Source organism: Caulobacter sp. GW821-FHT09A05 (assembly GCF_059418465.1).
This window is the reverse complement of sequence record NZ_JBWKPX010000003.1, coordinates 230,687-288,135: the sequence shown is the minus strand read 5'-3', so window position 1 is coordinate 288,135 and position 57,449 is coordinate 230,687. Positions and strand designations below refer to the sequence as shown.

Here is a 57,449-nt window from a genome sequence, read left to right as displayed (position 1 = left end):
AGACATCGAACACGGCCTCGGCCTGGGCGGCGGTCAGGATGCGGTGCTCGCCCGGCGCCAGGTCGTCGGGCAGGGCGAGACCGCCGATCCGCTCGCGATGCAAGGCGACCACATGGTTGCCCACGGCGGCGAACATCCGGCGCACCTGGTGATAGCGGCCCTCGGTGATCGTCAGCCGCGCCTCGCGCTCGCCCAGCACTTCCAGCGTCGCCGGCAGCAGGGGCTTTTCCTCGCCCTCCAGCATCAGGGTCCCGCTGGCGAAGGCCACGCCTTCCGTTCCGGCCAGCGGTCGATCCAGCGTGGCGCGATAGACCTTGGGCACGTGGCGCTTGGGCGAGATCACCCGGTGCAGGAAGTCGCCGTCGTCGGTGATCAGCAGCAGGCCCGAGGTGTCCTTGTCCAGCCGCCCGACGCTCGACAGGGCCGGGTCGCGGATCTGCCAGCGCCTGGGCAGCAGGTCATAGATCCGCTCGCCGTCCTCGCGGTGCGAACAGACCACGCCCAGCGGCTTGTGCAGGATCAGCACCAGGGGCGCCGGCGGATCGACCGGGACGCCGCGGATCTTCAGGTGCAGCGGCAGGTCGGCGGTGACGGCGATCTTCAGGCCGGCGTCCTTGATCGCCACGCCGTCCAGCGTGACCTTGCCCGCCGAGACCAGGGCCTGGACGTCGCGCCGGCTGCCGTAGCCCAGATTGGCCAGCAGCCGATCCAGCCGCGCAAGCAAGGCCTTGGGTCCCCCTGGGGTCACTTGCGGCCCTCGTAGACCTTGAAGCCGCCGGCGTCGGCCATGGGCCGCACGGTCTTGAAGTGCGCGTTCAGCACCGCCTCGTAGGGCAGGTGACGGTTGGCGACGATCCACAGCACGCCGCCCTTGCGCAGCATGCCGGCCGCCGCGGTGATGAAGGCCTGGCCCAGGCCCTTGTCCTCGTTGCCGGTGTCATGGAACGGCGGGTTGGTGACCACGAAGTCCAGGCCGGTCGCCAGTTCCGCGCCGCGCCGGGCGTCGGCCTGCACGACCTCGACCCGGGGATCGTCGACATTGCGCCTAGCCGCCTCGACCGCCCGGCGGTCCAGGTCGACCAGGGTCAGCTTGGCGACCTTGGGCGAGGTCAGGACCGCGTGGGCCAGGATGCCGATGCCGCAGCCCAGGTCGACGCCGGCCCCGCTCAGCGGCGGCAGCGACTTCAGCAGCAGGGCCGAGCCGGGATCCAGGCGGTCCCAGCTGAACACGCCCGGCTGGGTCCACAGGCCGTCGCCGTCCAGGCGACGCGGCGCGCCCTCGGCGATCGCGGCGTCCAGGCCGGCGGCGTTGGCGGGCTTGAGGGCCACGCAGATCCGCTGGTGGCGCTTGGCGCTCTCGCCGACGGCGCAGCCGAACGCGACCAGCTCCTTGTTCATCCGCAGCCCGCCGCGATCCTTGGGGGCGAGGGCGGTCAGGCGGCCCTCGACCTTGAGCGCTCGCAGGGCCTGGGCCAGGACGTAGCGCCGCTCGGCGACGCCGGGCGGGGCCTGGATCACGATCTCGTCCAGCGAGCCTTCGACAAGGTCCGCCAAGTCGGTCGCGCCGACGACCAGGGGCGACACCTGCACGGCGTCGCCGGGAACCTCGACCACGTCGAAGGGCGGAAAGCCATAGACGGCGGCGCGGGGGGCATCGGGCATGAAGCGGGTCTCGGGAGAGGTGGCGGGCAGGGTGGGATTCGAACCCACGGTGGACTTTCACCCACGGCGGTTTTCAAGACCGCTGCCTTAAACCACTCGGCCACCTGCCCGGAGCAGGGGCCTATATCAGCGGTCGTCCGCCCGCTCCAGTCGTTTCCGGCGCGTTTCGGTCGCACCTTTCATTAACCAGACCTCAAGTCTCCTGAACGACCCTTCCGCTCCAGATGAGAGTGATCGGGAGCAGGCGTTTGGACCAGGCATGCGAAACGCGGGGCGCGGGACGTCCGCTGCGCGGACTGGCGGCCGTCGCGCTCGGCTGCGCCGGCCTGGCCGCCTGCGCCACGCCGATGCCGACCCGACTGCCGCCGACCGCCTCGTCCCAATCGACCGCCAGGCCCTATTCCGGCCCGCCCGCGCCAGGCTCGACCGCGGGCCTGCGCGGCACCGAGAAACCCTACCAGATCAAGGGGATCTGGTATTATCCCAAGGCCGACCGCGACTATGACGAGAAGGGGATCGGCTCCTGGTACGGCGAGCAGTTCCACAATCGCCGCACGGCCAATGGCGAGATCTTCGACATGGACGTGCCGTCGGCGGCCCACAAGACCCTGCCGCTGCCCAGCATCGTCGAGGTCACCAACCTGGACAACGGCCGCAAGATGCAGGTCCGGGTCAACGATCGCGGGCCGTTCGTCGACGGCCGCATCATCGACCTGTCCAAGGCCGCCGCCCAGCAGCTGGGCTATGGCCGGGCGGGCGTGGCCCGTGTCCGCGTCCGCTACATCGGCCCGGCCGGCAAGACCCCGTTCGACCAGCGCCGGATGATCGCCTCGGCCCCGCCGCCGGCCGAGCCGCGGTCCCAGGCGCGTTATGCCCCGCCGGCCAGGACCCGCGTCTACAATTCTGGCCTGCCGCCGGCCCAGGCCGCCTACGCGGCGCCACCGCCGCCCAAGGCCGCCGACCTTGGCTATGTCCCATCCACGCCCCCCGTCCCGGCCGAGCCCGCGCCGGTTCTCGCCGCCGCCGAGACGGTCAGCGGCGGCGCGGGAAGCGCCTATCGCGTCCAGGCCGGATCCTTCGCCAACCGGGGCAACGCCGAACGCGCCATGGCCCAGTTGGGCGGGGCCGGGGAGACCTCGATCGAGTCGATTCCGCGCGCCCAGGGCGTGCTTTACCGCGTGGTGGTTCAGGCCGGTCCCGACGAGGCCGAAGCCTTCGGCGTGCGCGATCGCGTCGCCGCCCTGGGTTTCTCCGACGCCACCGTGCTGCGGCCCTAGCAGGCGTCGGCCCGAAAAACGGGCCCTGGTTTTCGGAAAAGGCCGACGGCCTGGACCGAGCCGCGATCGCCTCTGGACAAGATGGACGTTACGGCCGATTTGAAGCCCGTGACGCGTGGAACCTTCATCAGTTTCGAGGGCGGCGAGGGGGCTGGAAAGTCGACCCAGATCCGCCGCCTGGCCGAACGCCTGAAGGCGGAGGGCGCCGACGTGGTGCTGACCCGCGAACCGGGCGGCAGCCCCGGCGCCGAGCAGATCCGCGACCTGATCCTGAACGGCGACGCCGACCGCTGGTCGCCGGTCACCGAGACCCTGCTGATGTACGCCGCGCGCCGCGACCACATCGAGCGGGTGATCCGGCCGGCCCTGGACCGCGGGGCCATCGTGCTGTGCGACCGCTTCGCCGACAGCACCCGGGCCTACCAGGGCGCGGGCGGCGAGGCGCCGATCGGCCTGATCAAAGCGCTGGAGGAGCAGGTCCTGGGCGGCACGACGCCGGACCTGACCCTGATCTTCGACATTCCGGCCGAGGTGGGGCTCAAGCGGGCCCTGGCCCGCGGCGGCGAGGCGCGCTTCGAGTCCAAGGGGCTGGCATTCCACCAGCGCCTGGGCGAGGCCTTCCTGGAGATCGCCCGCCGCGAGCCCGAGCGCTGCGTGGTGATCGAGGCCGACGACGCGATCGACGCGGTCTGGGCCGACGTCTGGGACGCGGTGTCCACCCGGCTGGGCCTGTAGGCCATGGACGCGCCGCCCCATCCGCGCGACGTGTTCGCCATCGACGGCGTCGAGGCCGCCGAACTGGCGTTCCTGGACGCCCTGGACCGCGGCCGGCTGCACCACGCCTGGCTGCTGACCGGACCCGAGGGCGTCGGCAAGGCGACCCTGGCCTATCGCATGGCCCGCCGCCTGCTGGGCGCGCGGCCCGATCCGGCGTTCGGCGTCCTGGGCTCGGCGCCGACCGATTTCGTCAGCCGCCAGGTCGCCGCGCGCTCGCACCCCGACCTGATGGTGCTGGAGCGGGCCACCGACGACGGCAAGGCCCGCAAGTCGATCCCGGTGGACGAGGCCCGCCTGCTGCCGGCCTTCTTCGCCAATTCGCCGGCCGTCTCGCCCTATAGGGTGGCGATCATCGACGCGGCCGACGACCTGAACGTCAACGCCGCCAACGCGGTGCTGAAGACCCTCGAGGAACCGCCGCCGCGCGGGGTGATCCTGCTGATCAGCCATTCGCCGGGCCGCCTGCTGCCCACCATCCGCTCGCGCTGCCGCCGGCTGGCGGTGCCCGCGCCGGACCTCTCCAAGGCCGCGGCCATGGTCGAGCAGCGGGCCGGGGTCTCGGCCCACGAGGCCGACCGCCTGGCCCGGATGGCCAAGGGCGCGCCGGGCCGCGCCCTGCAACTGGCCGCCGCCGGGGCGCTGGAGGCCGACGACGCGGCCGGCGAGATCCTGCGCAAGCTGCCCGACCTGGACGAAGGCGCGCTGCTGGCCATGGCCGACACCTTCCGGGGCGCCGAGGGAGTCGCCCGGTTCGAGTTGCTGTTCGATCGCCTGGGCGACCAGATCCACGCCATGGCCACCGGCATGGCCGGCGAGCGGACGCCGGCGGGCCTGGACCGCTGGGTGGCGGCCTGGGAGAAGATCGTCCGCGCGCCGGGCGAGGCCGAGGCGGTGAACCTCGACCGCGCCGACGTGTTCTGGACCGCGATCATGGACTTGCGCGCCGCCGCCCGGGCGGCCATGTGACCGCATGCTCATCGACAGCCACGTAAACCTGCACGCCCATCAGTACGACGAGGACCGCCAGGCGGTGATCGACCGCGCCCGCGAGGCCGGGATCGAACTGATGGTCACCATCTGCGACAAGATCCCGTCGTTCGAGGCCGTCCACGCCATCGCCATGGCCCATGACGACATCTGGTGCACGGTCGGCGCCCATCCGCACGAGGCCAAGGACCATGTCGAGCTGACCACCGAACGCCTGGTCGAACTGGCTGGCCGGCCCAAGGTGATCGGCATCGGCGAGACCGGCCTGGACTTCCACTACGACCTCAGCCCGCGCGACGTGCAGGCGAGCGTGTTCCGCGCCCACGTGGCGGCGGCGCGCCAGACCGGCCTGCCGCTGGTGGTCCACACCCGCGAGGCCGACTCGGTAATGGGCGACATCCTCGAGGCGGAACACGCCAAGGGGCCGTTCAAGATCCTGATGCACTGCTACACCAGCGGCGCGGAGCTGGCCAAGCGGATGGCGGGGCTGGGGGCCTGGTTCTCGGTCTCGGGCATCGCCACCTTCAAGCAGGCCCAGCAGGTGCGCGACATCATCGCCGACATGCCGGCCGACCGGATCATCCTGGAGACCGACTGCCCCTATCTGGCCCCCGTGCCGATGCGCGGCCGCCGCAACGAGCCGGCCTACCTGCCGCACGTGCTGGACAAGCTGGCCGAAGTTCGGGGCTGGACCCGGGCGGAGGCCGAGGCCCGCACCGAGGACGCCTTCTTCGCCCTGTTCGACCGGATCCCGCGCTGATGGCCGGCAAGCTGGAGTTCACGATCCTGGGCTCCGGCTCGTCGGGCGGCGTGCCGCGCGCCGACGGCAACTGGGGCGATTGCGACCCGGCCGAGCCGAAGAACCTGCGCACCCGCTGCTCGATGCTGGTGCGCCGGCCGAGCGCCGATCCCGAGGCCGAGACCACGGTCGTAGTCGACACCGCCCCGGACTTCCGGCTGCAGGCGGTGAGGGCGGGGGTCAAGCGGGTCGACGCCTGCCTGTTCACCCACGATCACGCCGACCAGGCCCATGGCATCGACGACCTGCGCCCGTTCTTCCTGAACCATCGCCGGCGCGTGCCGACCTATATGGACGCCTATACGACGGAAAGCCTGCGGCGACGGTTCGACTACATCTTCCAGAGCCGCGGCGGCTATCCGGCCATCTGCGACGCCCACCTCATCCCGCCGCACGGCCAATCCTGGACAGTGGACGGTCCCAGCGGCGCGATCCCGGTGACCACCTTCGACGTCGACCACGGCGAGATCCGCGCCGTCGGCTACCGCTTCGGCGGTGTCGCCTACACGCCCGACGCCATCGGTTTTCCCGAGGCGAGCTGGGCGGCGCTGGGCGATCTCGACGTCTGGGTGGTGGACGCCCTGCGCTGGACGCCGCATCCGACCCATGCCCATGTCGGCCTCGCCCTGGAGTGGATCGCCCGCGCCAAGCCGCGCCGGGCCATCCTGACCAACCTGCATATCGACTTGGATTTCAACGCCTTGGCGGCGAAACTTCCGGCCGGGGTCGAGCCGGCCTATGACGGGCTGACGTTCGAGGTCTGAAGCGCCCGCCCACTACGGTTGTCATCTCGGACGTAGCGGAGCGAAGATCCGGGACCGCAGGAAGCGCCGAGTTCACGCGTCGATCCCGGATCAGCGCGCTACGCGCTTGTCCGGGATGACAACCGTAGTAGGCGGGCGCCAAGCGTCCCGTTCCCCACCTTTACGCTCCCCTTATGCCGACCTGCGCCATCCCGCATGGAGCCCTTACGCGCCTCCGTGGTCCCCTGCCGGCCAAGTTAGCAGGAGGCCTTGGATGGCTGATCTCATCTTCGTGGCGTCGGGCGTGGGGCTGTTCGCGGCCTTCGCCGTGTTCGCCGTCGCCCTGAGGCGCGTGTGACCATGCTGGTGAACGTGCTGTGGGCAGCCGGGGCGCTGGTCGTCGCGGCGTACATGGTCGTGGCCCTGCTGCGACCCGACAAGTTCTGACGGAACTCATCTCATGAATTGGCAAGGCTGGGCGGAAATCGCCCTGACGCTGGGCCTGGCGGTCGCGATCGGCTGGCCGCTGGGCTCGTACATGTCGCGGGTCTGGAACGGGGAGCGCACCTGGCTCGATCCCGTACTGCGTCCCGTCGAGGGCGCCTTCTACAAGGCCTGCGGCGTCGATCCCGAGAAGGGCCAGAGCTGGTACGGCTATGCCGGCGCCCTGCTGGCCTTCAACCTGGTCGGCTTCCTGCTGGTCTATGCGGTGCTGCGCCTGCAGGGCGTGCTGCCGCTGAACCCGCAGGGCTTCCCCGGGCTTTCCGGGCACCTGTCGTTCAACACCGCGATCAGCTTCGTCACCAACACCAACTGGCAGAGCTACGCCGGCGAGACCACGATGTCGACGCTGAGCCAGATGCTGGTGCTCACGACCCAGAACTTCGTCTCGGCCGCCACCGGCGCGACCATCGCCGCGGCCCTGGCCCGGGCGTTCGTCGCCAACCGCGGCGAGGGCGTCGGCAACTTCTGGGCCGACCTGGTGCGCACCACGCTCTACGTGCTGCTGCCGCTGTCGTTCGCCCTGGCCGTCGTGCTGGTGCTGCTGGGCATGCCTCAGACCCTGGCCGCCGGCGTCACCGCCCACACCCTGGAGGGCGCCGACCAGAAGATCTCGCTCTACGCCACGGCCTCGCAGGAGGCCATCAAGATGCTGGGCATCAACGGCGGCGGAATCTTCAACGCCAACTCGGCCCATCCGTTCGAGAACCCCACGCCGCTGACCAACCTGATCACCGCCGTCTCGATCAACGTGCTGGGCTGGGCCGCCTTCTTCGCCTTCGGCCGCAGCGTGATGGCGCGCAAGGATATTCGGGCCCTGGTTGTCGCGGGCATGGTCCTGCTCGCCGCCGGCGCGGCGACGATCTATGTCACCGAAACCCAGCCGGCCCCGGCCCTGGCGGCCGCCCATGTCGACGCCTCGGTCAACATGGAAGGCAAGGAGACCCGCTTTGGCGCCCCGGCCACGGCCGCCTGGGCCGCCATGACCACCGGCGCCTCCAACGGCTCGGTCAACGGCATGCATTCCAGCCTGATGCCCCTGGGCGGCGGCATGGCGATGTTCCTGATGCACCTGGGCGAGATCCTGCCCGGCGGCATCGGCTCGGGCATCGCGATCATGGTCGTCATGGCCGTGCTGTCGGTGTTCGTGGCCGGCCTGATGGTGGGCCGAACCCCGGAATACCTCGGCAAGAAGATCGAGGCCCGCGAGGTGCAGCTGTCGATCCTGGCCGTCGTGGCCATCCCGGTCTCGACCCTGGGCTTCTCGGCCATCGCGGCTGTGCTGCCCGAGGCGCTGAAGGGCCTGATGCATTCGGGACCGCACGGCCTGTCGGAGATCCTCTACGCCTACACCTCGGCCACGGCCAACAACGGCTCGGCCTTCGCCGGCCTGACCGCCAACGCCCCCTGGTGGGACGCGACCCTGGGGGTGGCCATGGCCATGGGCCGGTTCATGCCGATCATCGCCGTCCTGGCCATGGCCGGCTCGCTGGCCGCCAAGCCCAAGCTGGCCCCGTCCGCCGGGACCCTGCCCACCGACGGCGGTCTGTTCATCGGCCTGCTGATCGGCGTGATCCTGATCCTGGGCGGCCTGCAGTTCTTCCCCGCATTGGCGCTGGGACCGATCGTCGAGCACTTCCAGGTGCTCGCCGCGGTCGCCAGCCTGCACTGATCGCAAAGGCGATTTGAAGATGACGACCCTAGAAACCCATGCCGGAGAGGGGCGCCGCAAGGCCAGCGCCCTGACCGGCGGCCTGTCCGCGGCCATCCTGAGCCGCGCGGCCAAGGACGCCTTCGTCAAGCTGGACCCGCGCAAGCTGACCGGCAATCCGGTGATCTTCGCCACCTGGATCGTGGCTCTGCTGTCGACGGTTTCGGCCGTGGCGGCCGTGGCCGATCACCAGGCGGCGGGCTTCGCCATCCAGGTCGCGGCCTGGCTGTGGGCCACCGTGCTGTTCGCCAACCTGGCCGAAAGCGTCGCCGAGGGGCGGGGCAAGGCCGCCGCCGACAGCCTGCGCGCCACCCGCGTCACCACCAACGCCAAGCTGATCATCGACGAGAAGACCGGCGCCATCGTCCCGACCGCCGCCCACAAGCTGGTCCCGGGCGAGGTGATCCTGGTCGAGGCCGGCGACGTGATCCCCACCGACGGCGAGATCATCGAGGGCATGGCCAGCGTCAACGAGGCGGCCATCACCGGCGAGAGCGCGCCCGTCATCCGCGAGAGCGGCGGCGACCGCTCGGCCGTCACCGGCGGCACCACCGTGGTGTCGGACTGGATCAAGGTGCGCGTCACGGCCTCTCCGGGCAGCACGTTCCTGGATCGCATGATCGCCATGGTCGAGGGCGCGGACCGTCGCAAGACGCCCAACGAGATCGCCCTGGCCGTGCTGCTGGCCGGCCTGACCCTGATCTTCCTGATCGCGGTCGTGACCCTGCTGGGCCTGGGCCGGTTCTCGGGCGTGGCCCTGGACCCGCTGGTGCTGGGGGCGCTGTTCATCACGCTCATTCCCACGACGATCGGCGGGCTCCTTTCGGCTGTCGGCATCGCTGGCATGGACCGGCTGATGAAGCACAACGTCCTGGCCACCTCCGGCCGGGCCGTGGAGGCGGCCGGCGACGTCGACACCCTGCTGCTCGACAAGACCGGCACCATCACCTTCGGCAACCGCATGGCCACCGAGGTGATCGCCGCGCCGGGCGTGCGTCCCGAGGCCGCCCTGCGCGCCGCCGTCAGCGCCTCCCTGGCCGACGAGACCCCGGAAGGCCGGTCGATCGTCGAGCTGGGCCGCAACGCTGGAATCGTCATCGAGGCGCCCGAAGGCGCGACCTCGATCGCCTTCAGCGCCTCGACGCGACAGTCGGGCCTGGACGCCGGTGGAATGTCCTGGCGAAAGGGAGCGGTCGACGCCGTGTACCGCTCCCTCGCGCTCGACCCAAAGCTGGTCCCCGCCGAGATGACGGCCGCCGTCGACCGCATCGCCCGCTCGGGCGGCACGCCCCTGGCGGTCAGCGAGAACGGCGTCCTGGTCGGCGTCATCCACCTGAAGGACGTGGTCAAGCCGAACGTCAAGGAACGCTTCGCCGACCTGCGCCGCATGGGCCTGCGCACCGTGATGATCACCGGCGACAACCCGGTGACCGCCGCGGCCATCGCTTCGGAGGCCGGGGTCGACGACTTCCTGGCCGAGGCCACGCCGGAGGACAAGCTGCGGCTGATCCGCGAGGAGCAGGGCAGGGGCCGGCTGGTGGCCATGTGCGGCGACGGCGCCAACGACGCCCCCGCCCTGGCCCAGGCGGATGTCGGCGTGGCCATGCAGACCGGCGCCCAGGCCGCCCGCGAGGCCGGCAACATGGTCGACCTCGACAGCGACCCGACCAAGGTCATCGAGATCGTCGAGGTGGGCAAGCAGATGCTGATCACCCGCGGCGCCCTGACGACCTTCTCGATCGCCAACGACGTGGCCAAGTACTTCGCCATCATCCCGGCGATGTTCGTGGTCGCCCTGCCGGCCCTGGGCGCGCTGAACGTCATGCGGCTGCACAGCCCGCAGAGCGCCATCCTGTCGGCGGTGATCTTCAACGCCCTGGTGATCGTCGCCCTGATCCCGCTGGCGCTGAAGGGCGTGAAGTACCGGGCCGTCGGGGCCGGAAAGCTGCTGTCGCGCAACCTGACCGTCTACGGCCTGGGCGGCCTGGTCGCCCCGTTCGTCGGCATCAAGCTGATCGACCTGATCGTATCCGGCCTCGGCTTGGCCTAAGCTGCAATTCTCGGAGACTTAAAGCTCATGCTCTCCCACCTTCGCCCCGCCATCGTCTCGATGGGTCTGTTCACGGTCCTGCTGGGCCTGGCCTATCCGCTGGCCGTCACCGGCGTCGCCCAGGCGGCGTTCCCGGGTCAGGCCAACGGCAGCCTGGTGCGCGACGCCAAGGGCGCGGTCGTCGGCTCGGCCCTGATCGGCCAGGCCTTCGCCCAGCCCGGCTACCTGCACCCGCGCCCTTCGGCGGCCGGCGCCAACGGCTACGACGCCTCGGCCTCCAGCGGCTCGAACCTGGGGCCGCTGAACCCGGCCCTGGCCGAGCGGGTCAAGGCCGAGGCCGACGCCCTGCGCGCCGAGAACCCCGGGGCCGCCATCCCCGCCGACGCGGTGACCACCTCGGGCTCGGGCCTGGACCCGGACATTTCTCCGGAGTACGCCCGGTTCCAGGCGCCCCGTATCGCCAGGGCGCGGGGGGCTCCGGTCGCCGCCGTCCAGGCGGTGATCGAGGGCCAGATCCAGAGACGGCTGTTCGGTTTCGTCGGCCAGCCGCGGGTCAATGTGCTGGCGGTCAACCGGGCGCTCGACGCCCGCTTCCCGAAAGGCGGCTAGCGATTGCCGGCTGACGATCCGAAACGTCCCGATCCCGAGGCGCTCCTGGCCGCCGCCGTCAAGGCGGGCCGGGGGCGCCTGAAGGTGTTTCTGGGCATGGCGCCGGGCGTGGGCAAGACCTACGAGATGCTGCGCGCCGCCCGCCGCCGCAAGGCCGACGGCCAGGACGTGCTGATCGGCCTGGTCGAGACCCACGGCCGGCGCGAGACGGAAAGCCTGCTGCGCGGCATGGACGTGCTGCCGCGCAAGCCCATCGACCATCGCGGCCACGTGATGATGGAGTTCGACCTCGACACGGCCCTGGCCCGGCGGCCGACCCTGCTGCTGGTCGACGAATACGCCCATTCCAACGCCCCGGGCTCGCGCCATCCCAAGCGCTGGCAGGACGTCGAGGAACTGCTGGCGGCGGGGATCGACGTCTGGACGACCCTGAACGTCCAGCACCTGGAAAGCCTGGTCGACGTCATCCAGCGGATCACCGGCGTGCGCCAGCGCGAGACCGTGCCCGACAGCGCCCTGTCGCGGGCCGACGCCATCGAACTGATCGACATCACGCCGGAGGAACTGCGCGACCGGCTGACCGAGGGCAAGGTCTATGTGCCCGAGACCGCGCGCCTGGCCTCGGAGAACTTCTTCAAGGTCGAGAACCTGACCGCCCTGCGCGAGCTGGCCCTGCGCCGCGCGGCCCAGACCGTCGACGACCAGCTGGTCGCCGCCATGCGCGAGAAGGGGGTCGAGGGCCCCTGGGCGGCGGGCGAGCGGATCCTGGTGCTGGTCGGCGGCGACGCCATGGCCTCGGGCCTGGTGCGGGCCGGCCGGCGATTGTCGGACATGATGATGGACGCGCCCTGGACGGTGACCCATGTCGATCGCCTGGACCAGCCAGCCAAGGGCCCGGCCGCGGCGGCCCGGCTCCGCGACGCCCTGAAGCTGGCCGAGCAGCTGGGCGGCTCGACCGTGGTGCTCAGCGGGGCCGACATCGTCGCCACGGTCATGGCCTACGCCCGCCGCAACAACGTCACCCAGATCGTCATCGGCAAGTCGGCCGACAGCCGCTGGCGCGAGCTGCTGGGCCGGTCCCTGGCCGCGGCCCTGCTGCGCGAGGCGCGCGGCGCGGCCATCCACGTGGTCACCGAAGCCACGCACGAGGCGGTCGTCGAGGCGCCCGTCCGCCGGCGCATGGTGGACTGGACCGCCTATCTGCTCGCCGCCGGCTGCGTGGCCGCCGCCACGGTCGTGGCCTGGGGCCTGGACGTGGCGTTCGACCGCGTGGACCTGGGCATGATCTTCCTGGCCGCCGTGCTGGCGGCCGGGGTGCTGCGGGGGCTGCGGCCGGCCCTGGCGGCGGCGACGGTGGCGTTCCTGGTCTACAACTACATGTTCCTGGAGCCGCGCCACTCGTTCGCGATCGGCACGCCGACCGATTTCCTGACCCTGATCGTCTTCTGGGCCGTGGCCCTGGCGGCCGGCGGGCTGGCGGGACGGGTGCGGGACCAGGGCCGCGACGCCCAACGGCGGGCCTCGGCGGTCTCGGCCCTGCTCGCCGCCAGCCGGACCTTCTCGGCCGCGGCCGGGCGCGAGGCGGCGGCCAAGGCCCTGGCCGAGCAGACGGCCGCGGCGGTCGGCGCCAAGGCCGTGGTGTTGCTGCCCGCCAACGGGGAGCTCCAGCCCGCCGCCGGGGCCCCGACGCTGGAGGAGCTGGACGCCGCGCCCATGGCCGCCGCTCGCTGGGCCTGGGAAAAGGGCGAAGCGGCGGGGTTCGGCACCGGCACCCTTCCGCAGGCCCGCTGGACCTTCTGGCCGCTGGAAGGCGTGCGCTCGCGGGCCGGGGTGGCGGGGGTGGAGGCGGGCGCGATGATCGCCGGCTCCGAGGACGAACGGCTGCTGCTGGCCTTGCTGGAGCAGGGGGCGGTGGCCCTGGAACGGGCCGAGCTGGCCTCCGAGGCCGTCGAGGCCGAGACCCTGCGCCGCGCCGACCGCTTCCGCTCGGCCCTGCTCAACTCGATCAGCCACGACCTGCGCACGCCGCTGTCGACGGTGCTGGGCGCCTCCAGCACCCTGCTCGACTACGGCAAGGGCATGACGCCGGCGGTGCGCGACGACCTGCTGCTCAGCATCCGCGAGGAGGCCGAACGGCTGAACCGCTATGTGGGCAACCTGCTGGACATGACCCGGCTGGAAGGCGGGGCGCTGCGGCTGCGCACCGACTGGACCGACGTGCGCGACGTGCTGGGCGCGGCGGCCGACCGGGTCTCGCGCCGCCTGGAGACCCGGGTCCTGGCACGCGACTTCCCGGTCGAGCTCAGCCTGGTGCGCGCCGACTCCAGCCTGCTGGAGCAGGCCGTGGTCAACATCCTGGAAAACGCCATCGCCTACAGCCAGGATGGCGCCCGGATCGAGATGGCCGCCTACGAGGACCGGTCCAACGTGGTGATCAGCATCGAGGACGAGGGCAGGGGCATACCGACCGCCGAGCTGGAGCAGGTGTTCGAGAAGTTCCGCCGCATGGAGGAGCCCACCGACCGCCACCAGGGCGCGGGCCTGGGCCTGTCGATCTCCAAGGGCTTCGTCGACGCCATGGGCGGACGGATCGCCGCCGCCAGCCCGATCCACGACGGCAAGGGCACGCGGATCCTGATCAGCCTGCCCAAGGCGATCGCGACTCCGCATCATCTGCTATGAGCGTGGGCATGACCGCTGGCCAGAACACGGGAATGCGCCAACGCATCCTGATCATCGACGACGAGCCGCAGATCCACCGGTTCCTCGGCCCGGCCCTGGACGCCGCCGGCTACGAGCCCCTGCGCGCCGACAGCGGCCAGGAGGGCCTGCGCGGCATCGCCCTGTGGTCGCCCGACGCCGTGGTGCTGGACCTGGGCCTGCCCGACATGGACGGCAAGGCGGTGCTGGAGAAGGCCCGCGCCTTCTACGAGGGCCCGATCGTCATCCTCTCGGCCCGTGACCGCGAGGCCGAAAAGATCCAGGCCCTGGACCTGGGCGCCAACGACTATGTGGAAAAACCGTTCGGAGTCGGGGAGTTGCTGGCGCGCCTTCGCGTGGCGCTGCGCCAGCGCGGCCAGGCCCAGGGGCCGCTGGCGCCGATCCGGGCGGGCGCGGTCGAGATCGACCTGGAAAAGCACCTGGTGACCCGCGACGGCGCCGTGGTGAAGGTCTCGCCCCGCGAATACGACGTGCTGGCGCGCCTGGCCCAGGCCCGGGGCAAGGTGCTGACCCACAAGGACCTGCTGACCGCCGTCTGGGGCCCGGCCCACGCCCACGACACCCAGTACCTGCGGGTGTTCGTCGGCCAGCTGCGCCAGAAACTGGAGGCCGATCCATCGACCCCGGCGATGATCCTGACCGAGCCGGGGATCGGTTACCGCTTCATCGGCGACTGATGGACCGGACGAGCTTCCGGAACGATCGTCGCAAAACTTCAGAGGCTTATTGGACTAATCCGAGTCCTTGACGTCCCGGTCCGCCAGGGCGGCGACGCCCTTGGCGGTGATCACCCAGCCGCCGCCGTTGCGCTCCGCCAGGCCCAGGTCGGTCAGGCCCCGCGCATCGGCGATGTTGATCCAGTCGACGGCCTTGCCGGCCTTCTTGTGGGCGAGGTTCCTCAAGGCGGCGAGTTGTCCCGGGGAAAGCGTCATCCTACTGGCCGCCCGACAGGGGGTCCGGCGACAGGGTCGCCCGGCGACCGCTCACCCGCTCCAGGTCCTGCTGCAGGCGCAGGAGCTGGCCGGACAGGCTGGTGACGTCGTCCTGAAGCTGGGCGTTGCGTCGCTTGAGATAGTCGTTTTCGCGCCGCAGGGTCTGGGCCTCCTCGTCCGTCACTGGTCGGCTCCCGCCGCCGTCACCGGCGCCGCGCGGATCACGGCCCGCAGCAAGGCGGCGCGATGGGCGGAGAGTTCGGGCGACTTGAGCTCCAGGCGGGCGCCCTCGACGATCCGTCCCTGATGGCGGCTCCCCAGGAACAGCGTTTCGGCGCGAATTTCCTGGGCCGTGATCTGGTGGATGCCGATGAGGTCGAGCAGGGCGGTCCAGCGCGTGGCCTGACGCGCGTCCGGTCGGTCGGACATGAGGTCCTTTCAGGCCGGCGATCCCGCATGGCGCGGGGCGATCACCGGCGCCGCCCATCATAGCGCGGTCGCGCGCCAATAGCTTCGACGCTTTTCCATCATCCGGAAACAACCCCGGCGTTCGGGCGAGCTCGGCGGCCGCGACGTCAATCCGCCGGTCGCGTAGGTCTTTTTCCCCGGCCAGGGAAGGGATCCGCCTGATTTCGGACCGAGCGGAAGGCCAGGATAACGGTGGACAGCCTTGAAGAAACAGACCACGCATGGGCTCTGGTGTCCGGCGCGCGTTCCATGCGGCGCAGGATGGTTCTTGACGACACGTGCGCCGTTCGTTCGAGGCCGGCGAATTTCGCGAATGCCCGGCTGTCGGCCTCCCCCTCCAGCCCCTCATTTGCACTAGTTAACAATTGAAGCGGGCCAAACAGGGTTTTGTCCGTTCTAGTCTGATGTCGCCGTGGGATTCGCCCGCGGGGAGTCCGCCGTGGCGCCGCTTGAACGCGATGGATATGGTCGTTCCGTCGCCGACATTCGACGGCCGTATCCGTCCGTATCTGCTCGCACCTTGTTTTCGCAGCGACATGCCGATGACAAATCTTGAGATCCGAGTAGCCGCGCTTCAGTTCCTCAGCCTCCGCCTCTGCGCGGCGCTGTCGCTCGAACAGCTCGAGGAAATCCGGCAGTCGGTCTTGGGCGGGGTTCGGGCGACGGACGCCGAGTCCATACAGATGCAGTCGGAACTGCTGAAGCTGCTGGACGAAGCCATCGAGCGCGCTCGCCAGAAGCAGGCGGCCACGAGCGCGGTCAAGAACTCGGCTCACCTGGCCTGACCCGCGGTCGTAGGGGTTTTCCTGTATCGACCTAGGGTTTGACCTGATGGCGCTCGAGCCGTCACGGCCGCATTCTGGCGCCGCCCGCTCGTCAAGGCGTCACCCCCGATTTCCCTTGGCAAACCGCGGCGCGCTCATTCCCCCAAGAGCGCGGTCGTGGTCGCGGGCCGGAGAGCCGGCCCTCATGTCCCGACGCATGTGCCGGGCCGGCTCTCCCTTCCATCCCGGGCGATCTTGCTATCGAGCCGCTAGGCTTCGATCAGCTTGTTGCGGATGGCGTACCGCACGATGTCGGCCAGCGAGTGGGCGCCCAGCTTTCGCATGATGTTGCCGCGATGGCTCTCGACGGTCTTGACGCTGATGTCGAGCATCGAGGCGATGACCTTGTTGCTGCGCGACTCGGCCAGCAGCTGGACGATCAGCAGCTCGCGCGTGGTCAGGGTCTCGGCCCCTTCGATGACCTCGCCCAGCCCGTGAACCCCGGGCGAAAGATAGCCGCGCAGCACGGCGTCGGTGATGCCCGGGCAGAAATAGGGCTTGTGGTTCAGCAGCGAGGCGACGGCGGCGATGATGTGGTCGGTCGAGGCCGACTTCAGCACGAAACCCCGCGCGCCGGCGCTGAACACCTCGCGCACCAGCTGCTCGCTGTCGTGCATGGTGAAGATCAGCAGCTCGGTGTGGGTCTTCAGCTTGCGAACGTCGCGGGCGACGATCACGCCGCTCACGTCGGGCATGCTGATGTCCAGGATCATCACGTCCGGAACCAGCTCCTTGGCCAGGCGGATCGCGTCCCGGCCGTTGGAAGCCTCGCCGCAGATGGTCCAGCCCGGCTGTGATTCCAGCGCCTCGCGCAGTCCTGCGCGCACGATCGAATGATCGTCGGCGAGCAGAATGGTCGGGGCGCTAGGCAAGGGCATCTTCGATTCTCGCTCCGAGGAGAGTGCGCACCATGATTGTCCGTTTTCGAGGAGAACGCTTGCTGAATTTTCCGCGCGAAGTTGCGGAATACTCCATCTTCGAACTTCTAGTGGTCCAGGTCGACACCTACACGTCTCGCGACGAGACCATGTCGCGGCGGCGACGGCGGGGGAACTTTCCGGGCCAATTCTTTCCCCGATGGCCCGCGCCCGGCGGTGCGCAATTCGAGCCGTTTGCTCCTACAGCCAGGGTTTCACCCGATTGAGGCGGCGCCGCGCCCGGCGGAAAGTCCGGACGCCGCCCACGTCTGACTTCGGAGCCTCCATGACGGACATCACCCCGACCGCGAAACTTCTCGAGACCTCCGCCCGCTGGAACGGCGCGAAGGCCGCGCTCGCGGACGAGGCGCGCAGCTTCGTGTCCCCGCCGGGCTGTCCGACGCCGCTCGACGAAGACGAGTTCAGGCGGCAGGTCGTGGCCAGCATCCCGCTTCTGCGGTCCTTCACCCGTGGCCTTTGCGGGAACGTGACGGCGGGCGACGACCTGGCGCAGGACACCTTGCTCAAGGCCTGGCGGCACCGGGCGCAGTTCACGCCGGGCACGAACCTCAAGGGCTGGCTGCTGAAGATCGCGCGCAATCACTTCTATTCGCATCGCCGTCGCCAGTGGCGGGAGGTCCCCTTGGATCTGGCCATCGGCGCCCAGACCCCGACGGTCGGGGGCAACCAGGTCCAGTCGCTGATCCTCAACGACCTGCGCAACGCGCTGGCCACCCTGAGCGACGAGCAGCGCGAGGCGATGATCCTGATCGGGGCGGGCGGCTTCTCCCATCGGCAGGCGGCGCAGATGTGCGACGTGCCGGAGGGAACGATGAAGAGCCGGGTCTGCCGGGCGCGCGCCAAGCTGGCCTCCCTGTTGGACCATGGCGACGTGGACCATGACGCCGAGCCCGCCTCGCGGGCGGCCCACCTGATCCTGGCCGAGTTGTCGACCTTGGCGGAGGCCCGGGCCAGCTAGAAGGCCGGAGATGTGGTCCGGCGGCTGGCGGGCCGCGGGACATGGGAACCGCACGACCTTCCGTAGATCCTTGTTTTGGCGTCACTTTCACGGAAGGTCCGCCTCCACTTTTCCGTGCGATGCTCTAAGACGGGCCTCGATCCAGCGAGGCGCCCATGACCGAGATCCATTCCTACGACCCCAAGGCCGGCCATGGCCTGCGACACGACCCCCTGAACGCCATCGTCGCGCCCCGGCCGATCGGCTGGATCTCGACGGTCAGCGCCGCGGGCGTCCGCAATCTGGCGCCCTACAGCTTCTTCAACGCCTTCAACTACAAGCCGCCGATCATCGGCTTTTCCAGCACGGGCTGGAAGGATTCGGTGCGCAACATCGAAGAGACCGGCCAGTTCGTCTGGAACCTGGCGACGCGCCCCCTGGCCCAGGCGGTGAACGCCACCTCGGCGATGGTTCCCGACCATGTCGACGAGTTCGCCCTGGCCGGCCTGACGGCCGCGCCGTCGCACCGGGTCGTCGCGCCCCGCGTCGCCGAGAGCCCCGTGGCGTTCGAATGCCGCCTGACCCAGATGATCCGCCTGAGCGACGCCGAGGGCGCGCCGGTGGACGCCTGGCTGACCCTGGGCGAGGTGGTGATGGTCCATATCGACCGGGCGCTGCTGGTCGACGGCGTCTACGACACCGTGGCCGCCGAGCCGATCCTGAGGGGCGGCGGCGCGGGCGACTATTTCGGGATCGACGAGGCGGGAAAGTTCCAGATGTTGCGGCCAGGTTGACCGGCGCCTAGCGCGAGCGTCCCCGCGCCGACACGGGCCACAGCGCCACCAGGGTGTCGCCGTCGACCACGTGGTAGGTGTCGTAGAGGTTCACGGTCGGATCGCAGTGTGGCGCGCCCAGGATCACCCGGTCGTCGAGGCCGGGCGGCGTCGTTCCGGGCGGCGGCAGGATCGCCCCGTGCTCGTCGCCCATGAAGAAGTAGCGCGACCCGTCCGGCGCCCCGCCCAGCACCGTGGGCGGATCGGCGTCGGTCGACAGCGCCTTGAAGCCGGCGTCGACCGTGACCAGGCCGGGGGTGTTGGCGCTGACCACCCGGGCGTCGATCAGCAGCGCGGGCTCGTACGGGCTGTTGTCCGCCCCGTCGCCGGCGATATCGCAGACCAGGTACTGGCCGTCCATGAACACGTAGGAGCCGACCTGGAACTCGGTGAAGATCCCAAGCTCCGCGTCGATCCGGTGCGAGCCGGTGCCCGAGCCCGAGACGATCGGCGGCGGCCCGCCGGCGGCGGTCAGGGCGTCGATCACCGAGCGGATATAGGCGCCGCGGTCCTCCAGATTGGCCTTGCGGTCGGCGAAGCCCTCGATGTGCTGCTGCATGCCGCAATAGCACTGCAGGCCGGCATAGATCAGGCCCGGTTGGGCCTGGATGGCCCGCAGCAGCGCGACCGCCGCCTCGGGCGAAGTCACGCCGGTGCGGTGGATGCCGGGATCCAGGTCGATGACCACCTTCAGCGCCTTGCCGGCCGCCTCCGCCGCCGCACCGAGGGCGGCGACATTGGCCGGATGGTCAACCACGGCCATCAGGTCGGTGGTCTTGCCGTTCAGGGCGATCAGCCGGGCGACGGCGGGCGCCGAGACCACCGGCGAGGTGATCAGCAGGCCAGTCGTCACCCCGCCCTCGGCCAGGACCTCGGCCTCGCCGATCTTGGCGCAGCACAGGCCCACGGCTCCGGCGGCGATCTGCAGCTTGGCGATGTCGACGCTCTTGTGGGTCTTGGCGTGGGGCCGCAGCTTGACGCCCTTGCCGGTCGCGAACGCCGCCATGCGGGCGATGTTGCGCTCCAGGGCCGGACGGTCGATCACCAGCACCGGCGTGTTGAGGGCGCGGCGCGAGCCTTGGGCGCCGATCAGGCCGGCGTGCAGGTCTTGGTCGGTCATGGCGGGTCCTGTCAGAGGCCGAAGAGCTGGGTCAGGTGGGGGTTGGCGAACTTTCCGGCCGGGTCCCAGGCCTTGCAGGCCGCCACGAAGTCGCCGGCCCGCGGATAGAGCCGGTGGACGTCGGCCGTGGTCAGGGTGTGGCGCTTGGCCCAGTGGGGACGCCCCGCGCCGTCGCGCAGCACGGCCTCCATCTCGGCGAAGGCCGGCCGCCAGGGCATCCTGGCGTACTGGTGGAACGAGATCGAGGCGCCCGGGCCGGCGTTGAACGGGCTCATCCAGATGTCGTCGCCGGCCGCCAGGCGGAACTCGAACGGGAAGGTGATCGGCAGGCGGCGCTTGCGGATGTGGGCCATGGCCGCCTTCAGGGTCGGCAGGCCGGCGGCGCGGGGCAGCTCGTACTCCATCTCCTCGAAGCGGATGTTCCGCTCGGACGGGAAGATCGCGTAGGCCGGGCCGACGCGGCGGCTGGCCTTGCCCATCATCCGCATCATCAGGCGCTGCAGCGAGGGGGTCAGGAACGGCGCGGCGGCGCAGATGTCGCAGATGGTCTTGAAGGTCGCCTCGCTGTCTTCCCCGATCTCCCGGGCCGGCCGGTCGGGTGCCTCGGCCTCGACGGGGTGCAGGGTCTTGAAGATCACCTCGTCCGAATAGGGGAAGACGAAGAACTCCATGTGCCGGGTGGCCGCGGCCAGCTCGTCCAGGCGCTCGGCGACCTCGGCCAGGGGCCGGCGCTCGACCCGCTCCTCCAGGTGATAGGCGGGGACGACATGGATCCGGATCTCGACGGCCACGCCCAGCAGGCCCAGCGACAGGCGCTGGGCCTGGTAGAGTTCGGGGTTCTGGTCGGGGCCGCATTCGACGATCGCGCCGTCGGCGGTCATCAGCCGGAAGCCGCAGGCCTGGGTCGACAGGCTGCCCAGCGCCGCGCCGGTGCCGTGGGTGCCGGTCGAGATGGCGCCGGCCAGGGATTGGGGATTGATGTCGCCCTGGTTGATCAGCGACAGGCCCTGGTCCCACAGGGCCGCCGTCAGGCGCTTGAGGCTCCAGCCGGCGGGGGCCCAGGCGGTCTTGCGGTCGGCCGCGATCTCGATCGCGCCTTCGTAGTCGGACAGGTTCAGCAGCAGGTCGCTGGTCTCGCACAGCGGCATGAACGAGTGGCCGGCCCCGACGACGCGGACCTTGCCGGCCTGTTCCACCAGCGACGCCAGTTCGCCGGCGTCACGCGGCCTGGCGATCAGGCGAGGGGAGGCCGCGACGCTGCCCGACCAGTTGCTCCACCCCGTCATCCGCATCTCTCCGTCTGCGACGCAAGGATGATAGTAAAAACTATCGTTCTTGCAACTGGTCGTTCCACGGAACCAGCGACGGATCGCCGAAGGTATCGAAATACCGCTCGAACAGCAGGCAGACCTCGCGGCTGAGGGCCAGGGCGTCCTGGTCCGGTTCCTCGACGGCCATTTCAGTGGCCGAATAGGTCAGCTCGACCATCATCCGCATGGCCAGCCGCACGCGGCCGTCCGGCGCGTCCGGATAACGGGCCTTGAGGATCTCGGCGAACTGGCCGGCCACCATGTCGCGCGAGGCGAAGCGCAACTGCTGCAGCATGGGCACGGCGCGCAGGGCCCGGCCGATCGCCGCGCCGCCGGGAAAGCGCCGGGTCATCTCGATCATCTCGGTCAGCATCGCCACGTTCTTCTCGACGCGCTCTGCGGCGGTGTCCCCCTCCAGCCCACCGGCCTCGATCCAGGCGAAGACCATGTCGTCCTGGGCCTTCATCAGCCGGTCGCCCAGTTCCTTGAGGATCGCGTACTTGTTGGGGAAGTAGCGGTAGAGGGCCGGCGGGGTCAGGCCGGCGCGCTTGCAGATGGCGTTGGTGGTCAGTTGTTCGAAGCCGATCTCGCCCAGCATCTCGCCGGCCGTGGCCAGCACGACCTCGTAGGTGTCCTGCCCGCGAGCCTGGGTCGGCTGCAGCTTGGCGTCCAGCGCGATGTCGGGGCTGGCGGTCTTCCTGGCCGTCGCCTTCGGCATGCGGTCTCTCCTTCAGGTCCGTCCTGGACTAGAACGCTTCGAGGAAAAAACCAATCGCTTCGACGCCTTAGCGCGATCTTGTCAGATGCAGGAAGGTGATGATCGCCAGGGTGACCAGGGCCAGGCCGACGCCCAACCAGACCGCCGGCCGCACGTCGGCGCCGCTGACCACGAACGAAGCCAGCAAGGGCCCCGCGCCGCAGCCCAGCAGGCTGGCGCCGGGCCCCAGCAAGGCGGCCCGGCGGCTGGGATCGGCCTCGATGGCCAGCGGCGTCAGATAGGGCGAGGCGAACAGCCAGACGAAGCCGAACACGCCGGCGGCCACCAGGAACACCGCCGCCGACGGCAGGCTCGCCATGACGAACAGGGCGCCGATCGCCAGGATCACGGCGACCGCCAGGGACCAGAACCACGACAGCCGTCCGGCCAGGGCCGTGGCCGCCGCGCCGCCCGCGACCTGGGCGGCCAGGGACACCGCGAAGGCGGCGCTGGCGACGCTGGCCGGATGCCCGGCCTGGCGTGACAGGGGCTCGGCATAGATCCAGACGGCCAGGATGAAGGCCAGGAAGCAGAAGACGGCCGCCAGGGCGATCCAGCCGCGCGCGCTGGGCAGGCCCTTGGGATTGTCCTCGGTCTCGACCAGGGGCGTATAGGCGCCCGGTATGCCCAGGCCGGCCACGGCGGCCGAGACGGTGAGCGCGGCCAGCACCACGAAGCCGCCGTCCGGTCCGAAGGGCCCGACGACGAAGGCGCCGATCGCGCTCACCACGCCCAGCTGCAGCAGGGTCTGGATGGTCAGGTAGAGTCCCGCCCAGCGTTCGGGGCGCGGCGCGCGGACGATCATGCCGGTGATCAGCCAGATCATCACGCCGGCCGGAAGGCCCGCGACGGCGCGCACCAGGATCAGCAGGTCGCCCGAGACGCGGGTCGTGGCCAGGTCCAGGGCCGCCAGAGCCAGGGCGCCGCTCAGGGCCGCCAGCCGCAGCCGGCGCTCGCCGAACAGCGGGCCGAGCACGGCCGCCCCGATCCCCATCGCCACCAGCTCGCCCATGCCGGCCAGGCCCAGCTGGTTGGCGGTCAGGCGGCCGGCGCCTTCCAGCCCGCCCAGCAGCAGCGGCCCGACCCCGGGAAACAGCACCCCGACCAGGCCGATCCAGAACACCGTCAGGCGCTGGCCCAGGCTGGGCGGCGGGCCGATCCAGGCCCCCGCGGCGGCGGGGGACGGGGCGACGGCGGCGGGCGCCTCGGCCACGCTCAATAGCGGGCCCGGAGGTAGAGGCCGTAGGTGCGCGGCGGGCCCATGCTGAACACGTCGAAGCCGAAGGCGGCGATCGGGGTAATGTCGGAGATGTTGGTGGTATCGGCCAGGTTCTTGCCCCACACGCCCAGTTCGTAGCGCCCGTCGGCGAAGGCCCAGCCCAGCTGACCGTTGACATAGGCCCGGGCCTTGTCGCTGAGCCGCTCGGTGTTGGCCGTGTCGTAATAGACCTTGCCGCGATAGGTGAAGTCCAGCTGGCTGATCAGCTTGCCGGCTCCCACCGGGTGCTCGTAGCGGGCCGCGCCGTTCAGGCTGGCCTTGGGGGCCGAGGGCAGGGTGTTGCCCGAATAGTCGTCGCCCAGCGACTGGAAGTCCTTGTATTCCGCGTTGAGCAGCGACGCGCCCAGGGTCAGGGACAGGCCGGTCATCGGCCGCGCCTCGATCTCGGCCTCGCCGCCATAGACCCGGGCCTTGGAGGCGTTGGTGAACAGCTGCACCGGCAGGCCGTTGCGCTGGATCACCGTGTAGACCTGCAGGTCCTTGTAATCGTAGTAGAAGGCCGAGACGTTCACCCGCAGGCGGCGGTCCAGGAACTCGCTCTTGGCGCCCACCTCGTAGGCGTTGACGGTTTCGTCGCGATAGGGACCCAGGTCCGCCGGGTCGGTGGTCTGGCCGCTGAAGAAGCCGCCGCTCTTGGTCCCGCGATTGTAGGTCGCATAGACGTTGGCGTCGTCGCTGATCGCATAGCGCAGGCCCACCCGGCCCGAGATCGAGCTGAAGGTCTTCTGGTTGTCGTATTCGAACAGGGTCAGCAGGCCGTGGTCGACGTCGCTGACATAGTGGAAGGTCTTCTTGTCCTGCGACCAGCGCAGGCCGCCGGTCAGGGTCAGTTTCGGGGTGAGATCGTAGTCGACCTGTCCGAAGGCGGCGTAGCTGGTGGTCTTCTGGTGCAGCGGCCAGCCGAACACGCCGACGCTGTTGGCCGGATCCATGCCGGTGGGGTTGTTGACCGGATCGGGGACCCGCAGCACTTCCAGGACGTTGTAGTGGCTGTCGTTGTCGAGGTTGTCGCGAGCCGCGTAGACGCCGGCGACCCAGCGCAGGGCGGTCGCGCCGTTCGATTGCAGGCGAAGCTCCTGGCTGGTGGTGTCCTGCTCGGCGATGTAGCGGGCGTCGAAGATCGAGATCGGGTTGGCGTCGGTCTCTTCGTAGTCGTCGCGCCTGGCCCGCTGGTAGCCGGTGATCGAATACAGCGTCACGCCGCCGAAGTCGTAGCTGACGGCGCTGGTCGCCCCGAACAGCTTGACGATGTCCTTGCCCTCGAAGCGGTAGTCGCCCTCGTACTTGTTGCTGCTGGTGTTGGCGTAGCCGGCGACGTTCGTGCACTGGCCCGAGGTGTAGTAGGCCGGCTTGCAGAAGATGTAGCCGAAGGTCGGATCGGGATCGGCCGTGCTGGCCGCCTCGGCCGTCTGGGCCACCAGCGAGCGGTTGTAGGTCAGGATCGAGCCCCCGCTCGACTTGCTGTAGCTGGCCGAGACGTCGACGGTCAGCCTGTCGTCGGGTGTCCAGCGCAGGGCGCCGCGCACGGCCTTGCGATCGGCGTCGTTGCCCTTGTTGCCGGTCAGGCGGTTGAGCGTGTAACCGTCGCTCTTGTCGTAGAGACCGGCGATGCGGAAGGCCAGGGTGTCGGCGATCGGACCGCCGAAGCCGCCCTGGACGTTCAGCGCATTGAACCGGCCGTAGTCGACGGCCAGGTCGCCCTCGGGCGTGTCGCTCGGCTTCCTGGTGGTGACGTTGATCGCGCCGCCGGTGGTGTTGCGGCCATAGAGCGTGCCCTGCGGTCCGCGCAGCACCTCCACCTGCTGCAGGTCGTAGAAGCCGGCCATCTGGGCCAGGGGCGAGGCCACATAGACCCCGTCGACATAGACCCCGACCGCGCTGGCCGTGCTGGGGTTGAAGTCGTTGACCCCGATGCCGCGGATGAAGATGCGCGGGTTGGCGGCGTTGTCGTCGGTCTTGATCTGCAGGCCCGGCGACAGGCCCGACAGGGCCAGCACGTCGCCCACCCGCTGGTCCTTGAGCTGGTCGGCGGTCAGGGCGGTCACCGAGACCGGCACGTCCTGGAGGTTTTCCGCGCGCTTCTGGGCGGTGACGACGATCTCGTCGAGCGCGGTCGCCTGCTGGGCGAGGGCCTGCCCCGCCGCCGCCGTCATCGCCGCGCCAGCGACCCCCGCGAGCACCTGGAGCTTCCGCATTCCATACCCCCGTTTCTGCCTGTGCGGGGATATAGTAGTTATAACTATCGTTATGGCAAGCAGCGTTCATGGAGCGGCGTTCGGCCGCCCGAGCGACCGCGAACCAGCGCCAGTTCCAAACGAAAAACGGCGTCGGCCGAAGGAAGCCGACGCCGTGACCAGGACGCTTTCGGGAGGAAGGACGCGCCCTAGAAGTTGTAGCGAAGCCCGACGAAGAAGGTCCGGCCGCTGTGGGTGTAGACGTTCAGCCGGTCGCTATCGCCGACGTACTGGTCGTTGAACTCGTCGGTCAGGTTCACGCCCTCGATGCTCAGCTTGAGGTTCGGACGGATGTTGAAACTGGCCTGGGCGTCGACGTTCAGGGTCGAGTTGGTGCCGTGCACGGCGTTGAAGTCGTTGCCCGGCACCTGGGTCAGGTAGCCGGCGCGATAGGCGACCGAGCCGCGGACGCTCCAGCGGTCGGTCTCGTAGTACAGCGTGGCGTTGGCGGCGTTCCTGGACAGGCCGACCAGGGCGGCGTTGACCGTCGGCGCGCCGGCCGTGGTCGAGGTCAGGTACTCCACGTTCGAACTGACGTGGGTGTAGTTGAGGATGTAGCCGAAGTGCCGCCAGGCGCCGGGCAGGAAGGTCAGCGGCTGCTGCCAGTTCAGCTCGAAGCCCTTCAGGCTGCCGCCGTTGGAATTGACCGGCTGGGTGACGTCGAAGATGTCGGTGGGCGAGGCGCTGGTGCCGGCGATCAGCGAATCCGGCAGGCCCAGGGTGTTGTAGGGCACCTGGGTGCGCAGGGTGGCCACGAAGGTGTCGATCTTCTTGTAGAAGAAGCCGCCCGCCAGGATCGCCCCCTGGGTCGGATACCATTCCAGCGACAGGTCCAGGTTCTTGGACTGGGTCGGATCCAGGTCCGGATTGCCCGACGAGAACGTCCGGTTGGCGCCCTGGACGCTGACATCGCCGCCGGGCGACAGCGAGCCGATGCCCGGACGGGCGATGGTCTTGGCGGCGCTGATGCGGGCCACCACGGTGTCGGTCAGATCGGCGGCCAGGTTGAACGACGGCAGGGTCAGGTTGTAGTCGCGCCGGACATTGACCAACCGCACCGCGCCATTGACCACGGCGTAGCCGCCGGACTCCTGCTGGGTGTTGACCTGGCGCAGGCCGGCGTCGCCGCGGAAGGGCAGGCCGAAGGCGTCGAACTTGAACTCGGCCTCGGCGTAGACGCCGGCGTCCTTCTCCTCGACCGTGCCGTACTGGCCGCGGGCCGAGCTGTTGTTGGTGTTGGTCAGGGCGTAGATGCCGCTGTTGCTGTAGATTCCGTAGGCCTGGGCGTAGGCGTCGATGTCGGGCACCAGCCAGGCCGTGGCGTTGCCGGCCGGCAGGCCGAGGTGGCGGCCGAAGCCCGAATAGACCTTGGACACGGCGGCCAGCTGGGCCGGGGTCAGGGTCTGGGAGACGGTCTCGCTGGTCCGGTACTGGCCGTAGCTGTCATATTCGAACTTGCGGAAGTCGATCCCGGCCTTGAGGGTCAGGTGCTCGTTGAACTCGTACTCGCCGAAGAGCTTGCCGGTGGTGAACTGGTTCTCGACGAACTGCGGCCGCAGGCGCACCTCGGACGTGCCGTTGATGGCGCTCCAGTTGGCCGGATCGGTCGGATCGAAGCCCAGCCCGATGGTCGGCAGGCGGTCGCCGCGGAAGTCGTAGGAATAGCCCTGGCTGTTGGCCCGGTCGAAGGTGATGATCGTCGACACCGGCTGGGTGAAGGTCGAGTCCGCGTAGCCGACCAGGGCGCCGACCTTGAACCGGTCGGTGAACCGATGATCGGCCGACAGGGTGAACTGCTTGAACTCGGTGTTCAGCTCGTCATAGGCCGACTGGGTGCGCAGGTCGACATTGTCCAGCTTGGCGTAGACCAGGTTGTTGTTGGCGTCGACCACGCCGTCGCGGATGATGGTCTGCGGCTTGCCGGAGCCCGAGCGCGACAGGCCGATCGCCTGCAGCTGGGCTTCCTTGCGGGTGCCGGCCAGATAGGAATAGAGCGCGTCGAGCGAGACGGTGGTGTTGTCGGTCGGCCTCCACTGCAGCGAACCGCTGGCTCCGAAGCGCTTGGATTCGATGTCATAGCTGACATAGGCCGGGATGCGCGGGTGGTAGATCGCGTTGCCGGCGGTCGCCGCGCTGGTGGGCGTGTAGTTGATCTGGGCCAGGGTATAGCCGGGCAGGGTGGAGGCGGCGTTGAAGCCGCCGTTGCTGCCGCCGTAGGTCCAGCGCGTGATGTTGGCGCCTTCCTCGAGCAGGCGGCGGTCTTCGTAGGCCACCGAGACCAGGGCGCCGATCGTGCCGTCGCGCCAGGTGCGGCTGGCCAGGGCCGACAGGCGGGGGCCGGCCTTGCGGGCCAGGTCGTTGTAGCTGGCCTGGGCCGACAGCACGAGCTGGGGCTTGCCGGAGTCGAAGGGGCGGGCGGTGTTCAGGTCGACCGTCGCGCCCAGCGAGCCTTCCTCGACATCGGCCGAGGCGGTCTTGCGCACGGCGATGCTGTTGAACAGGTCCGAGGCGAAGATGTTGAAGTCGAAGCCGCGGCCGCGGTTGGTGCCCCCGCTGTTGGCCGTGCCGCCGGTGGTGGTGATGGCCTCCATGCCGTTGATGCGCACGCGGGTGTATTCCGAGCCCAGGCCGCGCACCGAGATCTGCCGCCCCTCGCCGTTGATCCGCGAGATCGCCACGCCGGGGATGCGCTGCAGCGATTCGGCCAGGTTCAGGTCGGGGAACTGGGCGATGTCCTCGGCCTTGATGGCGTCGACCACGCCCGAGGCGTTGCGCTTGACGTTGATGGCGCTGGCCAGGCTGGCGCGGAAGCCGGTGACGACCACCTCCTCGACGGCGTTGTCGGGTTCGATCGCCTGGGCGTCCTGGGCGTGGGCCGCGCCGGCCGCGACGGCCAGGCTCACGGCCAGGCTTGAGGCGCCGCAGCGCAGGATGGTGCGAAGATTCGACCTGTCTTCAGACGTCATGTTCCCTCCCAAGCCCGCGACCGCGGGTCTTCTTCTTGTCGAGGCCGATCTGACGCCAGCCTCTCGTGGTGTCGAAAAGGATAGGGGCCGGTCCGCGGCGACGGCCAATCCCAATCGGGCATGAACCGATGCAGGATCTGCACCGATGCGGTGGCGACGGCCGCGTGATCCAGGCTTTCTGGCGGGAAACCCGGACGAAACAAGGCCTCGAGCTCCGAGGACACCCGGGGCGTCGCCTGTCATCGATGTTGGCGTTGGATCGGTCGATAGGCGATTTGACTTAGACCCCGCCACCTCGCCCCTTTAGCCTCCCGGTCATGGAGCCCGCGAACGGGCGCCGCGCGGCTCGAACAGCGCCGCGACGATAAGGACGGGAAGGGAACGCGATGAGCGCGCAGAACGCCGACGGCGCCGCCAGGAGGACCCGCGTCCGCTGGCTGATCATCCTGGTGCTCTTCGTCATCACCACGATCAACTACGCCGACCGCGCCACCTTCTCGATCGCCGGGCAATCGGCCTCCAAGGAGCTGGGCCTGGATCCGGTGGCCATGGGCTACATCCTGTCGGCCTTCGCCTGGGCCTATGTGCTGGGCCAGATCCCCGGCGGCGCCTTGCTCGACAGGTTCGGTTCCAAGAAGATCTACACCGCCGCCCTGGTCCTGTGGTCCAGCTTCACCCTGCTGCAGGGCTTCGCCGGCGTCTTCACCGGTCTGGCCGCGGCCGTCGCGCTGTTCGCCATGCGCTTCATGGTGGGCCTGGCCGAATCCCCGTCCTTCCCCGCCAACGCTCGCATCGTCGCCGCCTGGTTCCCGGGACCCGAGCGCGGCACGGCCTCGGCGATCTTCAACTCCGCCCAGTACTTCTCGCTGGTGGCGTTCGCGCCGCTGATGGGCTGGCTGGCTCACACGTTCGGCTGGCGCTCGGTGTTCATCGTCATGGGCGGCGTCGGCATCGTGGCCGCCGCGTTCTTCGTCAGGCTGATCCATAGCCCCGTGGACCACCCGGCCATCAACAAGGCCGAGTTCGACTACATCGAAGCCGGCGGCGGCCTGGTGCGGATGGAGGACCGGAACGCCGCCAACGGCGCGGCCTTCACCTGGGCCAACGTCAAGCAGGTGCTGGGCAGCCGCATGCTGCTGGGCGTCTATCTGGGCCAGTACTGCATCAACGTGCTGACCTACTTCTTCGTCACCTGGTTCCCGATCTACCTGGTCAAGGAGCGCGGCCTGTCGATCATGCAGGCCGGCTTCACCGCCGCCCTGCCGGCCCTGTGCGGCTTCGCCGGCGGCATCCTGGGCGGCATGATCTCGGACGCCCTGCTCAAGAAGACCGGCTCGCTGGACATCGCCCGCAAGACCCCGCTGCTGCTGGGCATGGTGCTGGCCACCTGCATCATCGCCTGCAACTATGTCGAACAGGAATGGCTGGTCATCGTGATCATGGCCCTGGCCTTCTTCGGCAAGGGCGTGGCTTCGCTAGGCTGGGCCGTGGTGGCCGACACCTCGCCCAAGGAGATGGCGGGCGTCACCGGCGGCATCTTCAACACCTTCGGCAACGTGGCGGGAATCGTGACCCCGATCGTCATCGGCTACATCGTCAAGGGTACGGGCTCGTTCGACGGCGCCCTGATCTTCGTCGGCGTCCACTGCCTGATCTGCATCGCCGCCTATTTCCTGGTCGTCGGCAAGATCCAGCGCCTCGTGCTGAAGCCGGCGACCTGAACGGGAAAGGCCCTTGATGACCAGCCGCCGCCGCTTCCTCCGCGCCGCCTCGTCCCTGTTGCTGGCGACCGTCGCCTCGCCGGCCCTGGCCGCGCTCCCGGTCGCGCTGAAGATCGACACGCCGATGGCCCCGCCCGAATGGGCGCTGCTGGAGCGCGCGCTGCTGAAGGCCAACGCCGAGGCCTGCCAGACCTTCTTCGCCCGCTATTTCGACGATCGCGGCTTCCTGCTGGCCGTGGAGCGCTGGGGCGCCAACGACGGTCCCGACGACGCCATCGAGAACGTCAACGACTGGCCGCACCTGCACGCCCTGGGCGGCGACGACCGCCTGCTGGCCCTGGCCAAGACCGCCTACGAGGGCAATGTCCGCCAGTACACCTTGGCTCGGACCAAGGACGTGCCGTTCGCCCGCGACGGCATGTACTACAAGGAATTCCCGGTCATGACCGACTGGCAGCACCTGTCCGAGGGGCTGTCGGTGTTCAACCTGCTGGGCCTGTCGGATCCCTACGACGCTCGCTACCGCGACCGGGTCAGGCGGTTCTCCGGCTTCTACATGAACGAGGATCCGGGCGCGCCGAACTACGATCCCAAGCACAGGATCATCCGCAGCATGATCACCGGCAGCCGCGGCCCGATGCTGCGCAAGGCCACGCCCCTGGACTGGGCCGGCGACCCGTTCGAGGTCGGCGACTTCTTCATGGAGCACGGCGAGCGGACCTACGAGGAGACCCTGCGCCACTACGACGACTATACCGACGTGATCGGCGACGGCCCGCTGAACCTGCAGGTCACCAGCCTGGTGCTGAACGCCTACATGCTGGACCACGAGACCAAGTACCGCGACTGGCTGCTTTCCTATGTCGACGCCTGGGTCGAGCGGGCCCGGGCCAATGGCGGGGTGCTGCCCAGCAATATCGGCCTGGACGGCAGGATCGGCGGCGCGACCGGCGGCAAGTGGTGGGGCGGGGTCTATGGCTGGGGCTTCAGCCCGATCGTGCCCCAGACCGGCAAGCGCGAGGATCGCAACCGGGTGCCGCGGGCCATCGTCGGCTTCATGAACGCCTACCTGCTGACCGGCGACGACAAGTATCTCGACGTCTGGCGCAAGCAGGCCGACGTCATCAACGCCCAGAAGAAGACCGTCGACGGCAAGGTCCAGACCCCGCGCATGTATGGCGACAAGGGCTGGTACGGCTACGCGCCGGGCGACTATCGCGTGAACGGCCTGGAGATTTGGTACCTGTCGATGAAGGCCTCGGACCGGGCGCGGGGGGCCGAGCATCCTTGGCTGACCTTCCTGGACGGCAAGGATCCGGCTTTCCCGGTGAGGATCCTGCGCCAGGACCTGGAGCGGGTGCGGGCCCGGGCCCAGGCCCAGCGCGACGACCGCTCCACGCCCGACACCCGCCTGGCCGACGCGGCGCTCGACATCAATCCCGCCAGCGTCAACGCCCTGATCCACCTGATGCAGGGCGGGATCCACATCGCCCGGCCGCCGTGGTCGCCGACCTCGCCGGCCCAGGGCGGGGCGTTGCTCTATGCCCGTCTGCGCTATTTCGACCCCGAGCGCCGCCGGGCCGGCGTCCCCGAGGACGTCGCGGCCCTGGTCGAGGCCTTGAGCGACGACGGCGCGACGGTGACCCTGGTCAACACCAACCCGGTCCAGGCCCGGACGGTGACCGTGCAGGGCGGAGGCTATGGCGAGCACCAGGTGCTGAGCGTGGCGGTCGATGGCGCCGCCCCGGTCGTGGTCGACGCCTCGGCCTTCACGGTGCGGCTGGCGGCCGGGGCGGGGGCGCGGCTGGTGCTGAAGATGAAGCGCCACGCGAATCCGCCGACGCTGAGTTTCCCGTGGGACCGCGTTCAGAATCTCCCTTGATCCGCTCATCCCGGCATTCGCCGGGATGAGCGGAGATTTGAAGATCTATGCTCGGCGTTCAGCGTACAAAGCCTCGGGATTTCAACGCTCTAATTTTTCTCGACCCGATTTGGTCCTCCCCCCTTCGAACCGCCCTGATAATGACCTCACCTGAAGGCACGGGGAGGGCGCACGTACGGCGACCGATGCGGCTTTTAGGGGTGGACGAGCGGGAAGGCCTTGTCCGTCGCGCTTCCTCGGAAGCATCCCGGGTTGGTCCGCGGCAGGTTCGCCTCGGTCGCGACGAAGCTTCGGCGCCCGGGACAGGCGGATAGGTCAGCAGGCCCGGGCTGAAATCGCCCGGGCGGTCCAGGGTGAGCCAACACCCTGCCCGTCGGGGGCCTCCATCGGAGCGGGTTAAGAATCCGCGACCCGAAGGCTTCCGGATAACGGCTCCACGCGAAGCGCTCGGACTTCGTCGAAACGGTACTCAAAACTGCAAATCATCCGGGCGAGGCCCGGGCGCTTCGCACCCTTCCCATCCCATCGCAGCTTCGGCGCGTGAGCGTGAAACTGTGCCCGCAAAAGACCCCCTCAGTCGGCTTCGCCGACAGCTCCCCCAGAGGGGGAGCAGCTGTACAGCGTGGCTCCTCCCCCACTGGGGGAGGTGGCCCGAAGGGCCGGAGGGGGCCGGCGGCGTCGGCGGCCTAAGTCCCTTCCTTCAGGAACGGCGCCGCCGAGAACAGCTCGCGCTCCTCCTTGCGCGGATCGTCGACCATCCTGGAGGTCACGTCGAACATCATGGTCGCCCGCTTCGGCAGCTCGTACTTTCCCCAGGCCGGGATCGCCGCGCAGTTGGGATCGCCGGTCCGGGCGAAGGCGAGGAAGGCCTCGCTCATCTGGTGGGCCACCTTGCGGGCCGCCGGCCCCGTGCCGGTCTTCGAGCCCGGCTTGTCGAGATTGTCGAACACCAGGGCGATGTCGAAGCCGTGGAAGGCCCGCAGCCTGCCGCCGTCGATCGGCGAGCCGAAGTCCAGCTGGTACATCCAGGCCGGCGCGCCGATCCTGGCCCGCTGCTCGGCCTGGATCAGGTGACCCGGCCACGAGCGCCCGGCCGTGGTGGCCGCGAAGAACACCTCGGACGGCGTATAGTGCGGATAGAGCTCCCGATAGCGGGCGATCACCCGGCGCGGCGCGACGTCCAGCACCAGTTCCGGGGCCAGGCGCTGCGGCAGTTCCTCCCAGGTCAGGCTGAAGTTCTTGGGGTCGCCGCCGAGGAAGGCGCGGGTCTCGTCGTGGGTGTTGCCGATGATCATCGGGATATGGGCGCTCTCGCGCGGCGCGTCCGGATAGAACGGGTGGCGCGGCAGCACGCCGCCGTCCATCACCGACCAGAAGATGATCGAGCCCTTGCGTTCCAGAGGATCGGGCATCTTCAGGGCCTCGACCAGCCGCTGGGCGGGCAGGGTGCGCAGAGCGTCGACCTGGTCGGGGCTCAGGCCCAGCTTTTCCATGAAGGCCTTGGCGCGGATCGTCGCGTGGATCGGCCCCATGGCGGTGACGTGCTGGCCGCTCATCGTCGCGGCCTTGTGGAACAGCCCCCTGGCGACCGGCATGGCCATCATCGTGACCACCTTGGCCCCGCCGCCTGACTGGCCGAAGGCGGTGACGTTGCCCGGATCGCCGCCGAACGCGGCGATGTTGTCGCGCACCCATTCCAGGGCCATCACCAGGTCGAGATTGCCGACATTGCCGCTGTCGGCCAGATCCGGCCCGCCCAGATCGGCCAGGTAGCCATAGCCGAAGACGTTGAGCCGGTGGTTGACCGTCACCACCACCACGTCGCCGCGCCGGGCCAGTCTTGCTCCATCATACAGCGGGTCCGAGCCCGAGCCGTTGGCGTGGGCGCCGCCGTGGACATAGACCATCACCGGCCGCTTCTTGCCGTCCAGGCCCGGGGTCCAGACGTTGAGGAACAGGCAGTCCTCGCTGGTGTTCTCCTGGATCTTGGTCTGGGGACTGGCGGGTCCGTAGGCCAGGGCGTCCGCCACGCCGGTCCAGGGCTCGGGCGGCAGGGCGGGCATGAACCGGCGCGGGGCGGTGTCGGCGCCGTAGCGCACGCCCTTGAACACCTTGACGCCCTCGACCTCGGCGCCGCGCACCTGGCCGTAGCGGGTGGTGGCGACCGGCGCCTTGGCGGCGGCCCTGGCGTCCGCGACGGCGACCAGGCTCGCGGCGGCGGCGCCCGCCAGGACGGCGCGGCGATGAGGGCTCATGAAGGTCTCTCCCCAGGCATTGTTTTTTGGCCCGCTCCGAGGAGAGGGCGGGTCAGTCGATCAGGACCTCGGCGGGCGAGGCCTCGGCCATGCACAGGTCGATGAACGACCGCAGGATCGGGCTGTCATTGTCCTTGCGCCAGGCCATGTAGAGCTCGACCGGGCGATCCGGCGTCGTCTCCACCGGCCGAAACTGCACATCGTCGAAATGCAGGCTCATGGCGGCCTCGGGCACCAGGGCCGCGCCGAGACCGGCATGGACCAGGGCCAGCATCGAGTGGATCTGGGTGACGTGCTGGACGTAGTGCGGGGTCACGCCATTGGCGTCGAACAGCGTGGTCAGCATGTTGTGGAAATAGCCCGCGCCCTCGGCCGAATACATGATCAGCGGCGCGGCGTCGAAGTCGGTCAGGGCCAGCGAGGCCTTGGCCAGGCGCGGATCGCCGGTCGGCAGGGCCGCCACCAGGGGTTCGGTCAGCACGCGGGCGGTGGCGAACTCGGCGCGCTCCATCGGCGGCCGCACCAGGCCGATGTCGATGCGGCCGGTCAGCAGGGCCTCGACCTGTTCGCGGGTGACCATCTCGCGCAGGGTCAGGTCGGCGTTGGGCAACCGGGCCCGCGACAGGATCACCAGGCTGGGCAGGAAGTTGTAGCCGGACGCGGCGGTGAAGCCGATGGCGATCTGGCCGGCGTCGCCCACCGCGATGCGGCGCGTGGCCAGGGCCGCGCTCTCGGCCAGGCGCAGGATCCGTCGGGCTTCCAGCAGGAAGGCCCGGCCCGCCGGGGTCAGCCGCACCGAGCGGCTGGTGCGGTCCAGCAGGGTGACGCCGAGGATGCGCTCCAGCAGCTGAACCTGCCGGCTGAGCGGCGGCTGGGTCATGTTCAGCCGCTGGGCGGCGCGGCCGAAATGCAGTTCCTCGGCCGTGGCCACGAAACAGCGCAACTGACTCAGTTCGAACATCGGATAGCGCCCGCTGGTGATCCCGTGGACCGGCGAGGTTAGGCGCTTGGGCAATGAAGCGGTAGCCGTCGCCAGGGCCGTGGGCCTGGTCTTGGCCGAGGGGCCGCCGCGAACCAGCCGGGCGCCGACGGCCGCCACCACCTAGGCCTGGCCCTGGGCGCGCCGGATCAGGACCTCCAGCTCGGCCAGTTCGGCCGGGCTCAGGTCGGTCAGGGGTGTGCGGACCGGGCCGGCGTCGCGGCCGATCACCTTCATGCCCGCCTTGACGATCGACACCGCATAGCCGCGGCCACGATTGCGCAGGGCGATGTAGGGCAGCACGAAATCGCGCAGGCCGGCCATCACCGCCGCCCGGTCCTGGGCCCGCACCGACTTGTAGAAGGCCAGCGCCCATTCCGGCATGAAGTTGAAGATCGCCGAAGAATAGGTCGTCACGCCCATTTCAAGATAGGGCAGGGCGAAGGTCTCGGCCGTCGGCAGGCCGCCGACATAGGTCAGGCGATCGCCCATCCGGGCATAGACGCGCATCATCAGCTCGATGTCGCCCACGCCGTCCTTGAAGCCGACCAGGTTGGGGTTGCGATCGCACAGCCTTTCGAGCGTGTCCTCGGTCAGGACGGCGTTGTCGCGGTTGTAGACGATCACGCCCAGCGGCGTGGCCCTGCAGACGGACTCGACGTGCGCCGCCAGGCCTTCCTGGGTGGAGTTCATCAGATAGGGCGGCAGCAGCAGCAGGCCGTCCGCGCCGGCGGCATGGGCCGCCTTGGCCAGGTCGACCGCGATGGCCGTGCCATAGCCGCAGCCGGCGACGACCGGGATCTTGCCGGCCGTTTCCTCGACCGCGGCCTTGACCACCTTAGCCACCTCGGGCGGGGTCAGGGAGAAGAACTCGCCGGTGCCGCCCGCCGCGAACAGGCCGGCCAGCTCATGCTGGAGCATCCAGGCGCAGTGTTCGCGATAGGGCGTTTCGACGAACTGGTGCTGGGCGTCGAAATGGGTGACGGGGAACGACAGCAGTCCTCCGCCGATCTGCTTGGCCATCTCGGACGGCGTCATTCTGCTCATGGATCCTCGCTCGTCGTCGGTCCTTCTCGCCGGGAGGGCGTCGCGTCGTCCTGGCCGCGTGACCGTGGGTTCGAGCAAAAGCTATGGGCAGCGGCCGCCAGGGTCTAAGCCAAAGGCGCTATCGACCGATGCGGGTTTTGGCTTGATGGCGTCCGGCGCCTAGACCTCTCCTCCGATGCGCTCGATTTCGTCGGCCAGGGCCGGAAGGTCGAGGATTCGCAGGGTGCGGCCGGTCTGGGAGACGATGCCGAGGCCAGCCAGACGGTTCAGCTCCCGCGTCACCGGCTCGCGTTGGCTGCCCACCAGCACCGCCAGCTCGGCATGGGTGGGACAGCGATGGATGACGGCTTCGCGGCCATCGCCTTCCGCCGACGCCGCCATGCGCAACAGCTCGATGTCGACCCGGCAGGCCACCGAGACGGCGTTCAGCTCGAACAGGCGATCAGTCAGGGCGCGCGTCAGGTTGGCCAGGTCCTCCAAGATCGCCCGCATGAAGCGCGGCGAGCGCTCGAAGAGGCTCTCGACGAGGGGCTGGGGCAGCCGGGCGACGCGCACGTCCTCCAGCGCCACGATGTTCACCGAGCGGGGCAATCCGTCGATGGCCGAAATCTCTCCGAAATAGCCGCCCGCCGAAATGCGCCGATAGCCGACTTCGCGGCCCGACCGCGCGTACTGGTTGGCCAGCAGCGCGCCCTTCAACAGCAGATGGATGCCGCCGCTTTCATCCAACCGCTGGACGATCAGCTCGCCCTTGCCATAGTGAAGGTGCTCGATCTGAGGAGCCAGGGCCTCGATCTCGTCGCGCGCCATGTGCCGAAACAGCCGGTTGGCGCGATAGCCGCCTTCGGGTGAAGACGCGATCGGCGCATGGCTCGAGGCGGTCGGGGACGAAGGGGGGATCACGGCCATCGAGAACGCTCCTGCACAGTCGATCCGGGGACGACGAATGGACAGCCGACCGCGCTACCGGGCCTTTATCAGCTATAGCCACCAGGACCGCAAAGCCGCTGAATGGCTGCATCGCGCGCTGGAGGCCTACCGCGCGCCCCGTCGCCTGACCACGACCGGCGGCGGGGTGTCGATGCGGCGGCTGACGCCGATCTTCCGGGACCGCGACGAGCTGAGCGCCTCGGCGGACCTGGGCGGGGTGATCCGTGACGCGCTGGACCGTTCCGACGCGCTGATCGTGCTTTGCTCCCCGGCCTCGGCCGGATCGCGCTGGGTGGACCAGGAAGCCGCCTATTTCCTGAAGGATCATGACCTCGGCCAGCTCGTCTGCGTCATCGCGCCCATGACGCCGAAGGCGGCTTCCCTGGGCGAGGTGCTGCCGCCGGCCCTGCGAGCGGCCCTGCCGGTCGGCGTGGAGCCCCTGGCCGTGGACCTGCGGCGCGGCGCCGACGGACCACGCCTGGCGCGGCTGAAGATCGCCGCCCGCCTGCTGGATGTCAGCCTCGACCGGCTGATCCAGCGCGACGCCCGTCGCGGCATGCGGGTGATGGCCGCCTTTACCGCCGCGGCCCTGGTCGTGGCCCTCGCCATGGGGGCGATGACCGTCGCGACGCTGAAGTCCCGCCAGATCGCCCGCGACCAGCGCGACGAGACCGAGGCCCTGGTGGCCTACATGCTGGGCGACCTGCGCGAGCAGCTGGAGCCGGTAGGGCGGCTGGACGTCCTGGACGGCGTGGGCGCCAAGGTGCTGGCCTATTACGGCAAGGCGCGGACGGACCAGCTCGAGGACAGGGCGCTGGCCCAGCGCGCCAAGGCCCAGACGCTGCTGGGCACGATCCGGGAACAGCGCGGCGACCTGGCCGGCGCGCGCGACGCCTTCGGCCAGGCCGCGTCCACCACGCACGAACTGGCCGCCCGCGCCCCCGGCGACGGCGAGCGGATCTTCGACGAGGCGCAGAACGTCTACTGGCTAGCCTATATGGAGTGGCGCCAGGGGGACATCGCCGGCGCCGAGCGGGGTTTCAAACGCTATGGCGAACTGGCCCAGACGCTCGTCAGGCTCGATCCCGACCGCGCCGACTGGCGGCTGGAGGTCGCCTACGCCAAGAGCAACCTGGGCACCCTTCTGCTGGAGCAAGGGCGGGCGGAAGAGGCCCTGGGCGCCTTCCGCGCCGCCCTGGCCGGCTTCGAGGCCGAGCGGGCCCGGGCGCCGAACGACCAGGACCGGCTGGTCGACGCCGTGGACGCCCATGCCTGGGTGGCCGACTCCCTGGCCAAGCTGGGGCGCCCTCGCGAGGCCTACGCCGAACGCGAGGGCGCGGCGAACCTGCTGGCCCAGGCCTCGGCGAAAACGGCGTCCGACAAGCCCCTGGCCGCCCGTAGTCTGGCCGCCCAATTGGCCCTGGCGCGACTGGAGCTGGACCTGGGCCGGACGGCGCACGGCGCGGCGCGCTCGGGCCAGGCGCTGAGCGGGTTACGCGAACTGGTGGCCCTGGATCCGTCCAACGCCCGCTGGCGCGAATACCTGCTGATCGGTCAGCTGGACGCGGTCGATTTCGCCGCCTGGTCCGGTAGGCTGGCGCAGGCGCGCTCGGCCCACGCCCAGGCTGTCTCCACCCTGGCCAGTCTCCGCACCGGCGACGACGCCAGGACCTGGCGGATCGACCTCGACGGACGGCTGGACATCCAGGCGGTCACCCTGGCGCGGCTCGACGGGGATCCGGCCCGCGCCCGGAGCCTGGCGCTGGCCCTGCTGGACCGGCTGGACCGGACGTCGGGACCGCGCGAAACGGCGGGCGAGCGCGCGGCCCTCTATGGCGCGGCCCATCTGGAGGCGGGGCAGCCGGCGGCGGCGATTTCAGCCCTGTCGCCGCGACGCCGATCCCTATCCTCGACCAACCTCGACATCCTAGCGCGCGCCTACCAGGCCCAGGGACAATCCGATGAGGCTCTGACGATTGTGAAGGGCCTGCGAAAACAGGGCTATGCCCATCCCGGTTTCCTTGCATTCTGGAGAGAGTCGCCTCTAGCTGGCGCCACGGTTCAAGGGGGTTTCACATGACAGACACGCTACCGATCATCGAATTGGTCGTCGGCATCGCCGAAAACGTCAACTTCATGAACGTTCTCGATCCTCAGAATCCGGTGCCGCTGTCGCTGAAGCTCGATGCGCCGAGCCGATTGGTCTTCCGGCTGAGCGACGATCTCATCGGTGTCGGCTGGACGTTCCAGAAGCGTCCGATCCGCTTCACGGACGACTTCGGCATCAACTTCTCCAGCTACACCTGGATCGAGATGCTGTACGACGTACCGCAAAAGCCCTTCACATGCTTCATGATCGTCTATGAAGACAATCGGCTCGGCGAATATATCTACAGCCTGTTCATGACGGACTCGCACAAGCAAAACATCACTCTGGATCCGAAGATCGAGAACGGTGGGGGTCGCGTGCCCTGACGGGCCCCGCGGTCTTCGACAAGGACGAGGTCGCCGCGCTGATCCGGCGCGGCGAGGTCCTCGCCGCCTACGACCTTGCCCGCGCCGCTCTGGAAACTGGCGCGGCCTCGCGAGACGCCGCCTACGCCGCCGTGCTTTGCCTGGCCCGCGCCGGCGCCGTCGATTTCGCGCGGGCCGAATATGTTCGCCTGGGGCTGGATCGGATCGAAGACGATCCAGACGCCATCGCCCTGGGGGCGCGGCTCCTGAAGGATGTCGCCCTGGCCGCGCGCGGCGGCCGCCGTACAGCTTTCGCCAAAGCCTCCACGCGCCGCTATCAAACGCTTTTTCGGCGGTTCGGTGGTCTCTACGGGGCGGTCAACGCCGCGACCATGACGCTTGTGGCCGGCGACCGGGCGGGCGGCCAGGCCCTGGCGGCGGCCGCCTTGAGGATTCCTTCGTCGCCGGGACTGACGGGGGAGGCGGCCTATTACGAGACCGCCAGCCGGGCCGAGGCGAGTTTCCTGGTCGGCGACCTGGAGGCCGCGCGGGAGGCGATGGCCCAGGCTCAGACCCTTGCGCCCCGGGCGTTCGCCGCCCATGCCACGACCCTGCGGCAGTTGGAGATGCTGTGCCGCGAGACCGGCGAGGACCCTGCCTGGCTCTCGACCTTCCGGCCGCCAGCCTGCGCCCACTTCACCGGCCACATCCTGGACGCCACGCGGGAAGGCGCCTTGAACGGCGGATTGGACGGCGACCTGCGCGGCGAGGCGGACCGCGTGGTGCGGGAGCAGGGGATCGGCTTCGCCTACGGCGGCCTGGCCGCCGGCGCCGACATCGTCTTCGCCGAGGCCTTGCTGGACGCCAGCGCGGAACTGCACCTGGTCCTGCCCGTGAGCCTGGACTCCTTCGTCGCCGTGTCGGTCGCGCCCTTCGGGGCCGATTGGATCGAGCGCTTCCAGCGCTGCTTCGCCCGGGCCGCGTCCGTGCGGTACGCCTCGCACGACCCCTATGTCGGCGACGAGCAGGTCTTCGCCTATGCCAGCCAGATCGCCATGGGCTGCGCGGTGCTGCGCGCCCAGACCTTGGCGACCGAGGCGATCCAGGTGGCGGTCTGGGATGGGCACGCGGCCGCCGGCCCGGCCGGCGTGGCCGCAGACCGGGCCTATTGGGCGAGGGGAGGGCGTCGACAGGAAGTCATTCCGGTGCGCCGGCCGCCGCCGGCCGCCGTATCCGGGTCGCGCGCGAGCCATCCCACCTCCCGAGCGGTGAAGGCCATGCTGTTCGCCGACGTGAAGGGTTTCGGGTCCTTGCGCGACGACCAGATTCCAGCCTTCTTCGAGATGGTGATGGGCCGAATGGCCGGGGTCATCGAGGGGCTCGACGCCCGTCCACGACACGTCGAGACCTGGGGCGACGGTCTGTTCCTGGTCTTCGACCAGCCGATCGACGCCGCCGTCGCGGCCCTGGCCCTGCAGGAGGCCCACCGCGCCCTGGATCTTCGCGCCCTGGGCTTGCCGCGCGGCCTGGGCCTGCGGATCGGCGGCCACTACGGCCCGGTGCACCTGGGGGTCAACCCGCTGACCAAGGCCCCGGCCGTGATCGGCGCCCACGTGGTGGTCGCCGCGCGCATCGAGCCCGAGGTCGCCCCGGGCTCGGCTTGCGTCAGCGAGGCCTTGGCCGGCGCACTGGCGACCCTCCACGGCGACCGCGTGCGCTGCGGCTATGTCGGGCGCACCCAGGGCCGCAAGGGCTTCCCGGCGACCCCGATCTTCACCCTGGCGCGGGCCTGACCGCCCCTCCGGGGGGGCAGAAACCTTTATTTCTGGGGATGTGCAGATCCGCACAGTCCGCACGCCGGCCCCTCCGACATGGTTCGACTCGTAGGTCGCGATGACCTTGGCCCAAGCGGCCGCGGAACGTCTCCGTCGATCGCCATCGCCGGGACGCCGCCGCGACCCGCACTGCCTTGGCCTGTCACCGCGGGCTGTCTAAGCGGCCTTTCGGGCCCGGCTTCCCCATCGGCCGGGTCCGACTTGCCGACCGACTTTGAAGTCGCGCCGACGTCCCAGCGCGGCCCCACGTTGCATCAGGAACCTCGCCATGTCTCTCGACGCAGCCGTCCTCAAAGAACCCGCCGACGACACGTTCCACGGCGCGCTCGCCTCCGATCCAGCGGCGAGCATTCTCAAGCATGCCGTGAAGATCTGGGCCCGCGACCATGGCGTCGCCGAGAACGACCTCTGCCGCCTCACCGAGATGGTCATGCACTTCGCGAAGTCGGCGATCCGCGACTGCGAGCGGAAGATCCATGTCGTCGCCTAGCCTGTCGTTGCTCAAGATCCCGGGCGCGATCCTGGCCCAGGCCAAAAGCCTGATCGTCGGCGGCGAGACGACCGCCACGCCGGCGATGGCGGAAGACCCGCCGTTCGCGCCGAGCTCCGGAGCGGGCGCAAAATGGGAGCCGACGCCCCAGGACAAGAGCTTCTGGGCCAGCATGGCCGCGGCCGACCGGCGACTGACCGAGCTACGGCGCGCGATCGATCAGGCCGCGGCGGAAGCGATCGTCCGCGAGGCCGACGCCAAGGCCCCGTCGGGCCCGGAATCGCAACTCGCCGAAAGTCGATGCGAGACGGCCAAGCGGATGATCGCCGACGCGCTGGACGCCGAGAAATCGTGATCCTCGCCGTTGGCGGGATGTTCAGGCCGTAGCGGTTCGACACCTGTCAACCGCCACGCCTCGCCCTTGGGGGAGGGCGATCGGATGAGCGCCGGCTCTTCGCCGTTTCGGTCGGCGAACGGCTGGCGCTCATCCGACTAGAATTTCCAGAGCGACCGCGACATCGACGCTTCCTATTTGGCGCAATCGGACTTGCCGACATTGTCCCACTTCTTGAAGCCGCGCCCCGTCTTGGCCTGCAGTCGGTCATTGTAGCGTCGCAGCGCGACGTCGCCGGACTGGCCGGTCAGCACGTCGCAGCGCCCGGCGAACACCTTCTCGACACAGGCCGCGCGCGGCGCATAGCCGAGTTCCTCCCAGGCTCCATCCACGAACCGGCGGCAGGCCACGTAGTCGGCCGGAAGCTTCTGAGGCTCGGCGGCCGGCACGACGACCTCCACCGGCTCCGCCGCCTTGGCCGCCTCAGCGGCCGCGGCGAGCTTGGCGGCTTCGGCCATGGCTCGGCGATGGCGGTCGGCCTCGTCCGTGCTGGCTTGCTCCGGCAGGTCCGGCTGGTCGTTGGCCAGCTGGAACCAGGCCATCTGCATCGTCCAGCCCTGGGCCTGGGCCCGTTGGGCCAGACGGGCGGGGAAGTCCCGTGTCGGCTGCTCAACGGCGCCAGGGCGCAAGCCGATATCGAACGGCCCGTTACCTTCGATCATCAGGACTCCCGCCAGCCCCGGGGCGTTCTGGCACATGGAGACCCGATAGCGGCCGCCGCCAAGGTCCTTATAGAGGTCCGGGTTGCGGGCGGCCAAGGCGGCGAACTGCTCACGTGTGGTCGTGAACTGCTGGAGCCGGCCCGAGGGCTGTATCGCGATCAGGCTGAAACCCTTGGAGGGATCGGGCGCGACATTGATCATCGACTGCGACCAAAGCCCCTTGGGGCAGCCCTGGATGCCGCGGTCGATTTCAAAGCGCGCCTGCTGGGCGGCGAGGCTGGGAACGGCGCCGGCCTGGCCGCGGAAGCGGTTGACCGTATCCAGCAGCGGACAGGACGCCTGGTCGGCGGGAAGGATTTCGGTGGTGTCGACCTGCAGCCCCTGCACGCCTGCGGCGCGCACGGCGCTGGCCACCGCGCGGTTCGCGCCCGCCGGATCTCCGGCCGCGCCGGAAATCTTGAGGACGGTCGAGCCGTCGGCGCTCTGCCCGCGGCTCAGGGTCAGCCAGGAGCACGGAACGCTCGGCAGCGCGGCGGCGATGGTTTCGTCGGCCCGGCTGGCGGTCGGCGGCGGCGCGCTAGTGGTGGTCGGCGCCGGCGGGGGCAGGGCGGCCTTCTTCTGGGACGAGAGCACGGCGAAGCCCACGCCGACCACGACGACGGCCGCGGCCACGCCGATCGCCATTCCCTTTCCCCTGGAAAGACCTCGCGTCGCCGCCCCTGGGCCTTGAGCCTTGCGCGCCTCTTGGTCCGGAGCTTTGCCGGCGGACTTTCCTGGAGGCTTGTACGCCACGTCCATCGCCGGGGGGATCGGCGAGGCGACGTCTTCGTCCTCCACCCCGTTCGATCCGGTCTGGACGAAGGCGGCGGGCGGCGGCGCGACCTCCCGCGCCTCGAGGTCGACCGCGCCTGGGCGCGGAGCATCATCCGGAACCAGGAAAGGCTCGGCGCTGGGCGCGAAGAGCGTGTCCTTGGAAGCGACGAGCTCCGCCTCGATCGGCGGGGAGACCAGGGGAGGAATCGACGACGCCGCCATCGCGGCGACCGGCGGAACGGTCGGTTCGGACAACGGCGCGTCGTCCACGGCCGGTCGCGAGGCGTCGTCGATCAATCCGTCGGCCGGCTCAGGCGCGTCAGCTGGCGTGTCGGGCTCGCCAGGCGCGAAGATCGTGCGGCCTTCAGGCGCGACCTCGTCGCTCGCAACCGCGACCGCAGAAGGCGGAAGGCTGGCTTCCCCACGCGGCTCGGCGCTCTGCCAGGAGGGCGGCTCCGAGCCCAGATGGATCACCGTACGCTCGATCTCCAGCCCGCTTTCGCCCGTCGTCGTGTCGCCGGGGTCTGGCGGGGTCCACGACCGGATCGATGGCGGTTCGACGGGAACGTCCAGCGCATCCAGCGCCGTGATCACCTCCGCCATGGCCTGGGGACGTCCACGGGGGTCGGGGTTGAGCATACGCGCGAACAGCGGCTGCAGGAGCGGCGGAACCGTGGTGATGTCGGCGCCCGCGCGTCGCCGATCAATGGCCTCGACCAGGGTCGTGCCCATGTTCGGGGCCCGTCCACCCGCCAGGGCCAGCACGACCAGGGCCAGGCTATAGATGTCTGTCCACGGACCGATGCGTCGATCGAAATCGCCGAACTGCTCCGGCGCGACATAGCCGAGCTTTCCGGCGAAGCCGTCGCCGACCACCGTCTGGGCGCCGATCTCCATGCTCTTGGCGATCCCGAAATCGATGATCTTGGCGCGGCTGAGCACGCCGTCGGGCAGCAGGACGTTTTCGGGCGAGATGTCGCGGTGGATTGCCCCATGGCTGTGCGCCGCGTGCAGGCCCTCGGCTAGGCGACGGGTGAGCATGACCAGTTCGGCCGTCGTCGGCGGATGGCGGCCGATCAGATTGGTCAGCGGCTCGCCGTCGATGAAGTCGGTGACGATGTACAGGAGGTCCTTGCGCGGCTCGCGGGCGAGGACGCGGTACTGCACCAGCGCCGGATGAGCCAGGCTGGTGAGGGTCTTGGCCTCCTTGCGGAACAGCGCCTGAACCTTGGGATCGGCGGCCAGGTGCGGGAGGATGACCTTGACCGCCACGCGCTCCTCGGCGTTGACGTTGGCGCCCTCATAGACCTCGCCCATGCCGCCCCGGGCGATGAAGCGCTTGATCTCGTAGATGCCGTTCAGCACGAAGCCGACCGGCAGGATGCCCCGCTGGGCGGGCTTGCGCGAGCCGCGCTTGCTCCAGGAGCCGGACGCGGGGCTCGTCAGGGACGCGACGTCTTCATCAGAGGGATCGTCGGGCATGCTCACTGGGGACGTCTCTTTCCAACTCTGACTACAACCTCGCCCTGAGCGCGCGCCGGTTGCAAGCTGTTATGCAGGGTTTCGAACATCAGGCCGCGGCTTCCGGGATCGAGGGCGCGTCGGCTTGCGGTGACGCTTCAATTCCTTCGAACGCGTAGGTGAAGACGGAGTTCTCGACCTCCACAGTAATCCTCGTCACATCCTCGCCAGCCATCTGGCGTTCGAGCAGGGCGATCGACAGCTCGGGCAGCATGGTGTTGGTCAGGATGGCGTCGATCATCCGTCCGCCCGAGGCGACCTCCGTGCAGCGGGAGACGATCAGGTCGACGACAGCCTGGTCGTAGCTGAAGGCGATGCCATGGTTCTCGGCGATGCGCTTCTTCACGCGGTCCAGCTGCAGGCGGACAATGCCCTGCAGCATGTCCGGCGACAGCGGATAGTAGGGCAGGACGATCAATCGGCCGAGCAGGGCGGGGGGAAACACCTTGAGCAGGTCGGGCCGCAGCGTCTGGGCCAGCACCTCGGCCTCGGGCTTCATCTCCTCGTCCTCCGACATCGAGACGATGAGGTCGGAGCCGACATTCGAGGTCAGCAGGATCAACGTGTTCTTGAAGTCGATGTGACGCCCCTCGGAGTCGTCCATGTAGCCTTTGTCGAACACCTGGAAGAACATCTCGTGGACGTCCGGGTGGGCCTTTTCCACCTCGTCGAGCAGCACCACCGAATAGGGCCGGCGACGAACGGCCTCGGTCAGGACGCCGCCCTGGCCGTAGCCGACATAGCCCGCCGGCGCGCCCTTCAGGGTCGAGACGGTGTGGGCCTCCTGGAACTCGCTCATGTTGATGACGATCAGGCTGTCGTCGCCGGAATAGAGCAGTTCGGACAGGGCGTGGGCGGTTTCGGTCTTCCCCACGCCGGACGGACCGCACAGCATGAACACGCCGACCGGCTTGTTGGGATTGTCGAGCTTGGCGCGGCTGGTCTGGATGCGCTTGGCGACGGCGTCCATCGCGTGGTCCTGTCCAACCACGCGTTTCTTCAGCTGGTCGGCGATGGTCAGGACAGAGGCGATCTCGTCCTTGACCATGCGGCCGACGGGGATGCCGGTCCAGTCGCCGACGACGGCGGCGACCGCGTCGGCGTCGACTTCGCCAAACACCATCGGATCGTCGCCATGGGCCTGGGCGACGGCCAACAGGGCGGCGTCGAGCGCGGCCTTCAGATCGGCCGTGTCGCCGGCCTCCGTCGATTCGGTGTTCGCCAGGGCCTGGCGGGCCTCGTAGGCCTTGGCGACGGCGTCCTTTTCCGCCGCCCATTTGACTTCCACCGCGTCCAGAGCCGCCTGCGCCTCCTCGATCGCCTCCTTCAGCTTCGCGATGCGCTCCACGCCGGCGTACTGGCCGGCGGCCTCGCGGGTGGCGATCTCGAGTTCGACGTTCAGGAGCTCCACCCGGCGACGACGGCTTTCGACCGGCGCCGGGGTCGCGTGCTGCGAGACGGCCACCCGGGCGCCGGCGGTGTCGAGCAGGCTGACCGCCTTGTCGGGGAGCTGGCGGGCCGGCACGTAGCGCTGGGACAGCTTGACGGCCGCTTCCACGGCCTCGTCGAGGATCACCACCTTGTGGTGCTTCTCCATGGCCGAGGCGACCGAACGCAGCATCGAGATCGCCACCTCGGTGTCCGGTTCTCCCACATTGACCGTCTGGAACCGCCGGGTGAGGGCGGGGTCCTTTTCGAAGTACTGGCGATATTCCGACCAGGTGGTGGCGGCGATGGTCCGGAGCCGGCCGCGCGCCAGCGCCGGCTTGAGGAGGTTGGCGGCGTCGCCGGTGCCGGCCTGGCCGCCCGCCCCGATCAGGGTGTGGGCTTCGTCGATGAACAGGATGATCGGCTTTGGCGAGGACTCGATCTCGTCGATCACCTGCCGCAGCCGCTTCTCGAATTCGCCCTTCACGCCCGCCCCGGCCTGCAGCAGCCCGATGTCCAGGGCGCGAAGGGTGACGTCCTTCAGCGCCGGGGGAACGTCGCCGTCGACGATCCGGCGCGCCAGCCCCTCGACGACCGCCGTCTTGCCGACCCCCGCCTCGCCCGCCAGGATCGGGTTGTTCTGGCGACGGCGCAGCAGGATGTCGATCACCTGGCGGATCTCGGCGTCCCGACCGACGATCGGGTCGATCTCACCTGTCCTGGCGCGCTCGGTCAGATCGACGGAGTACTTGGCCAGCGTCTCACCCGAGCCGCCGGCGAACGGCGCGCCATCGGTTCCCGCCGGGTCCGGGGGACCGTCGAAGGCGGGCGCCCCGCCCACCTCGGCCGAGCTTGCGACGATCTTGTCGAACTCGTCGCCCAGGGCGTCGGCCGAGACCTTGCGGAACTCCGGCGAGATCGCGAACAGCGCGTTACGCAGGATCGGCGTCTTGAGCATGCCGAACACCAGGTGGCCGGTGCGCACCCGGCCGGCCTGGAACATCAGCGACGCATAGAGCCAGCCTTTCTCGATGGCCTCCTCGATCTGGGGCGAGAAGTCCGAGATCGACGTCGCACCGCGCGGCAGGCCGTCGAGCATGGCCACGACGTCGCGGGCCAGCTTCGTGTCGTCCAGGGCGAACCGGGTGCGGATCGCGGCGAGGTCGTTCCGCGGATCCTGGAGCAGGATATGGATCCAGTGAACCAGCTCGACATAGGGGTTGCCGCGCATCTTGCAGAAGCCGGTCGCGGTTTCGATGCTCTTCAGCCCCGTCGGGCTGAGGCGGCCGAACAGGGCGGAGCGGTTGATCTCGGTCATGCGGCATCTCTCTTGGCGGCGGCTCGAGCGACGCGACGCGAGCTCGGGCCAAGACGGGTCTCGGCGCGCGAGCCGCTGCCGGCCGGCGGATTGATCCAACTGGTCCAGCCCAGCCGGGCGCGGCCGTCCAGGGAGGCGGGACGTCGCGCGGCTTCGCTGGCCTCGATCTCGAGATCCCATTCCAGATGGGAGGGGGCGAACGAATCCAGGGCCTCGGCGACGACCGCGAAGCGTGCGCCGCCTGGCAACAGGTTCTCGTAGTCGTGAAAGGTGTCGACCTTCACGGTGATGCGGAAGGCGTCGGACACCGTGCTGGTGCGCCGACCGCAGACGGCGTCGCCGCCCAGCCGGCTATAGGCCCCGCCCAGGCGGGTCTGGTCCGCGGTCTCGATATCGCGCCAGACCGGCCGGTATTCCTTCAGCCGGACGGGCGCGCCCACGAGGTCGGCGACAGCGTCCTCGATGCCGGCCGCGCTGCGCCGCGACGCATAGAGGCCGGCATAGTAGAGGCGGGCCCGGGCCGGGAACGCCGCGTCGTCGGGAACTCCCACGGTCGCGCCGGTCAAGGCGGCCAGGTAACCGGCGAAGCGGTCGTCGCCAGGGCGATCGGCATTGGCCGCCGGGTTGGATTCCGCCCAGGCGCGGTAGAAGAACTGCAGCATCCGCCCCGCCAGCACGTCGAGGAAGTGCCCGAACGGCCGGCCCTTGGCGTAGCGGCGCTCGAAATGGGCGAACTCGCTGATGTGCAGGGGCAGCGGCCCCATCGGTCCGGTCAATCCGAACCAGTAGCCCTCGACCTTGGCCCGTCCGTCCTTGACGACGATCGTTTCCAGGGTCGAGCCCGGAAAGCCGAGGGCGGGGAGTTGGGCGAGGTCCACGAGGTTCTGCGAGGGAAGCCGGGCGTCGCCGATGCGCGGCAGATCGGGGGCGCGCGCCTCCGCCGCGCGCAGCAAGCCAAACAGGCCGTACCGCCTCGCGTTTCCCGCCGCCTGGCGAAGAAACTCTAGATGTTGCGATGTTCGCCCATTCTCGGCGGCCATTGCGCGAAGGTTCCTTCCTGAGGGCTTTCAAAGATGCATTCGGTGAAGGCGTTGACGGTCGCGAACTCGCCCAGGAACCGTTCCAGGACCGCCGAGAACAGGAACATCCGGCCGTTCTCGAAGGGGGCGTCGTCCAGCTTGAGGCGTAGGCGCTGGCCACGCGCGAAGGCGCTGCGCCCCGGTCCGGACACCCGACGCGTCACGGGCTCGGAGCGAATGGCCAGGACGCCGTCGATCTGCCGCCGCAGGGCGGGGTCGTCGATCCGTCCGTACAGGGCCAGATGGTCGCGCAGGACCGAAGGGTCGTCGTCGTCCCCCAGGGCGAAGGACGCATAGTTGGGCGTCAGGTGGCCAATGATCCTCCACGCGCCGTCGCTGATGCCCATCGGCGGTCGGGGCTTGGTCGGGGCGCGGACGACCGTCACCGCACGCACGGGGACGCCGCTGATCCGGAAATCCGTCGCGCCGCCGGTGCGCAGGGTCTCGGCGAGTTCGCGATTGGTGACCAGCGCGCGGACGGCCAGTTCGTAGATTCCCTCCAGCCGTCTCGGCTCGCCGGGGGCGGCGAGGCTGATCCAGGTCTCCGTGCCCAGATAGTCGGTCCTGCGCCTCAGGCGCTGTTCCTTGGTCGACAGGCGTCGATGGCGCAGGCGGGTGACGTAGAACAGCGCCTCGGTCCAGTCGTAGAGCAGGCTCCCGAAGGCGTGCAGCGGCGCGACCGGCCGGGCGTCGCCGTTCTTCTGCGAATAGGCCGTCACCTCCAGCGGGCGGAAGATCTCGAAGTCCAGCGGCCGGGTGCGGTCGGCGATCAACTGGTGTTCGTGGTCGAACTCGCTGACCGCCACCCGATCAATCTGCTTCTCGAACAGGTTGATCGCGGGCGTCGCGAAGAGCTTGAAGTTCGCCGGCGACACCGCGCCCGCCAGGGCCGTGGAGGCGCGGTCGAACAGGAAGACCACCTCGCACTCGTTCCGGCACTTGGCGAAGACCTGCCCCAGTTCGCGCAGGCGGACGAACAGGAAGCGTTCGGGACAGGCGAAATATTCCGACAGCAGGCGATAGCCCCGGAAGGACCGCCGGCCGGTCGGCAGCAGGGCGCAGTTCTCCTCGAAGCCATGCTGCTCCGTCGCCGGCAGCTTGACCCAGGCCGCCGCGCCGGCCGCGGAGTCGACCGACCGGGCCACGGTCGCCACGGCGTCGCCGATCAGCTGCCGATAGAGTTCTCCCGGGGCCACTTCCGAACCGTCCAGATAGATCGGCAGGATGTCCGGCGCGATCGCCGACAGGGGAACCCCGCCCAGGCCGCTGAACTTCAGGCGCAACCCGGCCTCGGCCCGCACCCCCGCCGCGCCGGCATAGGCGGCGACGGCCGCGCGGGTCGGCAGATATTCGGCCTCGGTGATCTTCAACGGCCAGAGGGTCACGTCCTGCCCGGTTCGGAAGATGACCGGCGTGGCGGCCTCGTCGCCGGAGGTGGCGGACATCTCGGTGAGGCGAGGGATCACGAACCCGGAGGCGATCGCATGGTCGCTGTCCTGGGGCTCCAAGGTCACCACGCACATCGACGGGGTCGGCGCCAGGTAGTGCGGCTGGATGGCGTTGAGCAGGTGTTGCGTGAAGTCCGGAAACTGGTCCTGCAGCTTCAGCTTCACGCGGGCCCCGAGAAAGGCCACGCCTTCCAGGAGCCGTTCGACATAGGGATCGGTGTCCGAAGGCGCGTTGAGGCCCAGCCGCCCGGCGACCGTCTCGTACTCCTCCCCGAACTCGCGCGCGGTCTCGCGAAGATAGAGGAGTTCCTCGTTGTAGGCCCTGAGGAGGCGAGGATCCATCCGTCTACTCCCGCAGGGTCGCCGCGCCCGTGTCGATCTCGACGTCGGTCTTGAACTCGACGGGCAGCGCCAGGACGGCGCTGGTGACGTCGGCCCGGATGACGAAGGTCACGGCGTTGGGCTTGGCGTCCTTGGCGGTGGCGGTGACGTCGAGGCGTTGTGGGGCGATGCGGGGTTCGAAGCGCCGGATGGCCTGCTTGATCTCGCGCGCGCGGGTTTCGATCGCGCGCCGCTGCAGAAGCTTGCCGGCCATGTCGGGCACGCCATAGTTCAGGACCGAGGTCGCGACCTCGGGGTAGGGTTTCAGGTTCTGGACCGAGCCGAAATTGGTCGTGTTCAGGATCCAGTTCAGTTCGCGCAGGACCGTGGCCCGGAGCGCGGCTTCGTTGAATCGTTCGATCTTCAGGATCGGATAGAGCCGGCGCGACGTCGCGCGGCTCACCTGCCCCTGGTCGACCTTCGGATCGTCGCGAAGATCGTCGATGTCGAGATCGGCGACGAGCTTGTCGAACAAGGTCGGATTGATCCGGGCTGCCATGGCGTCAGGCGAAGGCCAGGTGACGGAGCGCCAGGATTCCCGCGTCTTCGCCGTCTCCCAGTGACCAGAGCTTCTGGCCGAGGCCCTCGGCGCCCATCGCCCCCTCGCGCCAGTCGGTTGCTCGGGCCAGCAACAGGTTGGCGTCCGTCGCGTCCCGAGTTCCGGGATAGCGGGCGGGCAGGATCGCCGCCGCGCCCTGTCCGGTCTTGAACTCGATCTCCACCGGCAGCCAGACCAGGTCTCGCAAGTCCTGCGGCCCGTCGCTGGTGATCTTGCGCACCGCCTCGAAGGGGACGAGCCCCCAACGCCCATGGATGACGGCCTCGAAGGCCGGGCCGAAGCGTGGGTCCGCATCGGCGATCCACTCGAAGTCCTGGTCGTTGAACCGGCCAGGCGTATCCGGCGCGGCGTCGAAGGCGCGCGTTCGAGCGGCCTCGGCGTCGTCGACGCGCCCTTGCAGGCTCGCCCCGAGGGCGACGGCGAGGTCGCCGGCCCAGGGACTGGTATTGACCAGCAAGGCCGGCGGGATCCGCCCCGCGAAGGCCTTCTCGCGCTCGATCTCGGCGTCGATGGCCAGATTGTAGGCCACCGCCAGCATCTGGGCTTCGGGGGACAGCTGAGCCAGCACCTTCAGCTGCGCCTTGGCCTTTTCCCACTCGCCCAGGATGCAGAACAGCTGGAACAGAAACATGCGGCTGGGCTGATCGTCCGGCGCGCGCTTGACCCTTTCGACAAGGGCTTGGCGCGCGCCGTCCAGATCGCCAGCGCGTAGGAGGTCGTCGGCGTTAGGCATTCTTCGCTTCTATGATTGGCCGAAGACCGGCGCGGCTCGCCCTAGAACTTGGCGTTGCCCGCGATGTCCCACTTGAAGTCGCCCGTACCGGCGGCCTTGCCGGCCGAGCTTTGTTCCTTGTACGAAACCTCGACCTTGGCGAAGTTCAGCGAGACGTTCTCCGTCAGGCGATCCTCGCCGCCGCTGCCGCCGGTCGACACCGAGCTGACCAGGCAGTCGGTCATGGTGATCGTGATGTATTCCAGCGGGGTCTCGCCGGCCTTGCGGACCACCAGGGTCGCCTTGCTGATGTGCTTGCCGTTGGCGGCGGCCAGCATCAGCGGAGCCGAGGACAGGTCGACATACTTGGTGAACGACAGGTCCTGGACGTTGACCTTGCCGGCGCCGGCGCCGCCGCCGACATGGGCGGTGCCCGAGTTGGTCATGCCCCAGCTCCAGGCCAGGACATCGATCTCACCCTTGTGGCTGGTGTCCTTGGACTCACCACTGATGCCTTCAAGTTTCAGGAACATATCAACGGCCATAAGGCGTTCTCCTCACGAAAAATGATTGTACTGACAGCTAGTTCGGGCCCTTGGGCAGGCGCGAGACCATGCTGAGCGACACGTCCATCCCCTCGAGTTGGTAGTGCGGCACCATGCGGAAGACGCCACGGTAGTAGCCTGGGTTTTCGGGGTCGGGGATGACATCCACCGAAGCGGATTTCAGGGGCTTGCGAGCCTTGTCCTCTTCGGTCGAGAAGTCGGGCTGCATGTCCACGTACTGCATGATCCAGGACTGCAGATCGCTGGCCAGGACCGGCGCCTCTCGGCTGCTGCCGATCCAGTCGCGCACCATGCACTTGAGATAATGGGCGAAGCGGCAGCTGGCGAAGATGTAGGGCAGGCGCGCCGACAGGTTGGCGCTGGCCGTCGCGTCGGCGTCCTCGTAGGCCTTCGGGGCATGAAGGGTCTGGGCGCCGATGAAGGTGGCCTGGTCGGTGTTCTTGCGATGCACCAGGGCCATCAGGCCCGCCTTGGACAGCTCGGCCTCACGGCGATCGGAAATGGCGATCTCCGTCGGGCACTTGGCGTCCATCGCCCCGTCGTCGGTGGGGAACATCGCGGTCGGCAGGTCCTCGACGGTGCCGCCCGATTCCACGCCACGAATGCGCGTGCACCAGCCGTAGGTCTTGAAGGCCTCGGTGATGCGCACGCCCAGGGCATAAGACGCGTTCAGCCACAGATAGTTGTCGTGCTGGCCGCCGTCGGTGTCTTCCTCGAACGCGAACTCCTCGATCGGCTCGCTATTGGCGCCGTAGAGCGGACGCCCGAGAAAACGGGGCAGGGTCAGCGCCATGTAGCGGCTGTCGTTCGAGGCCCGGAACGAGCGCCAGGCCATGTAGTCGGTGGCGTCGAACTGCTTGGCGATGTCGCGCGGATTGGCCAGCTCCTGCCAGCTTTCCATGCCCAGCAGTTGGGAGTCCGCCGCCGCGATGAACGGGGCGTGCGCCGCCGCCCCGATCTTCGCCAACCCCTTCATCACCTCGATGTCGGGCGCGGTATGATCGAAGGCGTAGTCGCAGATGAACGCGCCGTAGGGCTGTCCGCCCAGCTGGCCGAACTCGGCCTCGTAGATCTTCTTGAACAGGGGGCTCTGGTCCCAGGCCGCGTCGCGGAACTGCCGCAGCATCTTGCGGGTCTCGTCCTTGGAGACGTTCAGCACGCGAACCTTGAGGTCCTTGCCGGTCGGGGTGTTGCCGACGAGGTACCAAAGGCCGCGCCAGGCGGATTCCAGGGTCTGGAAATCCTTGTGGTGAATGATCTTGTTGACCTGTTCGGTCAGCTTGCGATCGATCGCGGCCTTCAGGGCGTCGACGGTCGAGAAAACGTCGGCGCCGATGATCTGGGTGTCCTCGAGCGCCTGCTGCGCCAAGGTCTTCACAGCCTCTTCGATCCGCGCCTGCTTGGCGTCGGTGTTGGGCTTGAATTCCCTTTGCAGCAGCGACGCGAAATCGTCGACGGTGACGGCTTCCGCGGCGGGGGCGCCAGTCTGCTGAAGCGTTTCTTGCGCCATCAAGGTCTCCCAACGGGCAGGGTAGGGGAAATCATTCTAGATCTACCGCAGATTGTCTAGGTGTTGTCAGCGGGCGGCTTGGCGGCGGCGAGCGCCTTCATCAGCTCGGGATCCTTCAGAACCTTGTCCAGCAGGTCCTGGGCCCCGTCCTTGCCATCCATGTAAAGCATAAGGTCGTTCAACTGCTGCCGGGCTTCCAGCAACTTGGCCAGGGCCGGCACGTTCTTGGCGACTTGACCCGGCGAGAAATCTTCCATCGACTTGAACGTCAGGTCGACGCCGATCTTTCCGTCTCCGGTCAATGTGTTCTCGACGGTGAAAGCGGCGCGCGGCGCGATCGCTTCCATTTTCTGCTCGAAATTGTCCATGTCGAATTCAACAAAGTCGCGCTTATCGAGCGGCTTCTTCTCGACGTTCGACTTCCCGGATAAGTCGGACATCACTCCGACCACGAACGGAATTTCGATCTTCTGACGGGAACCAAAAGTCTCCACTTCGTATTCGATGTGAACACGAGGCGCGCGGTTCTCTTTGATAAAACGCTGCCCACCTTTGTTCGACGCCATGGTCATCCACCCGCAATTAGACGTTATGTGCCGCTATAACTTTCACCATCATAAGTCTATATGATGGCGATGTTCAACCGATAGCTCAAGCTTGTTCGCGATGTTTTCGTGATTGCAGAACGTTGCGAGCTTCTTCGACGCTGCCAGGGGCGATGTCTTCGAGAATTGCCATGAAATCCAATCCAACCCATTCACGCGCACGCTGCAGCAACGTCAGGATCGGATGCCCCGGTTCCCTGCGCCGGTAGTAGTCGCTCAACGCCTCGAGGGCGCGGACGACGTCGTCCCGGGTCTCGATCCGCGCACCCAAGGCGGGCGTGGAGTTCGAGAAGCTTGGCGATGCAACGTCCGGTTCTGCGATTGGTTCCCCATTTTCTGAAACCGCGGGTTTGGCGACGAACGCCTGCACCGCGCGCCGCATCTGGCCGAGGGCCTCGTAGGTCGCCCGGAAGTTCGTGGAGCCGCCGTCATCGGCGTTGGCGGTGAGCGTCAGATCCACGCGACGCAGACCGTCCTCGATCGCGTTCAGCCGCTGAACGATCTCCTCGAGGCCATCCTGGCTGACATCCTCGAGCGCGGCCCGGAACATTCCATAGCCTTCCTCGGTTTCACCTCCCAAGCGGAAGCGTTCGAAGTCGTCGATGGAATAGTCACCGAGGCGAGGATGGCGGATCAGCATGATCCTGCGCAGGGGGTGGATGAACTGCGACGCCCCGGCCAGGGAATCGCAGGGGCCCTTGCGGCCCTGGAACCCGTATTCCTCCAGGCGGGGGTGCAGGCTGGGCCAATAGGTTTCCAGCAGGCCCGCCAGATACCGGGCGCCGGCCTCGACGATCTCCAGATCGCCCGCGCGAGCGCCGGCGCGGCAAAGATAGATGGGCAGCCAGATATCCTTGGTGCGGGCGCTCTGCTCGACGATCTTGGCGATGATCACCCGCCAGTCGACTTCGGAAGCCTGGGCCTCGACGCCGGACGCGTCGATCGAGACCTCGGTCTCGAAGGCCTGTTCGATCTCGTAGCGCCGCGGATCGTAGGCGAGGTCCGGGCCGGTCGGGTCGTCGTCGGAAACCGGCGCCAACAATCGACTCGGATCAAGCGCCATGTTCGCGTTCACCTTAACGTTGATACGGCGCCCGGGCCGTTTGTCGTCGGTCCGCCAAGACAGGCGGTTGGGACGGGCGCGGAGTGTGGCCCAAGAAATCGTTTTGGCAAGTCTGTCTGGTTGAGATGTTGAAATTGATCGCTACACCTATGCACAGCGGGCCACGGGCCGTAGGTTTCAGGCGCAGTAACGGGAGCAATTAATGGATCGGCAGGCTACGATATCTGTCGCTCTTGGTACGGCTAAGCTTAACCTTGAGCGTTTCGAGTCCATTGAGCGCTTGAGCGAACCGTTTGTGATTGTTGTAGAAGGGTTTTCCGCCGACGAGGTCGATTTCCTGCCCCACCTCGGAAAGCCGGTTTCGCTGGACGCCGGCGATGAGATGGACCACGTCCGCTACTTCCATGGGTTGTTGACCGAGGCCGCCCTGATCAAGGTCGACATCAACGGCGCGCACTACCGGCTGACCGTCAGGCCCTGGCTGTCGCTGCTGGACCAGAATCGAAACTATCGAATTTTCCAGGACAAGAGCGTCGTCGACATCGCCAAGCAGGTGTTCTCCGACGCCGGCATGAAGGACGTCGAGTTCGACCGACTGACCGGCAGCTACAAGCCGCGCGAATATTGCGTCCAGTACAAGGAGAGCGACTTCAATTTCGTCTCACGCCTGTTCGAGGACGAAGGGATCTACTACTATTTTCGACATGAGGAGGCCGCCCACAAGCTGGTCCTCTGCGACGGAAAATCGGCCCACAAGCCCGAGCCGGGCTATGAGACCATCCGCTTCCTTCCCGTCTCGGGCGACGAGACGAGCACGCCCGACACCCTCTCCGACTGGAACGAACGGATCAGCTCGGTCAGCCAGGCCAGCGTGACCCTGCGCAGCTTCGACTTCACCAAGCCGCAGAATCCCGTCGAAGCGGTCAGCCAGGGGGCTGGGCAGCATCCCGGCGACGCGCTCGAGGTCTACGAATATCTGGGCGACTTCACCGACAAGAGCGAGGGCGAGGCGCGCGGCCAGTCTCGCCTGGCGGCGAGTCGAGCTCCGCGGCGCCTCTACAACGGCGGCGGCGACGTCCTGGGCCTGGCCTGCGGCGGCCTCTTCACCCTGACCGAAGCCGGGGTCGACCGCTTCAATCAGGAATACCTGATCATCGGCCTCAATCACGTCGTCGACGCCGAGAGCCATCGCAGCGGCGACGAGCGCCAGGCCCGGCGCGTCAATGTGGTGGCGATCCCCAGCGACACCCTGTTCCGGCCGCCGCTCGTCGCCGAAAAGCCCGTCTCCAGCGGCGTCGAAACCGCCACGGTGACCGGCCCGCCCGGTGAGGTGGTCTATGTCGACGAATGGGGACGCGTGAA

General features: G+C 68.9%; 49 protein-coding genes and 1 tRNA gene (3 of these 50 only partly in view). 22 read left to right on the top strand and 28 right to left on the bottom strand.

The features are described from left to right. Positions 1-6 carry the start of a sulfurtransferase TusA family protein gene (locus AC07NX_RS04515; RefSeq protein ID WP_145686010.1) on the bottom strand. 240 nt of this gene lie to the left of the window's left edge, so the window shows 6 of its 246 coding nt (coding positions 1-6); the start codon lies at positions 4-6; the stop codon falls past the left edge of the window. Then, a protein-coding gene (locus AC07NX_RS04510) for a pseudouridine synthase (protein WP_494639511.1) crosses the window boundary here: on the bottom strand, positions 1-748 show its 5' portion. Its footprint begins 2 nt before the window's first position; the window shows 748 of its 750 coding nt (coding positions 1-748); its start codon is at positions 746-748; the stop codon is cut by the window's left edge — 1 of its three bases falls inside, at position 1. The genes AC07NX_RS04515 and AC07NX_RS04510 overlap by 8 nt, the downstream gene beginning before the upstream one ends. After that, positions 745-1,662, bottom strand: a complete 918-nt coding sequence (locus AC07NX_RS04505) for a class I SAM-dependent methyltransferase (RefSeq protein ID WP_494639557.1) — start codon at positions 1,660-1,662, stop codon at positions 745-747. The genes AC07NX_RS04510 and AC07NX_RS04505 overlap by 4 nt, the downstream gene beginning before the upstream one ends. A 20-nt stretch (positions 1,663-1,682) precedes the next feature. Continuing rightward, positions 1,683-1,772: transfer RNA gene (locus AC07NX_RS04500), tRNA-Ser, on the bottom strand. Positions 1,773-1,910: 138 nt separating this feature from the next. Here AC07NX_RS04500 and AC07NX_RS04495 point away from each other — a divergent pair. From AC07NX_RS04495 to AC07NX_RS04445, 11 genes are all read left to right on the top strand, one after another. Then, entirely contained in the window at positions 1,911-2,939 is a 1,029-nt protein-coding gene (locus AC07NX_RS04495) for a septal ring lytic transglycosylase RlpA family protein (RefSeq protein ID WP_494639510.1), read from the top strand. 108 nt (positions 2,940-3,047) lie between these two features. Continuing rightward, positions 3,048-3,674, top strand: coding sequence for a dTMP kinase (gene tmk / locus AC07NX_RS04490; RefSeq protein WP_494639509.1), 627 nt, complete (start codon positions 3,048-3,050; stop codon positions 3,672-3,674). A 3-nt stretch (positions 3,675-3,677) separates the two neighbouring features. Then, positions 3,678-4,682, top strand: coding sequence for a DNA polymerase III subunit delta' (locus AC07NX_RS04485; RefSeq protein ID WP_494639508.1), 1,005 nt, complete (start codon positions 3,678-3,680; stop codon positions 4,680-4,682). Positions 4,683-4,686: 4 nt separating this feature from the next. After that, complete coding sequence (locus tag AC07NX_RS04480) at positions 4,687-5,463, top strand: TatD family hydrolase (protein ID WP_494639506.1); 777 nt, start codon at positions 4,687-4,689, stop codon at positions 5,461-5,463. Continuing rightward, a complete protein-coding gene (locus tag AC07NX_RS04475) occupies positions 5,463-6,266 on the top strand; it encodes an MBL fold metallo-hydrolase (protein ID WP_494639505.1) in 804 nt (267 codons plus the stop codon). Before AC07NX_RS04480 ends, AC07NX_RS04475 begins: the two co-directional genes overlap by 1 nt. Positions 6,267-6,599: 333 nt before the next feature. Next, on the top strand, positions 6,600-6,692 hold the full coding sequence (locus AC07NX_RS04470; protein ID WP_132095333.1) for a potassium-transporting ATPase subunit F: 93 nt from the start codon (positions 6,600-6,602) through the stop codon (positions 6,690-6,692). A 13-nt stretch (positions 6,693-6,705) separates the two neighbouring features. Continuing rightward, a complete protein-coding gene (gene kdpA / locus AC07NX_RS04465) occupies positions 6,706-8,418 on the top strand; it encodes a potassium-transporting ATPase subunit KdpA (RefSeq protein WP_494639504.1) in 1,713 nt (570 codons plus the stop codon). A 19-nt stretch (positions 8,419-8,437) separates the two neighbouring features. Next, on the top strand, positions 8,438-10,507 hold the full coding sequence (kdpB, locus tag AC07NX_RS04460; RefSeq protein WP_494639502.1) for a potassium-transporting ATPase subunit KdpB: 2,070 nt from the start codon (positions 8,438-8,440) through the stop codon (positions 10,505-10,507). Between the two features lie 27 nt (positions 10,508-10,534). Then, positions 10,535-11,116: a potassium-transporting ATPase subunit KdpC gene (gene kdpC / locus AC07NX_RS04455; protein WP_494639501.1), complete on the top strand. Its 582-nt coding sequence runs from the start codon at positions 10,535-10,537 to the stop codon at positions 11,114-11,116. Between the two features lie 3 nt (positions 11,117-11,119). Next, positions 11,120-13,798 (top strand): DUF4118 domain-containing protein, encoded by a 2,679-nt coding sequence (locus tag AC07NX_RS04450; RefSeq protein WP_494639500.1) that lies wholly within the window; start codon positions 11,120-11,122, stop codon positions 13,796-13,798. 8 nt (positions 13,799-13,806) lie between these two features. After that, the gene (locus AC07NX_RS04445) at positions 13,807-14,514 is read left to right on the top strand and encodes a response regulator (protein ID WP_051964624.1); all 708 of its coding nucleotides are present in this window, start codon (positions 13,807-13,809) and stop codon (positions 14,512-14,514) included. A 54-nt stretch (positions 14,515-14,568) separates the two neighbouring features. Here AC07NX_RS04445 and AC07NX_RS04440 read toward each other — a convergent pair whose 3' ends face one another. The 3 genes from AC07NX_RS04440 to AC07NX_RS04430 are packed head-to-tail and all read right to left on the bottom strand — an operon-like array spanning position 14,569 to position 15,198. Further along, positions 14,569-14,739 carry a hypothetical protein gene (locus tag AC07NX_RS04440; RefSeq protein ID WP_494639499.1) on the bottom strand — a complete coding sequence of 57 codons (171 nt, stop codon included), beginning with the start codon at positions 14,737-14,739 and terminating at the stop codon, positions 14,569-14,571. 31 nt (positions 14,740-14,770) lie between these two features. Further along, the gene (locus tag AC07NX_RS04435; protein ID WP_494639497.1) at positions 14,771-14,953 is read right to left on the bottom strand and encodes a coiled-coil domain-containing protein; all 183 of its coding nucleotides are present in this window, start codon (positions 14,951-14,953) and stop codon (positions 14,771-14,773) included. Continuing rightward, positions 14,950-15,198, bottom strand: coding sequence for a hypothetical protein (locus tag AC07NX_RS04430; protein WP_494639496.1), 249 nt, complete (start codon positions 15,196-15,198; stop codon positions 14,950-14,952). Before AC07NX_RS04430 ends, AC07NX_RS04435 begins: the two co-directional genes overlap by 4 nt. A 488-nt stretch (positions 15,199-15,686) precedes the next feature. Between AC07NX_RS04430 and AC07NX_RS04425 the strand changes: the two genes are divergently transcribed. Next, the gene (locus AC07NX_RS04425; RefSeq protein WP_494639495.1) at positions 15,687-16,022 is read left to right on the top strand and encodes a hypothetical protein; all 336 of its coding nucleotides are present in this window, start codon (positions 15,687-15,689) and stop codon (positions 16,020-16,022) included. Between the two features lie 248 nt (positions 16,023-16,270). On the opposite strand, the gene AC07NX_RS04420 is transcribed toward AC07NX_RS04425, so the two are convergent. Further along, entirely contained in the window at positions 16,271-16,939 is a 669-nt protein-coding gene (locus AC07NX_RS04420; RefSeq protein ID WP_035076468.1) for a response regulator transcription factor, read from the bottom strand. Positions 16,940-17,264: 325 nt separating this feature from the next. Between AC07NX_RS04420 and AC07NX_RS04415 the strand changes: the two genes are divergently transcribed. Both AC07NX_RS04415 and AC07NX_RS04410 read left to right on the top strand, forming a co-directional pair. Beyond that, positions 17,265-17,957: a sigma-70 family RNA polymerase sigma factor gene (locus AC07NX_RS04415; RefSeq protein WP_494639494.1), complete on the top strand. Its 693-nt coding sequence runs from the start codon at positions 17,265-17,267 to the stop codon at positions 17,955-17,957. A gap of 155 nt (positions 17,958-18,112) precedes the next feature. Then, a complete protein-coding gene (locus AC07NX_RS04410) occupies positions 18,113-18,730 on the top strand; it encodes a flavin reductase family protein (RefSeq protein WP_494639493.1) in 618 nt (205 codons plus the stop codon). A 7-nt stretch (positions 18,731-18,737) separates the two neighbouring features. On the opposite strand, the gene AC07NX_RS04405 is transcribed toward AC07NX_RS04410, so the two are convergent. The 6 genes from AC07NX_RS04405 to AC07NX_RS04380 form a co-directional block, all read right to left on the bottom strand. Then, positions 18,738-19,889 carry a DSD1 family PLP-dependent enzyme gene (locus tag AC07NX_RS04405; protein WP_494639491.1) on the bottom strand — a complete coding sequence of 384 codons (1,152 nt, stop codon included), beginning with the start codon at positions 19,887-19,889 and terminating at the stop codon, positions 18,738-18,740. A gap of 11 nt (positions 19,890-19,900) precedes the next feature. After that, positions 19,901-21,175, bottom strand: coding sequence for a D-arabinono-1,4-lactone oxidase (locus tag AC07NX_RS04400; protein ID WP_494639489.1), 1,275 nt, complete (start codon positions 21,173-21,175; stop codon positions 19,901-19,903). Between the two features lie 40 nt (positions 21,176-21,215). Continuing rightward, positions 21,216-21,917, bottom strand: coding sequence for a TetR/AcrR family transcriptional regulator (locus tag AC07NX_RS04395; RefSeq protein WP_494639487.1), 702 nt, complete (start codon positions 21,915-21,917; stop codon positions 21,216-21,218). Between the two features lie 67 nt (positions 21,918-21,984). Next, positions 21,985-23,169: an MFS transporter gene (locus AC07NX_RS04390; protein ID WP_494639485.1), complete on the bottom strand. Its 1,185-nt coding sequence runs from the start codon at positions 23,167-23,169 to the stop codon at positions 21,985-21,987. A 2-nt stretch (positions 23,170-23,171) separates the two neighbouring features. Continuing rightward, the gene (locus AC07NX_RS04385) at positions 23,172-25,430 is read right to left on the bottom strand and encodes a TonB-dependent receptor (protein WP_494639483.1); all 2,259 of its coding nucleotides are present in this window, start codon (positions 25,428-25,430) and stop codon (positions 23,172-23,174) included. A 188-nt stretch (positions 25,431-25,618) separates the two neighbouring features. Further along, complete coding sequence (locus tag AC07NX_RS04380) at positions 25,619-28,435, bottom strand: TonB-dependent receptor (RefSeq protein ID WP_494639481.1); 2,817 nt, start codon at positions 28,433-28,435, stop codon at positions 25,619-25,621. A gap of 386 nt (positions 28,436-28,821) precedes the next feature. Between AC07NX_RS04380 and AC07NX_RS04375 the strand changes: the two genes are divergently transcribed. Further along, positions 28,822-30,156: an MFS transporter gene (locus AC07NX_RS04375; protein WP_494639479.1), complete on the top strand. Its 1,335-nt coding sequence runs from the start codon at positions 28,822-28,824 to the stop codon at positions 30,154-30,156. 16 nt (positions 30,157-30,172) lie between these two features. Then, positions 30,173-32,038, top strand: a complete 1,866-nt coding sequence (locus AC07NX_RS04370) for a DUF8034 domain-containing protein (RefSeq protein WP_494639477.1) — start codon at positions 30,173-30,175, stop codon at positions 32,036-32,038. Positions 32,039-32,724: 686 nt separating this feature from the next. On the opposite strand, the gene AC07NX_RS04365 is transcribed toward AC07NX_RS04370, so the two are convergent. From AC07NX_RS04365 to AC07NX_RS04350, 4 genes are all read right to left on the bottom strand, one after another. Next, entirely contained in the window at positions 32,725-34,293 is a 1,569-nt protein-coding gene (locus AC07NX_RS04365; protein ID WP_494639475.1) for a carboxylesterase/lipase family protein, read from the bottom strand. 52 nt (positions 34,294-34,345) lie between these two features. Then, positions 34,346-35,395: a LysR substrate-binding domain-containing protein gene (locus AC07NX_RS04360; RefSeq protein WP_494639473.1), complete on the bottom strand. Its 1,050-nt coding sequence runs from the start codon at positions 35,393-35,395 to the stop codon at positions 34,346-34,348. Beyond that, positions 35,396-36,319 carry a 5-dehydro-4-deoxyglucarate dehydratase gene (gene kdgD, locus AC07NX_RS04355; RefSeq protein ID WP_494639471.1) on the bottom strand — a complete coding sequence of 308 codons (924 nt, stop codon included), beginning with the start codon at positions 36,317-36,319 and terminating at the stop codon, positions 35,396-35,398. It abuts the gene before it with no gap. Between the two features lie 159 nt (positions 36,320-36,478). Beyond that, positions 36,479-37,129 carry a Crp/Fnr family transcriptional regulator gene (locus AC07NX_RS04350; RefSeq protein WP_494639469.1) on the bottom strand — a complete coding sequence of 217 codons (651 nt, stop codon included), beginning with the start codon at positions 37,127-37,129 and terminating at the stop codon, positions 36,479-36,481. A 136-nt stretch (positions 37,130-37,265) separates the two neighbouring features. On the opposite strand from AC07NX_RS04350, the gene AC07NX_RS04345 reads away from it, so the two are divergent. The 5 genes from AC07NX_RS04345 (at position 37,266) to AC07NX_RS04325 (ending at position 42,383) form a co-directional block, all read left to right on the top strand. Next, positions 37,266-39,329 carry a TIR domain-containing protein gene (locus tag AC07NX_RS04345; RefSeq protein ID WP_494639467.1) on the top strand — a complete coding sequence of 688 codons (2,064 nt, stop codon included), beginning with the start codon at positions 37,266-37,268 and terminating at the stop codon, positions 39,327-39,329. Beyond that, positions 39,326-39,724, top strand: a complete 399-nt coding sequence (locus AC07NX_RS04340) for a hypothetical protein (RefSeq protein ID WP_494639465.1) — start codon at positions 39,326-39,328, stop codon at positions 39,722-39,724. Before AC07NX_RS04345 ends, AC07NX_RS04340 begins: the two co-directional genes overlap by 4 nt. A 131-nt stretch (positions 39,725-39,855) precedes the next feature. After that, positions 39,856-41,496 (top strand): adenylate/guanylate cyclase domain-containing protein, encoded by a 1,641-nt coding sequence (locus AC07NX_RS04335; protein ID WP_494639463.1) that lies wholly within the window; start codon positions 39,856-39,858, stop codon positions 41,494-41,496. Between the two features lie 310 nt (positions 41,497-41,806). Further along, complete coding sequence (locus AC07NX_RS04330) at positions 41,807-42,028, top strand: hypothetical protein (protein WP_494639461.1); 222 nt, start codon at positions 41,807-41,809, stop codon at positions 42,026-42,028. Then, positions 42,015-42,383, top strand: a complete 369-nt coding sequence (locus AC07NX_RS04325) for a hypothetical protein (RefSeq protein WP_494639459.1) — start codon at positions 42,015-42,017, stop codon at positions 42,381-42,383. Before AC07NX_RS04330 ends, AC07NX_RS04325 begins: the two co-directional genes overlap by 14 nt. 173 nt (positions 42,384-42,556) lie before the next feature. On the opposite strand, the gene AC07NX_RS04320 is transcribed toward AC07NX_RS04325, so the two are convergent. The 10 genes from AC07NX_RS04320 to AC07NX_RS04275 all read right to left on the bottom strand — a co-directional run bounded on the left by AC07NX_RS04320 (position 42,557) and on the right by AC07NX_RS04275 (position 56,087). After that, complete coding sequence (locus AC07NX_RS04320) at positions 42,557-45,379, bottom strand: serine/threonine protein kinase (protein WP_494639457.1); 2,823 nt, start codon at positions 45,377-45,379, stop codon at positions 42,557-42,559. Between the two features lie 88 nt (positions 45,380-45,467). Further along, a complete protein-coding gene (tssH, locus tag AC07NX_RS04315) occupies positions 45,468-48,164 on the bottom strand; it encodes a type VI secretion system ATPase TssH (protein ID WP_494639455.1) in 2,697 nt (898 codons plus the stop codon). Beyond that, entirely contained in the window at positions 48,161-49,204 is a 1,044-nt protein-coding gene (gene tssG / locus AC07NX_RS04310) for a type VI secretion system baseplate subunit TssG (RefSeq protein ID WP_494639453.1), read from the bottom strand. The genes tssH and tssG overlap by 4 nt, the downstream gene beginning before the upstream one ends. Next, a complete protein-coding gene (tssF, locus tag AC07NX_RS04305) occupies positions 49,168-51,033 on the bottom strand; it encodes a type VI secretion system baseplate subunit TssF (protein WP_494639451.1) in 1,866 nt (621 codons plus the stop codon). Before tssF ends, tssG begins: the two co-directional genes overlap by 37 nt. A gap of 4 nt (positions 51,034-51,037) precedes the next feature. Further along, positions 51,038-51,547, bottom strand: coding sequence for a type VI secretion system baseplate subunit TssE (gene tssE / locus AC07NX_RS04300; protein WP_494639449.1), 510 nt, complete (start codon positions 51,545-51,547; stop codon positions 51,038-51,040). 28 nt (positions 51,548-51,575) lie between these two features. After that, a complete protein-coding gene (locus tag AC07NX_RS04295; RefSeq protein ID WP_494639447.1) occupies positions 51,576-52,364 on the bottom strand; it encodes a type VI secretion system accessory protein TagJ in 789 nt (262 codons plus the stop codon). Positions 52,365-52,405: 41 nt separating this feature from the next. Next, positions 52,406-52,888, bottom strand: a complete 483-nt coding sequence (locus AC07NX_RS04290) for an Hcp family type VI secretion system effector (protein WP_019848570.1) — start codon at positions 52,886-52,888, stop codon at positions 52,406-52,408. Positions 52,889-52,925: 37 nt separating this feature from the next. Then, entirely contained in the window at positions 52,926-54,419 is a 1,494-nt protein-coding gene (gene tssC, locus AC07NX_RS04285) for a type VI secretion system contractile sheath large subunit (protein ID WP_494639445.1), read from the bottom strand. A gap of 56 nt (positions 54,420-54,475) precedes the next feature. Beyond that, positions 54,476-54,985 (bottom strand): type VI secretion system contractile sheath small subunit, encoded by a 510-nt coding sequence (gene tssB / locus AC07NX_RS04280; protein ID WP_494639443.1) that lies wholly within the window; start codon positions 54,983-54,985, stop codon positions 54,476-54,478. Positions 54,986-55,070: 85 nt separating this feature from the next. Continuing rightward, the gene (locus AC07NX_RS04275; RefSeq protein WP_494639441.1) at positions 55,071-56,087 is read right to left on the bottom strand and encodes a type VI secretion system protein TssA; all 1,017 of its coding nucleotides are present in this window, start codon (positions 56,085-56,087) and stop codon (positions 55,071-55,073) included. A gap of 202 nt (positions 56,088-56,289) precedes the next feature. On the opposite strand from AC07NX_RS04275, the gene AC07NX_RS04270 reads away from it, so the two are divergent. Next, positions 56,290-57,449, top strand: partial view of a type VI secretion system Vgr family protein gene (locus AC07NX_RS04270; protein WP_494639439.1) — the 5' portion only. 805 nt of this gene lie beyond the right edge of the window; only the first 1,160 of its 1,965 coding nucleotides appear in the window; it begins with the start codon at positions 56,290-56,292; its stop codon lies off the right edge, out of view.

Coding starts and splice junctions, on each gene's coding strand:
- AC07NX_RS04375 (WP_494639479.1), top strand. CDS start 28,822: ATGAGCGCGCAGAACGCCGACGGCGCCGCCAGGAGGACCCGCGTCCGC.
- AC07NX_RS04400 (WP_494639489.1), bottom strand. CDS start 21,175: ATGACGGGGTGGAGCAACTGGTCGGGCAGCGTCGCGGCCTCCCCTCGC.
- AC07NX_RS04320 (WP_494639457.1), bottom strand. CDS start 45,379: ATGCCCGACGATCCCTCTGATGAAGACGTCGCGTCCCTGACGAGCCCC.
- AC07NX_RS04395 (WP_494639487.1), bottom strand. CDS start 21,917: ATGCCGAAGGCGACGGCCAGGAAGACCGCCAGCCCCGACATCGCGCTG.
- AC07NX_RS04410 (WP_494639493.1), top strand. CDS start 18,113: ATGACCGAGATCCATTCCTACGACCCCAAGGCCGGCCATGGCCTGCGA.
- AC07NX_RS04365 (WP_494639475.1), bottom strand. CDS start 34,293: ATGAGCCCTCATCGCCGCGCCGTCCTGGCGGGCGCCGCCGCCGCGAGC.
- AC07NX_RS04340 (WP_494639465.1), top strand. CDS start 39,326: ATGACAGACACGCTACCGATCATCGAATTGGTCGTCGGCATCGCCGAA.
- AC07NX_RS04445 (WP_051964624.1), top strand. CDS start 13,807: ATGACCGCTGGCCAGAACACGGGAATGCGCCAACGCATCCTGATCATC.
- AC07NX_RS04380 (WP_494639481.1), bottom strand. CDS start 28,435: ATGACGTCTGAAGACAGGTCGAATCTTCGCACCATCCTGCGCTGCGGC.
- AC07NX_RS04295 (WP_494639447.1), bottom strand. CDS start 52,364: ATGCCTAACGCCGACGACCTCCTACGCGCTGGCGATCTGGACGGCGCG.
- AC07NX_RS04480 (WP_494639506.1), top strand. CDS start 4,687: ATGCTCATCGACAGCCACGTAAACCTGCACGCCCATCAGTACGACGAG.
- AC07NX_RS04405 (WP_494639491.1), bottom strand. CDS start 19,889: ATGACCGACCAAGACCTGCACGCCGGCCTGATCGGCGCCCAAGGCTCG.
- AC07NX_RS04415 (WP_494639494.1), top strand. CDS start 17,265: ATGACGGACATCACCCCGACCGCGAAACTTCTCGAGACCTCCGCCCGC.
- AC07NX_RS04350 (WP_494639469.1), bottom strand. CDS start 37,129: ATGGCGCGCGACGAGATCGAGGCCCTGGCTCCTCAGATCGAGCACCTT.
- kdgD (WP_494639471.1), bottom strand. CDS start 36,319: ATGAGCAGAATGACGCCGTCCGAGATGGCCAAGCAGATCGGCGGAGGA.
- tssC (WP_494639445.1), bottom strand. CDS start 54,419: ATGGCGCAAGAAACGCTTCAGCAGACTGGCGCCCCCGCCGCGGAAGCC.
- tssB (WP_494639443.1), bottom strand. CDS start 54,985: ATGGCGTCGAACAAAGGTGGGCAGCGTTTTATCAAAGAGAACCGCGCG.
- AC07NX_RS04330 (WP_494639461.1), top strand. CDS start 41,807: ATGTCTCTCGACGCAGCCGTCCTCAAAGAACCCGCCGACGACACGTTC.
- tssG (WP_494639453.1), bottom strand. CDS start 49,204: ATGGCCGCCGAGAATGGGCGAACATCGCAACATCTAGAGTTTCTTCGC.
- AC07NX_RS04370 (WP_494639477.1), top strand. CDS start 30,173: ATGACCAGCCGCCGCCGCTTCCTCCGCGCCGCCTCGTCCCTGTTGCTG.
- AC07NX_RS04290 (WP_019848570.1), bottom strand. CDS start 52,888: ATGGCCGTTGATATGTTCCTGAAACTTGAAGGCATCAGTGGTGAGTCC.
- tssF (WP_494639451.1), bottom strand. CDS start 51,033: ATGGATCCTCGCCTCCTCAGGGCCTACAACGAGGAACTCCTCTATCTT.
- AC07NX_RS04430 (WP_494639496.1), bottom strand. CDS start 15,198: ATGTCCGACCGACCGGACGCGCGTCAGGCCACGCGCTGGACCGCCCTG.
- AC07NX_RS04275 (WP_494639441.1), bottom strand. CDS start 56,087: ATGGCGCTTGATCCGAGTCGATTGTTGGCGCCGGTTTCCGACGACGAC.
- AC07NX_RS04345 (WP_494639467.1), top strand. CDS start 37,266: ATGGACAGCCGACCGCGCTACCGGGCCTTTATCAGCTATAGCCACCAG.
- kdpC (WP_494639501.1), top strand. CDS start 10,535: ATGCTCTCCCACCTTCGCCCCGCCATCGTCTCGATGGGTCTGTTCACG.
- AC07NX_RS04420 (WP_035076468.1), bottom strand. CDS start 16,939: ATGCCCTTGCCTAGCGCCCCGACCATTCTGCTCGCCGACGATCATTCG.
- kdpB (WP_494639502.1), top strand. CDS start 8,438: ATGACGACCCTAGAAACCCATGCCGGAGAGGGGCGCCGCAAGGCCAGC.
- AC07NX_RS04485 (WP_494639508.1), top strand. CDS start 3,678: ATGGACGCGCCGCCCCATCCGCGCGACGTGTTCGCCATCGACGGCGTC.
- AC07NX_RS04385 (WP_494639483.1), bottom strand. CDS start 25,430: ATGCGGAAGCTCCAGGTGCTCGCGGGGGTCGCTGGCGCGGCGATGACG.
- AC07NX_RS04325 (WP_494639459.1), top strand. CDS start 42,015: ATGTCGTCGCCTAGCCTGTCGTTGCTCAAGATCCCGGGCGCGATCCTG.
- kdpA (WP_494639504.1), top strand. CDS start 6,706: ATGAATTGGCAAGGCTGGGCGGAAATCGCCCTGACGCTGGGCCTGGCG.
- tssH (WP_494639455.1), bottom strand. CDS start 48,164: ATGACCGAGATCAACCGCTCCGCCCTGTTCGGCCGCCTCAGCCCGACG.
- AC07NX_RS04475 (WP_494639505.1), top strand. CDS start 5,463: ATGGCCGGCAAGCTGGAGTTCACGATCCTGGGCTCCGGCTCGTCGGGC.
- AC07NX_RS04505 (WP_494639557.1), bottom strand. CDS start 1,662: ATGCCCGATGCCCCCCGCGCCGCCGTCTATGGCTTTCCGCCCTTCGAC.